Source organism: Thalassospira profundimaris, from assembly GCF_003326795.1.
Classification (GTDB): Bacteria; Pseudomonadota; Alphaproteobacteria; order Rhodospirillales; family Thalassospiraceae; genus Thalassospira; species Thalassospira profundimaris_C.
Genome location: NZ_JPWI01000014.1, coordinates 1 through 57671, shown reverse-complemented (window position 1 = coordinate 57671; position 57671 = coordinate 1). Strand labels below are relative to the sequence as shown.

The 57671-nt window shown below is 53.6% G+C and carries 44 protein-coding genes (1 of these 44 running past the window's edge); 31 read left to right on the top strand and 13 right to left on the bottom strand.

The window, feature by feature from the left end; translation table 11 throughout:
• The 8 genes from TH30_RS18300 to TH30_RS18265 form a co-directional block, all read left to right on the top strand.
• Nucleotides 1-618, top strand: the 3' end of a protein-coding gene (locus TH30_RS18300) for a methyl-accepting chemotaxis protein (protein ID WP_258548789.1). It extends 1344 nt beyond the left edge of the window; 618 of the gene's 1962 nt are visible here — the last part of the coding sequence; its start codon lies off the left edge, out of view; the stop codon is at nucleotides 616-618.
• A gap of 137 nt (nucleotides 619-755) precedes the next feature.
• The gene (locus tag TH30_RS18295; protein ID WP_114099549.1) at nucleotides 756-1265 is read left to right on the top strand and encodes a winged helix DNA-binding protein; all 510 of its coding nucleotides are present in this window, start codon (nucleotides 756-758) and stop codon (nucleotides 1263-1265) included.
• A 344-nt stretch (nucleotides 1266-1609) separates the two neighbouring features.
• The gene (locus tag TH30_RS18290; protein ID WP_114099548.1) at nucleotides 1610-2584 is read left to right on the top strand and encodes a TRAP transporter substrate-binding protein; all 975 of its coding nucleotides are present in this window, start codon (nucleotides 1610-1612) and stop codon (nucleotides 2582-2584) included.
• Nucleotides 2585-2777: 193 nt separating this feature from the next.
• Entirely contained in the window at nucleotides 2778-3230 is a 453-nt protein-coding gene (locus TH30_RS18285; protein ID WP_258548788.1) for a TRAP transporter small permease, read from the top strand.
• 9 nt (nucleotides 3231-3239) lie between these two features.
• Complete coding sequence (locus TH30_RS18280; protein WP_114099546.1) at nucleotides 3240-4541, top strand: TRAP transporter large permease; 1302 nt, start codon at nucleotides 3240-3242, stop codon at nucleotides 4539-4541.
• Between the two features lie 68 nt (nucleotides 4542-4609).
• The gene (locus TH30_RS18275) at nucleotides 4610-8251 is read left to right on the top strand and encodes a hydantoinase B/oxoprolinase family protein (RefSeq protein ID WP_114099545.1); all 3642 of its coding nucleotides are present in this window, start codon (nucleotides 4610-4612) and stop codon (nucleotides 8249-8251) included.
• Nucleotides 8252-8584: 333 nt separating this feature from the next.
• Nucleotides 8585-10258 (top strand): FMN-binding glutamate synthase family protein, encoded by a 1674-nt coding sequence (locus TH30_RS18270; protein ID WP_114099544.1) that lies wholly within the window; start codon nucleotides 8585-8587, stop codon nucleotides 10256-10258.
• A gap of 14 nt (nucleotides 10259-10272) precedes the next feature.
• A complete protein-coding gene (locus TH30_RS18265) occupies nucleotides 10273-10626 on the top strand; it encodes a VOC family protein (protein ID WP_114099543.1) in 354 nt (117 codons plus the stop codon).
• Nucleotides 10627-10691: 65 nt separating this feature from the next.
• Here TH30_RS18265 and TH30_RS22585 read toward each other — a convergent pair whose 3' ends face one another.
• From TH30_RS22585 to TH30_RS18245, 4 genes are all read right to left on the bottom strand, one after another.
• Nucleotides 10692-11060 (bottom strand): DUF4870 family protein, encoded by a 369-nt coding sequence (locus TH30_RS22585; RefSeq protein WP_114099629.1) that lies wholly within the window; start codon nucleotides 11058-11060, stop codon nucleotides 10692-10694.
• A gap of 163 nt (nucleotides 11061-11223) precedes the next feature.
• Nucleotides 11224-11700 (bottom strand): GNAT family N-acetyltransferase, encoded by a 477-nt coding sequence (locus TH30_RS18255; RefSeq protein ID WP_114099542.1) that lies wholly within the window; start codon nucleotides 11698-11700, stop codon nucleotides 11224-11226.
• A gap of 144 nt (nucleotides 11701-11844) precedes the next feature.
• On the bottom strand, nucleotides 11845-12840 hold the full coding sequence (locus TH30_RS18250) for a sensor domain-containing diguanylate cyclase (RefSeq protein WP_258548787.1): 996 nt from the start codon (nucleotides 12838-12840) through the stop codon (nucleotides 11845-11847).
• A 78-nt stretch (nucleotides 12841-12918) separates the two neighbouring features.
• A complete protein-coding gene (locus tag TH30_RS18245) occupies nucleotides 12919-14313 on the bottom strand; it encodes a branched-chain amino acid ABC transporter permease (RefSeq protein WP_181850399.1) in 1395 nt (464 codons plus the stop codon).
• A gap of 228 nt (nucleotides 14314-14541) precedes the next feature.
• On the opposite strand from TH30_RS18245, the gene TH30_RS18240 reads away from it, so the two are divergent.
• Complete coding sequence (locus TH30_RS18240) at nucleotides 14542-15249, top strand: TIGR00266 family protein (RefSeq protein WP_114099540.1); 708 nt, start codon at nucleotides 14542-14544, stop codon at nucleotides 15247-15249.
• Nucleotides 15250-15303: 54 nt separating this feature from the next.
• Here TH30_RS18240 and TH30_RS18235 read toward each other — a convergent pair whose 3' ends face one another.
• Complete coding sequence (locus tag TH30_RS18235; protein WP_114099539.1) at nucleotides 15304-18147, bottom strand: glycine betaine ABC transporter substrate-binding protein; 2844 nt, start codon at nucleotides 18145-18147, stop codon at nucleotides 15304-15306.
• Nucleotides 18148-18401: 254 nt separating this feature from the next.
• Between TH30_RS18235 and TH30_RS18230 the strand changes: the two genes are divergently transcribed.
• Nucleotides 18402-19805 (top strand): FAD-linked oxidase C-terminal domain-containing protein, encoded by a 1404-nt coding sequence (locus TH30_RS18230; protein ID WP_114099538.1) that lies wholly within the window; start codon nucleotides 18402-18404, stop codon nucleotides 19803-19805.
• Between the two features lie 56 nt (nucleotides 19806-19861).
• Here the strand turns inward: TH30_RS18230 and TH30_RS18225 are convergent, their stop codons facing one another.
• Entirely contained in the window at nucleotides 19862-20950 is a 1089-nt protein-coding gene (locus tag TH30_RS18225; protein ID WP_114099537.1) for a lipid A deacylase LpxR family protein, read from the bottom strand.
• 265 nt (nucleotides 20951-21215) lie between these two features.
• On the bottom strand, nucleotides 21216-22052 hold the full coding sequence (locus TH30_RS18220) for a DUF2189 domain-containing protein (RefSeq protein ID WP_114099536.1): 837 nt from the start codon (nucleotides 22050-22052) through the stop codon (nucleotides 21216-21218).
• Nucleotides 22053-22521: 469 nt separating this feature from the next.
• Between TH30_RS18220 and TH30_RS18215 the strand changes: the two genes are divergently transcribed.
• From TH30_RS18215 to queG, 10 genes are all read left to right on the top strand, one after another.
• The gene (locus tag TH30_RS18215; protein ID WP_114099535.1) at nucleotides 22522-26121 is read left to right on the top strand and encodes an AsmA family protein; all 3600 of its coding nucleotides are present in this window, start codon (nucleotides 22522-22524) and stop codon (nucleotides 26119-26121) included.
• 171 nt (nucleotides 26122-26292) lie between these two features.
• Nucleotides 26293-27819 carry an inorganic phosphate transporter gene (locus tag TH30_RS18210; RefSeq protein ID WP_114099534.1) on the top strand — a complete coding sequence of 509 codons (1527 nt, stop codon included), beginning with the start codon at nucleotides 26293-26295 and terminating at the stop codon, nucleotides 27817-27819.
• Nucleotides 27820-28051: 232 nt separating this feature from the next.
• A complete protein-coding gene (locus TH30_RS18205) occupies nucleotides 28052-28597 on the top strand; it encodes a VUT family protein (RefSeq protein ID WP_114099627.1) in 546 nt (181 codons plus the stop codon).
• Nucleotides 28598-28688: 91 nt separating this feature from the next.
• Nucleotides 28689-29741: a tRNA preQ1(34) S-adenosylmethionine ribosyltransferase-isomerase QueA gene (gene queA, locus TH30_RS18200; RefSeq protein ID WP_114099533.1), complete on the top strand. Its 1053-nt coding sequence runs from the start codon at nucleotides 28689-28691 to the stop codon at nucleotides 29739-29741.
• Nucleotides 29742-29747: 6 nt separating this feature from the next.
• Nucleotides 29748-30890, top strand: coding sequence for a tRNA guanosine(34) transglycosylase Tgt (gene tgt, locus TH30_RS18195; protein WP_114099532.1), 1143 nt, complete (start codon nucleotides 29748-29750; stop codon nucleotides 30888-30890).
• Nucleotides 30891-30894: 4 nt separating this feature from the next.
• On the top strand, nucleotides 30895-31362 hold the full coding sequence (queF, locus tag TH30_RS18190) for a preQ(1) synthase (RefSeq protein WP_114099531.1): 468 nt from the start codon (nucleotides 30895-30897) through the stop codon (nucleotides 31360-31362).
• Between the two features lie 195 nt (nucleotides 31363-31557).
• Nucleotides 31558-32082, top strand: coding sequence for an RNA polymerase sigma factor (locus tag TH30_RS18185; protein WP_114099626.1), 525 nt, complete (start codon nucleotides 31558-31560; stop codon nucleotides 32080-32082).
• Between the two features lie 100 nt (nucleotides 32083-32182).
• The gene (locus tag TH30_RS18180) at nucleotides 32183-33253 is read left to right on the top strand and encodes a FecR family protein (protein WP_114099530.1); all 1071 of its coding nucleotides are present in this window, start codon (nucleotides 32183-32185) and stop codon (nucleotides 33251-33253) included.
• 249 nt (nucleotides 33254-33502) lie between these two features.
• On the top strand, nucleotides 33503-35935 hold the full coding sequence (locus TH30_RS18175) for a TonB-dependent siderophore receptor (protein WP_258548786.1): 2433 nt from the start codon (nucleotides 33503-33505) through the stop codon (nucleotides 35933-35935).
• A gap of 122 nt (nucleotides 35936-36057) precedes the next feature.
• The gene (gene queG, locus TH30_RS18170; protein ID WP_114099529.1) at nucleotides 36058-37212 is read left to right on the top strand and encodes a tRNA epoxyqueuosine(34) reductase QueG; all 1155 of its coding nucleotides are present in this window, start codon (nucleotides 36058-36060) and stop codon (nucleotides 37210-37212) included.
• Here queG and TH30_RS18165 read toward each other — a convergent pair whose 3' ends face one another.
• Complete coding sequence (locus TH30_RS18165) at nucleotides 37213-37998, bottom strand: phosphodiesterase (RefSeq protein ID WP_114099528.1); 786 nt, start codon at nucleotides 37996-37998, stop codon at nucleotides 37213-37215.
• 75 nt (nucleotides 37999-38073) lie between these two features.
• Here TH30_RS18165 and TH30_RS18160 point away from each other — a divergent pair, with 75 nt between their 5' ends.
• Together TH30_RS18160 and TH30_RS18155 are read left to right on the top strand one after the other, a co-directional pair.
• Nucleotides 38074-38346 carry a ribbon-helix-helix domain-containing protein gene (locus tag TH30_RS18160; protein ID WP_114099527.1) on the top strand — a complete coding sequence of 91 codons (273 nt, stop codon included), beginning with the start codon at nucleotides 38074-38076 and terminating at the stop codon, nucleotides 38344-38346.
• Between the two features lie 26 nt (nucleotides 38347-38372).
• Entirely contained in the window at nucleotides 38373-40277 is a 1905-nt protein-coding gene (locus tag TH30_RS18155) for an asparagine synthetase B family protein (protein ID WP_181850397.1), read from the top strand.
• Here the strand turns inward: TH30_RS18155 and TH30_RS18150 are convergent.
• Complete coding sequence (locus TH30_RS18150; protein WP_114099525.1) at nucleotides 40245-41339, bottom strand: response regulator; 1095 nt, start codon at nucleotides 41337-41339, stop codon at nucleotides 40245-40247. The genes TH30_RS18155 and TH30_RS18150 overlap by 33 nt on opposite strands.
• 277 nt (nucleotides 41340-41616) lie before the next feature.
• Here TH30_RS18150 and TH30_RS18145 point away from each other — a divergent pair, with 277 nt between their 5' ends.
• From TH30_RS18145 to TH30_RS18105, 8 genes are all read left to right on the top strand, one after another.
• Nucleotides 41617-42492, top strand: a complete 876-nt coding sequence (locus TH30_RS18145) for a MurR/RpiR family transcriptional regulator (RefSeq protein WP_114099524.1) — start codon at nucleotides 41617-41619, stop codon at nucleotides 42490-42492.
• A gap of 28 nt (nucleotides 42493-42520) precedes the next feature.
• The gene (locus TH30_RS18140; RefSeq protein WP_114099523.1) at nucleotides 42521-43897 is read left to right on the top strand and encodes an aspartate aminotransferase family protein; all 1377 of its coding nucleotides are present in this window, start codon (nucleotides 42521-42523) and stop codon (nucleotides 43895-43897) included.
• Nucleotides 43894-44727 (top strand): beta-keto acid cleavage family enzyme, encoded by an 834-nt coding sequence (locus tag TH30_RS18135; RefSeq protein ID WP_258548785.1) that lies wholly within the window; start codon nucleotides 43894-43896, stop codon nucleotides 44725-44727. Before TH30_RS18140 ends, TH30_RS18135 begins: the two co-directional genes overlap by 4 nt.
• A gap of 205 nt (nucleotides 44728-44932) precedes the next feature.
• A complete protein-coding gene (locus TH30_RS18130) occupies nucleotides 44933-45910 on the top strand; it encodes a TAXI family TRAP transporter solute-binding subunit (RefSeq protein WP_114099522.1) in 978 nt (325 codons plus the stop codon).
• A gap of 197 nt (nucleotides 45911-46107) precedes the next feature.
• Nucleotides 46108-48711 (top strand): TRAP transporter permease, encoded by a 2604-nt coding sequence (locus tag TH30_RS18125; RefSeq protein WP_114099623.1) that lies wholly within the window; start codon nucleotides 46108-46110, stop codon nucleotides 48709-48711.
• A gap of 14 nt (nucleotides 48712-48725) precedes the next feature.
• A complete protein-coding gene (locus TH30_RS18120) occupies nucleotides 48726-49154 on the top strand; it encodes a universal stress protein (RefSeq protein WP_114099521.1) in 429 nt (142 codons plus the stop codon).
• Nucleotides 49155-49885: 731 nt separating this feature from the next.
• A complete protein-coding gene (locus TH30_RS18110; protein WP_114099519.1) occupies nucleotides 49886-50758 on the top strand; it encodes a formylglycine-generating enzyme family protein in 873 nt (290 codons plus the stop codon).
• 188 nt (nucleotides 50759-50946) lie between these two features.
• Nucleotides 50947-51687 carry a DUF6969 family protein gene (locus TH30_RS18105; RefSeq protein WP_114099518.1) on the top strand — a complete coding sequence of 247 codons (741 nt, stop codon included), beginning with the start codon at nucleotides 50947-50949 and terminating at the stop codon, nucleotides 51685-51687.
• A gap of 96 nt (nucleotides 51688-51783) precedes the next feature.
• On the opposite strand, the gene TH30_RS22580 is transcribed toward TH30_RS18105, so the two are convergent.
• Nucleotides 51784-52620 (bottom strand): c-type cytochrome, encoded by an 837-nt coding sequence (locus tag TH30_RS22580; RefSeq protein WP_258548784.1) that lies wholly within the window; start codon nucleotides 52618-52620, stop codon nucleotides 51784-51786.
• Between TH30_RS22580 and spbR the strand changes: the two genes are divergently transcribed.
• Nucleotides 52614-53750, top strand: a complete 1137-nt coding sequence (gene spbR, locus TH30_RS18095) for a SpbR family protein (RefSeq protein ID WP_114099516.1) — start codon at nucleotides 52614-52616, stop codon at nucleotides 53748-53750. The two genes, TH30_RS22580 and spbR, sit on opposite strands and share 7 nt — an antisense overlap.
• 145 nt (nucleotides 53751-53895) lie before the next feature.
• Here spbR and TH30_RS18090 read toward each other — a convergent pair whose 3' ends face one another.
• From TH30_RS18090 to TH30_RS18080, 3 genes are all read right to left on the bottom strand, one after another.
• Entirely contained in the window at nucleotides 53896-55287 is a 1392-nt protein-coding gene (locus TH30_RS18090) for a TRAP transporter large permease (protein ID WP_114099515.1), read from the bottom strand.
• 21 nt (nucleotides 55288-55308) lie between these two features.
• Complete coding sequence (locus TH30_RS18085; protein WP_114099514.1) at nucleotides 55309-55893, bottom strand: TRAP transporter small permease subunit; 585 nt, start codon at nucleotides 55891-55893, stop codon at nucleotides 55309-55311.
• 110 nt (nucleotides 55894-56003) lie between these two features.
• Entirely contained in the window at nucleotides 56004-57065 is a 1062-nt protein-coding gene (locus TH30_RS18080) for a TRAP transporter substrate-binding protein (protein ID WP_114099513.1), read from the bottom strand.
• Nucleotides 57066-57671 lie beyond the last annotated feature (606 nt).

Below are 57671 nucleotides of genomic sequence, written 5' to 3'. Positions count from 1 at the left end.
GAAATATCAGGACAGGTCAGTGAAACCTCGACCATGGCGCAATCCGCCACCGAACGGGCACGCTCAACCAATGACAATATTCAGGGGCTGAATGACTCTGCCATCAAGATTGGCGAGGTTATTGGTCTGATCAGTGATATTGCTGCCCAGACGAACCTGCTGGCTCTGAATGCCACCATTGAGGCCGCGCGCGCAGGGGACGCAGGCAAGGGCTTTGCCGTGGTGGCAAGCGAGGTCAAGAACCTTGCGAACCAGACGGCAAAGGCAACCGAAGACATCACGGCACAGATCAGTGAAATTCAGCAGGCAACCGGCATTGCTGTCAGTGCGATTGATGAAATCGTGACCATGATCGCTGATATCAGCGAACGCGCAGCAGCTGTCGCCGCTGCTGTTGAACAACAAACTGTCGCGACCAGCGAAATCTCGCAAAATGTTGAACAGGCGGCCGCCGGGACAGAAGAAATCTCGTCTGCGATGCAGGGAGTGTCCGCAGCGGTCGGTGAAACCAATAATGCCGCAACCGAGGTCCATGGTTCGGCAGATAATCTTGGTCGGCAAAGCGGTGATCTTCGACAGCAAATTGACGGCTTTCTGGAGCGGATGCGCTCACTTTAACGACGAAATGCCGATAACAAACGGCAGTCGGGTCTTTACCCGACTGCTTTTATCGCGATAAAATCCCGACAAACTTGTGGCGTTTTATAGAAGATGAACCGCAAAATCAGAACAGCTATCAAAGCAGGGAATGTCGCATGGCAGATAAACCACGTATTGTTTCATCGTCGCATCTCGTTTCGGAACGGGCTGCAGAATTATCGGAACTTGAATTTGCCCTGATCCTGTCAGGGAACGCATTCAACCGATGGATGGTACGGTGCATGCGTGCTGCCGGGATGCCGGACGTTTCGGTTCTTGATATTCTGGTGCTCCATAACGTCAATTCGCGCGAACGTGAAAAAAGCCTTTCTGAAGTTTGCTTTGTTCTCAATGTTGAAGACAGCCACCTGGTGAACTACTCACTCAAGAAACTGCGCAAGCTTGGTCTGGTCGAAGGCATCAAGCGTGGTAAGGAAGTCCACTATGGAACGACCGCTGACGGGCGTGCCATGTGCGAGAAATACCGCGAGGTCCGCGAAGCCTGCCTTGTTGAAACCTTCCAGCGCCTTGGTGTGAATAGTCAGGAAGTCGGCGATGTTGCCAAGACCCTGCGCGCCATTTCCGGGGTCTATGACCAGGCATCGCGTGCCGCGAGTGCGATGTAACAAGCAAGTTGGCGTTCTCCGAGCAGACCGGGTTTTTGTCGGTGCAAAGGCGGAAAGCTTCATGAATCGAACGGGCAGTGGTTCCTTTGAACTGCTGCCCGTTCTGTTTTCGTGGGGTATTCCGAATGGCACGCGATGCTGTGCCGCTTTCAAATGCTCATTTATTTCAAGTGATTAAGGTGGTTTTGATAAGGCAGCGAACTGCGTGAGTTGCATATTTCGCATGGTAGTTATGAAATTACATTGACAATTTGTCAGTAAAATGTGATCAAGATGTCGGGTGAATATTTTGGAGTCTTTGTTACTCTGACTCCTCCGCCTCAACACACAGGGAGACTTGATCAATGCTGAAAAAAGCGCTTTCGACGGTTGCAGTCGCAGCCATCACCATGTCCGCCGGTCTGGCGGCTGCTGCTGAAAAATGGGATATGGCGACGCCGTATCCGGATGCGACCTTCCACACCCAGAACATTATCGAATTTGCCAAGGACGTGAATGATGCGTCCGGTGGTGAACTGACCATCACCGTTCATTCCGGTGGTTCTCTGTTCAAGCATGCTGATATCAAACGTTCGGTTCAGCGCGGTCTGGTTCCGATTGGCGAAACACTGATTTCGCTGCTGGCCAACGAAAACCCGATTTATACCGTTGATGCTATCCCGTTCCTTGCGACCTCCTATGAGGACTCCAAGAAACTTTGGGAAGTCTCACGCGCAGGCATCGAAGCAGCCCTTGCGAAAGACGGTCTGAAAGTTCTTTATGCTGTTCCGTGGCCGTCACAGGGGCTTTACACCGCAAATCCGGTAAGCACGGTTGAAGACCTTAAGGGCATCAAATTCCGTGCCTACAACTCGACCACTTCGCAGCTTGCCGATCTGACCGGCATGGTTGCGACCCAGGTTGAAGTTCCGGAAATCCCGACCGCCTTTGCAACCGGTATTGTCGAAGCCATGATGACTTCGCCGTCGACCGGTGCGAACTCCAAGGCCTGGGACTTTGTTTCGAACTTCTATGACGTTCAGGCATGGCTTCCGAAAAACATGGTTATCGTGAACGCAAAGTCGTTTGATCGTCTTTCGGCAGAAGCCCAGAAAGCTGTCATGGATGCCGCGGTCAAAGCCGAAGCACGTGGTCTGGAAATGAGCATGGCTGAATCCGAAGCAAAGAAGAAAATCCTTGCTGATAACGGTATGAACGTTGCTGCGCCAAGCGCAGAGCTCAAAGCTGGTCTGGCCAAAGTTGGTGAAACCATGGTTGCCGATTGGCTCGAAAAAACCGGCGATGAAGGCAAAGCCATCATCGACGCTTTCAAGAACTAAGGTTCTTTCGTTCCTCGGGATCGGGCAGGTGTCGTCCCCTGTCCGGTCCCGGACAAGCCCCACATTTTAATGTTACTGTCCGTATGGATCGCTCAACCACCATCGCGACTTCGCGGGCGGAAAGGGGACTGCTGTGCGCAGATTACTAGACTATTTATTTAAGTTCAGTGCCGGGTTGGCTGCATTTTTCCTGGTGGCAATCGCACTTCTTATTCTGGCGCAATCACTTGGCCGTCTGATCGGAATTGCGGTTCATGACGCCAACGAACTCGCAGGTTTTTGCCTTGCGGCGGGAACGTTCCTGGCGCTTGGTCCCGCACTTCGGGCCGGCACCCATATTCGGGTGATGATTGTTTTGTCCCATCTGCGCGGTGGTCTGCGCCGGGTGATCGAAAGCATCACGCTTCTGGCTGCAACCTTCCTTGGCGGTTACTTCGCATGGTGGATGACGGTTCTTGCCGAAGAGAGCTTTTCCTACGGTGATACGTCGCCAGGCGTTCTCGCCTTCCCGCTCTGGATCCCGCAAGCGGCAATGGCCTTTGGCCTGATCGTCTTTACCGTCGGTATGATCGAAGCACTGGTCGATACCGTTGTTGGTCGCAAACCTGCCTTCGCCCTCGGCGAAGCCAACGAACTGAACGAATAGGGGACGGTCATGGAAGTACTTGAAATTGGCCTTGTCCTGATGGGGCTTCTGTTCCTGTTCCTTGGTGCAGGTTTGTGGGTTGCTCTGTCATTGTTTGCGATTGGCGTATTCGCCCTTGATTTCTTTACCAGTGCACAGACTGGTCCGATCATCGCAACGACCGCATGGGCAAGCCTTGCGACCTGGTCGCTGGCGCCACTGCCGCTGTTTATCTGGATGGGTGAAATCCTTTTCCGGTCGCGCCTGTCCGAAGACATGTTCACCGGTCTTGCGCCCTGGCTGAACAAGCTGCCGGGTCGTCTGTTGCATGTGAATATTCTGGGCTGTGGCATCTTTGCTGCTGTATCGGGTTCGTCTGCGGCAACGGCGGCGACCATCGGACGCATGTCGATCCCCGAACTGCGCAAGCAGGGCTATGCCGACAAACTGATCCTTGGCACGCTGGCCGGGTCGGGTACTCTGGGTCTTCTGATCCCGCCGTCGATCATTCTGATTGTTTATGGCGTATCGGCCGAACTGTCGATTGCCCGTCTGTTCATTGCCGGCGTTTTGCCCGGTGTCATGCTGATCATCCTGTTCATGAGCTTCGTTGGCATCTGGGCCACCGTAAACAAGGACAAGATGCCGCCAGCCGCACCCAGCATTCCGTTTGGCGAAAAAGTCCGCGCTTCGGGCCGTCTGATCCCGGTGATCTTGCTGATCTCGGCCGTTATCGGATCGATCTATGGGGGGATCGCCACCCCGACCGAGGCTGCGGCCTTTGGCGTGGTTGGTGCGCTGATCCTGTCACGATTAAGTGGCTCTTTGACCCGCGAAAGCCTGATCGAAGGCATCATGGGGGCGACCCGCACATCGTGCATGATCTGCTTTATCCTCGCAGGGGCAGCGGTACTGACTGTTGCCATGGGCTTTACCGGTATCCCGCGCGAACTGGCCGCATGGATCGCGCAGATGGATCTGTCGCCCTATGCGCTTCTGGCAGCATTGACCGTGTTCTTCATTGTTCTGGGTTGTTTCCTTGACGGGATTTCGGTGGTGGTTCTGACCACCTCGGTCATCCTGCCGATGGTTCAGGCTGCCGGGATCGACTTGTTGTGGTTTGGTATCTATGTGGTGCTGGTGGTCGAAATGTCGCAGATCACCCCGCCCGTCGGTTTCAACCTTTTCGTTTTGCAAGGCCTGACAGGCAAGAACCTGTTTGCCATTGCACTGGCTGCCTTGCCGTTCTTCTTCCTGCTGTTGCTTGCTGTCTTGCTGATTACGGTCTTCCCGGAAATCGCAACATGGCTGCCCCGGCAAATGAATGGCTAACCGGCTTTTGAAATAGCTGATCGTTCGTACAGATTTTTATGACTACAGATGCCCAAGGAGTAAGCATCATGGCTTCTCACGACCAAAATTCCCCCGCCTCGCAGACATCGGGTCAGCCGAAATGGCAGTTCTGGATTGATCGCGGCGGTACCTTTACCGATATCGTGGCCCGCAAGCCCGATGGTTCGCTTGTCACCCACAAGCTGCTGTCGGAAAACCCGGAACGCTATCGCGATGCAGCCATTCAGGGCATTCGTGAACTTCTTGAAGTTCCGGCAGGCGAGAAAATCCCGGCCGAGAAAATCGAAGCTGTCAAAATGGGCACCACCGTTGCGACCAACGCGCTTCTTGAACGTAAGGGCGATCGCACGGTTCTGGTTACCACCAAGGGTTTCCGCGATGCGCTGCGTCTGGCTTATCAGAACCGCCCGCGTCTGTTTGATCGCAATATCAAGTTGCCAGAAACTCTGTATGAAACCGTGATTGAGGCCGATGGTCGTTTCGACGCCCAGGGGGCTGAGCTGACCCCGCTTGATCGGGACAATTTGCGTAAAGATCTTCAGGCGGCGTTCGATAGCGGCATTCGTGCCTGTGCCATCGTCTTCATGCATGGCTATCGCTATACCGCCCATGAAAATGCGGCGGCCGAAATTGCCCGTGAAGTCGGCTTTACCCAGGTTTCCGTCAGTCACGAAGTCAGCCCGCTGATGAAGCTGGTTTCGCGCGGTGATACCACGGTTGTTGATGCGTACCTGTCGCCGATCCTGCGTCGCTATGTTGATCAGGTTGCCGCCGAACTTGGTGGTGTGAAGCTGATGTTCATGCAGTCCAATGGTGGCCTGACCGATGCGGCCAAGTTCCAGGGCAAGGATGCGATCCTGTCCGGTCCGGCTGGCGGTGTTGTCGGCATGGTCCGTACCGCAGAAATGGATGGCTTCAAACAGGTCATCGGTTTTGACATGGGCGGCACGTCGACCGACGTTTCGCATTATGACGGCGAATATGAACGTGATTTCGAAACCCAGGTTGCCGGCGTTCGTATGCGCGCACCGATGATGAAAATCCATACGGTTGCGGCCGGTGGCGGTTCGATCCTGCATTTCGATGGCGCGCGTTTCCGTGTGGGTCCGGACAGTGCCGGTGCAAATCCGGGTCCTGCGGCCTATCGTCGTGGCGGTCCGCTTGCGGTTACCGATATCAACGTCATGCTGGGCAAGGTTCAGCCGGACTTCTTCCCGAATGTCTTTGGCCCCGAAGGCAATGAGCCGCTTGATGCCGATGCGGTTCGTGTTGGTTTCGAAGCCATGGCTGCCAAGATCAAGGAAAGCACCGGTCAGGCCCGCACGCCCGAAGAAGTCGCCGAGGGTTTCCTGCGTATTGCAGTTGAAAACATGGCAAACGCGATCAAGCAGATCTCGGTTCAGCGCGGCTATGACGTGACCGACTATATCCTGCAATGCTTCGGCGGTGCCGGTGGTCAGCATGCCTGTCAGGTGGCGGATACCCTTGGCATGACCAAGGTGTTTGTCCATCCGTTCGCCGGTGTTCTGTCGGCTTATGGCATGGGCCTTGCCGATATTCGTGCGATGCGCGAACAGGCGGTCGAGGCGAAACTGGCGTCTGACGCGCTTGCCGGTCTGGATGAGCAGCTTGACAATCTTGCCGTTGATGCCCGTGCCGAATTGCACGAACAGGGCATCCCGGATACCAAGATCACCATGCTCAAAAAGCTGCATCTGCGTTATGACGGCACCGATACGCCGCTGATCGTTGATTTCGGTGATGTTGATGCCATCAAGGCGCAGTTCGAAGAACAGCACAAGCAGCGCTATGGCTTTGTCATGGATGAAAAGCCGCTGGTCGTCGAAGCGGTTGCGGTCGAAGCCATTGGTGAAACCCAAAGCCTTCCCGATACCGAAGCCGAAGTCACAGGTGACAATGTTGCGATCAGCGCATTGGCAACGCGTCCGGTCGTCTTTGATGGCAAGATCGAGGACACCCCGTTTTACAAGCGCGAAGACCTGAAACCGGGTGCGGTTGTGCGTGGCCCGGCGGTCATCGTCGAACCGGTCGGCACCACCGTGATTGATCCGGGCTGGGAAGCCAAGGTCAATGGTCGTGACCATCTGGTCCTGAACCGTGTTGTCGCCATGAAACGTTCCGAAGCCATCGGCACGCAGGCTGATCCGGTGATGCTTGAAGTCTTCAACAACCTGTTCATGAACATTGCCGAGCAGATGGGTGTAACCCTTGCCAACACCTCGTATTCGGTAAACATCAAGGAACGTCTGGACTTCTCATGCGCGCTGTTTGATCAGGAAGGTCAGCTGATCGCCAACGCACCGCATATGCCGGTCCATCTGGGATCGATGGGTGAGTCGGTTCAGGCCGTCATGCGCAACAATGTCGGTGTTATGAAGCCGGGCGATGTCTATATGCTCAATGACCCGTATAATGGTGGTACGCATCTTCCCGACATCACCCTGATCACCCCGGTCTTTGGTGATGATGGCAAGGACATCCTGTTCTATGTCGCATCGCGTGGTCACCATGCCGATGTCGGCGGGATTACCCCGGGTTCGATGGCCCCGAATTCCCGTATTCTCGAAGAAGAAGGCGTTCTGATCGATAACTTCAAACTGGTTGATCAGGGCAAATTTGACGAAGATGGCCTGACGGCCCTTCTTGAAGGGGCGAAATACCCGGCCCGCAACCCGTATCAGAACATCGCCGATCTGCGCGCACAGATTGCGGCTAACGAAAAAGGCGTGCAGGAACTGCGCAAGATGGTCGATCACTTTGGCCTTGATGTTGTTCATGCCTATATGGGCCATGTTCAGGACAATGCCGAAGAAAGCGTTCGTCGTGTGATTGACGTGCTCAAAGATGGCGAGTTTTCTTACGAGATGGACAATGGTGCGGTCGTAAAGGCCAAGGTCACCATCCACAAGGAAACCCGTTCGGCGACAGTTGATTTCACCGGCACGTCCGATCAGCTTGATAACAACTTCAACGCACCATCGGCTGTGACCCGTGCAGCGGTTCTTTATGTCTTCAGAACGCTTGTGGACGATGACATTCCGCTTAATGCCGGGTGCCTGAAGCCGGTTAATCTGATCGTGCCCGAAGGTTCCATGCTCAACCCGCGTTATCCGGCCGCCGTTGTTGCCGGTAACGTTGAAACATCACAGCATGTCACCGACACCCTTTATGCCGCCCTTGGCGTCATGTCGGGTGCGCAAGGGACCATGAACAACTTCACCTGGGGCAATGATACGCATCAGTATTATGAAACCATCTGCGGTGGTTCGGGTGCCGGTCCTGACTTTGACGGGACCAGCGGTGTTCATACCCATATGACCAACTCGCGCCTGACCGACCCGGAAGTCCTTGAATGGCGCTTCCCGGTAATGCTCGAAAGCTTTGAAATCCGCAAGGGTTCGGGTGGTAACGGCAAGTTCAAGGGCGGCGATGGCACGACCCGTCGTGTCCGCTTCCTCGAAGATATGACCGCATCGATCCTGTCCAACCACCGTCGCGTGCCTAATCAGGCGGTTGCGGGTGGTGAACCGGGCAAGCTTGGCCGCAACGCCATCGAACGTGTCGATGGTACGGTGATCGAGCTTAAAGGAACCGATGGTGCCCAAATGCATCCGGGTGATGTCTTCATCATCGAAACCCCGGGCGGTGGCGGTTACGGTAAGGCCTAAGGGCCATTGCCAACCCCATCATCCGACCAGACCAGAAACACCGTTTCCCCCAAGTCTTCGGTGTTTCTGGTCCAATACCTCCCTGCTAGAAACTTTGCCGCCCGGAGTTTACCTTCTGGGCGGCATTTTTCTTGATGTTGCAAGGATCGTCCCTACATGGATGGATTATGGGGACTTCTTTGATAATCAACGACATTGTCATTGAGGAGCGCGCTCAAATCAGGGATGATCACAAGCAATGCTTCAATCAAGGATCGGGTTGCCAAAGCCTTCCCGCAAAGGCGGTGATCCGGGATCAATCAGGCCGACCTGAACAGACAGGATGAGAGCACCGTGAAATTCTTCATTTTGAACCAGCGCTATTTTGTCATTATCGGCGTTGCGCTTTTGACAGTGATTTCCGTGATTTTTGCCGGGGCGGTTGATGGCTGGTTCTGGGTGCCAGCGGTCATATTTGGTTTGCTGTTTCTGGTCGGTATTCATGACCTGCACCAGACCAGGCATTCCATCCTGCGCAACTATCCCATAAGCGCACATATCCGCTTTATCCTTGAAAGCTTCCGCCCGGAAATCCGCCAGTATCTTCTGGAAAGCGATCAGGACGAAATCCCGTTCAGCCGTCAGGCCCGTGGCCTTGTCTATCAGCGTGCCAAGGGCGTCGAAGACAAACGTCCGTTTGGTACCATCGAGGATGTCTATAAATCCGGCTATTCCTGGATTACACATTCTGTCGCCCCGACCCACATCACCGATACCGATTTCCGGGTGCGTGTTGGCGGCCCGCATTGCAAACAGCCCTATGATTGCAGCCTTTATAACATCTCGGCCATGAGTTTTGGTGCGCTGTCGGGCAACGCGATCCTTGCGCTCAACAAGGGGGCGAAAAAGGGTGGCTTTGCCCATGATACCGGCGAAGGCAGCATTTCACGCTATCACCGCGAAGGCGGTGGTGATCTGATCTATCAGGTGGCATCGGGCTATTTCGGGGCGCGCAATGATGACGGCACATTTTCCGAGGAAAAATTTGCCAAGACTGCCTCTGACCCGCAGGTCAAAATGATCGAGCTTAAACTCAGCCAAGGGGCAAAGCCCGGTCATGGCGGCATGTTGCCCGCGGCCAAGATCACAGCCGAAATTGCCGAGGCCCGTGGCATTCCGATGGGCCGGGACTGTGTTTCGCCCTCGGCACACAGCACATTCTCAACCCCGATTGGCTTGATGGAATTCATCGGCAAGCTGCGCGATCTTTCCGGCGGCAAGCCGGTTGGGTTCAAACTCTGTATCGGGCATCGCCGTGAATTCATGTCCATCGTCAAGGCGATGCTCAAAACCGGTATCACGCCTGATTTCATTGTGGTTGACGGCAAGGAAGGCGGCACCGGTGCAGCTCCGGTTGAATTCGCCAACCGTGTCGGCATGCCGATGCAGGAAGGGCTTACCTTTGTTCATAATGCCCTTCGTGGGGCGGGGCTTCGCGATCAGATCAAAATCGGTGCCGCGGGTAAAATCGTTTCGGCCTTTGATATTGCGCGTACCCTTGCCCTTGGGGCGGACTGGTGTAATGCCGCGCGCGGCTTCATGTTTGCACTGGGCTGTATTCAGGCGCAAAGCTGTCACACCAACTGCTGTCCGGTGGGCATCGCGACACAGGATAAAATCCGCCAACGCGCCCTGGTGCCCGAGGATAAAAGCGAACGCGTCGCACGGTTCCACAAAAACACCATGCATGCGCTGGCCGAAATCACCGGTGCGGCTGGCCTGACCGATCCGCGCAACTTCATGCCCTATCACTTCATGGTCCGCCAAAAGGACAATGAGTTTCTTGATGGCAACGAAGCCTATCCATACCTGCCCGAAGGTTTCCTTGTTGCCGAGACCGAGACTCCGGAACTGGCGGAATGGCATTCGCGTTGGGGCAGGGCATCTGCGGAAACCTTTGCGCCCAAGGAAATCCCGTTTGGGCCCTATAAGCGACATGCCGAAGAAGTCAGCAAAGCTGCCCAATAGGATTGGAAATTCCCATGGCTGTTAAACGCATTGTTGCAAATTTCGCGGTTGACGACATCGCCAAGGCGGTAAGTTTTTACGAGGATATCCTTGGCCTTGATACCGTGATGGATCATGGCTGGATCAGAACCTTTGCGGTTGCCGGTCAGACCATGACGACGCAAGTCAACTTCGCCACCGAAGGCGGCTCAGGCACTCCGGTCCCCGAAATGTCAATCGAGGTCGATAACCTTGATGAAATGCTGGGTAAAATGACCGATGCCGGGATCAGGATCGAATATGGCCCGGCGGACGAGCCGTGGGGTGTGCGGCGGTTCTATGTCCGGGACCCATTCGGGAAGCTGGTCAATATTCTGGAACATAAATGACAAAAGCCCGGCAGATATCGCCGGGCTTTTGGTCTCAGACCTCAATAATGCAAGGCGGTACGCAATCAGATCATCCAGCCGGTCGGGTTCGGATGGGGAACACCGGTGCGCAGACCGTTCAGACCCTTCACCATGCGAATGATGAACCAGACCAAGGCTGCCAGCAGAATGAACCAGCCGATGATGATCATCGAGGTGATTGAGCCAACCACGATGTAAAGTATGTAAATCCAGAAGGTCCGGATCAGGAAACGGTAATGGGTTTTCGCCCATTCCGGTGCATCGCCTTTTTTCACATAGGCAAAGATCAAGCCAACCAGCCCCACCAGCGGGAGCACAATCCCGACAAGATAAAGGATATAGATCAGACGAATGTTTCCGGTGAAACCTTCGTCTCCGGTGGTTTCAATGCTTACAGAGTTTGTGTCGGTCATTGTATGGTCCCGCATATATTTTTGTTTGGTGCTTGCGCAAGATAATCCCGTAATGCGTGCAAATATATTTGGCAGGGAACTGTCCACTTTTGCAAGATAAGACTTTGCAAAAGCGGATTTTTATACGGTTTCGACAAAGCGGGTTAGCGCAGTTTCTGCTGCGTCAGGCAGCGCGCTGCATTTCCACAGTCGGGATATCGCGATCGGGCACCGGGCCAGTCACAAGGAAGCCGAATTTGCGGTAAAAGGCCTTGGCGCGTTCATTATGGGCAACGACTGTCAGGCGTACATTGGTGCGTGCACCTTTTTCGGCCAGCGCATCAAGGGCTGCGATCATCAATGCCTTGCCTGCACCACTGCCATGGGATGCCGGATCGACCATGATCCAGTCGATTTCAGGAACATCATGGATGGCAATTACATAGCCCAGAAGGGTGTCGTCCTTGGTGGCGACATAGACCGTGTGATTGGCACTGCCAAGGGCAAGCTCAAAGACACCGGTCGATTTTTCGACATAGTGCGCGACCAGACTGGCCGCAGAATCGCCCATGCCGTCGATGAAATATGTTGAGTCAGTTGCGCGTTTGGTAAGGTCGCGGATGAACGGAAGGTCGTCGGCAGTGCCTTTGCGGATCTGCATTTTTTATGCTCGTATGCGTTATTCTATTTTGCGGGTTCCAGGACCCCGGCACGCAGTCTGGGCCAAAATTCATACCATGTCGTTAATGGATGAAAGATGGTGTGACAATTTTTCAAATTACCATACGAAATATGCGAAGGGCTGCTATCGCTGACGGTTACGCTTGTCGCGATACATTTCCAGATCAGCAACCGCCATCATGTCCTCAAGACTTTGGTTAAGCGGTTCAAAGAAGACAGATGCGCCCGAACTGATTTGCGGGGTTTCGCGGATCGGGGATTTTGATGTTGGTACAGTCAGTTTGACCTGGCTAAGGGCGTTGCGCACGCGCGCAATGATTGTTGTGAGATCCCCGCGATTGCGCACATAGCCCAGAACTGCAAATTCATCCCCGCCAATCCGGCCGCAAATATCCACCTCGCGGATGCTTTCGGTGATGGCATCACCAACAGCACGCAAGGCGGCGTCCCCGGCAGCATGCCCGTAATCGTCATTCCAGTGTTTCATATTGTCGAGATCAATGAAGATGATCCCGATATTGTGGTGATATCGTTTGGCGATCCTGATTTTCTGGTGGGCAAGCAATTCGAACCCGGCGCGGTTATTCAGGCCGGTCAAGGGATCGCTCATCGACAGGTTGCGCATGATTTCGAACTGTTCATACAGGCGCAGGTCCGCTTCGATCAGATCGCGAAAGACCTCCATCAATTCCTGCTGGGTCTGATCATAGCCGGTCGGATTGGTGTCAAAAACGCAAAGGGTGCCAAAGACCGATCCATTCGGCCATAAAAGCGGCATCCCCAAATAGGATATATATCCATCATCGACACGGTCGGGGTTATCGGCCCATTCAGGTTTGTTCGTTGAATCCGGTTCGTAAAAGGCGGCCTTGGTCATGACGACCCGTCGGCAATAAAGGTTCGAGTTTGCTGGCTGGGGAATAAGCGAAACCTTGGGATTGGGATTTTCGGGATTCTGGCTGGTAAGCGCGGATAGATAGCCAAGATTTTCATTATACTCGATCACATAACCGGCCGTTGCACCCAGCAATCGGGTCATCAGATCGACAACGCGCTGCCACTTGTCGAGGGATGCCTGCATCGCCTCGTCCTGTGTGAGCCAGTCGACTGTTTTGAGCATGACCATTCTGACCGCCTTTGTCTTATACAGCCCTGTTATCCAAGCCCGCTTTGTGGCTTTCGTTCGGGTTTGTTATTTTCATATTTGTCTAATGCGCGGCGAGAACAAGCTGTCTTTTCCATCATTTACCCCCAAAAGCCCGCCGGGCCGGAGAACAAGAATGGCAGCAAGCAATCCGAAAACGGCAACGTCGCGATAGGCCCCGCCAAAATATCCAGACCAGAATGCCTCGGTCAGGCCAATGACAAAACCACCAAGCCAAGCCCCGCGCATCTGCCCGATCCCGCCCAGAATGGCCGCAACCAGTGCCTTGAATCCGAAAAGTGTACCGGAATGAAAGTTAATCACGCCATAACGCAACGCCATTATCGCACCAGTAATACCACACAAGAATCCTGCCAGTACAAATGATTGACTTTCAATGCGTTGCAGGGACACGCCGCACAGGCTCGCGGCAATCCGGTCCTGACTGATTGCCCGCCATTGCCGACCAAACCGGGTTCTGGCCATCAACCAGATCAGACCAATGCCGATCAAGACTGCCATGCCAATCGACAGAACATCAAATCCGAGAACGCGCACGACAAAGTGGTCACTGCGCAGGACCGGAAATGAATATTGCCAAAGTGGCGGCAGATTGAAATTCCGCGCCGAAATGATGATCCGGACAAATTCCTGAATGAATAAAACGCATCCGAGTGATGCGACAATGATCGCCCGGCCTCCTGCGGCCTTGCGTCCCAGCGGGCCGAACACATTTCGCCATGTCAGATGACTAAGCCCGGTTCCGACAAACATTGCAATCAGGGTCGCAGCGGTCACGATCAGGACAATGTTCCAGCCGATCCTTGATGACAGTAACAATCCCGTAATGACGGTCGAAAGGGCCGCAGTCATGACGATCTCGCCAAAGGCCAGATTGATGCGCCCGATCAGCCCGTAAATCAGGGTAAATGACAGGGCAAGCAATCCGTAAATTGCCCCGCGCGACAGTCCGTTGATCGCCAACTGAATACCATAGGCCAGTCGTGATCCGATGTCGGGAACACTGGCCATCAATCCGTGCCGGTCGGCATTCTCATATCGTTCCAGCGCGTAACTTCCAACCCGATCAAGCCAGAAGCGGTTGAGGATCGACAGATGGGTTGGCGAGATCGTGCCATATCGACTGGTCTCAATCCCGATCAGGATGCCGGGACTGTTAGGCATTTCGGCTGCCGCAAACTGACAGGTCAAACGATGTATCGGTAAGGATGCCGGAGGAACCGATGAGCGGGTCTTGGGAATGAAGGATGGGGAAGGATCAGGAAGGATCTGATAGCGCAGGGTAATGTGCGTCGGGTCTTCAATCTCGTCAAACCGGGTCAAAAGGCGGATTTTCGACGCGTCATCTTCGATCCCTGGCAGGGCAATTCGACAGATATTGAAATTCCAGGGATTTTCGGGCTGACAGGCCATGAGGCCGATGGCCATTAACGGCATCAGCAAGACCAAACGCCAATGATGTAAAATCCTCAGCAGGTGACGCACGCAATCCCCCGGCGGAGTTGGTGATGTCATATCCTGCTTGATTTTAAGCTTTTTACAAGAAGGTGATCACATTCCTTGCCGGATTATTGCCCCTTTTTCTTGCGATCAGGGGCAACTGGTTTCAGACTTGCCGCAATTAACCAGATCAAACTCGAAACAGGAGACGCCCGCATGGCAGACGTGATCGACTATACGATCCATGGCGAAGAAATGCAGTTGGTTGAGATCGAACTTGATCCGGGCGAGGGTGTCCGGGCCGAAGCAGGGGCCATGATGTATATGGGCGATGGCATTGCCATGCAGACCGGAACGGGCGGTGGCCTGTTTTCCGGTTTCAAGCGCATGCTGACCGGCGAAGGGTTCTTTATCACAAGCTTTGTTCATGAAGGATCCGGCAAGGGACATGTCGCCTTTGCCGCCCCCTATCCGGGCAAGGTCGTGCCACTTGATCTTGTCGAACATGGTGGGGAAATCATCTGTCAGAAAGATGCGTTTCTGTGTGCCGCAGCCGGAATTGATATTGATATCGCCTTTTCCAAGAAACTTGGCGCGGGTCTGTTTGGTGGCGAGGGTTTTATTCTGCAGCGTTTGCGCGGGGATGGCATGGCCTTCATGCATGCGGGGGGCACGATCATTCGCAAGGATTTGCAACCCGGTCAGACATTGCGTGTTGATACCGGCGCACTGGTCGCCATGACACCGTCCATCGATTATTCGATCAAGTTTGTGGGCGGCTTTACCAACGCACTGTTTGGTGGTGAGGGGCTTTTTGTCACAACCCTTGAAGGGCCGGGGACAGTATGGCTGCAAAGCCTGCCATTCTCGCGGCTTGCAGATCGTATCGCTGCGGCTTTGCCACAGGATCGTAACAAGGGATAAAGCGACGCGATTATTGCAGGCAGGGGCGCGAAGGCGTCCCCGCCTGCAATTGCATTATCCGGCCTGCTGGTTGTCCGGGGTTCTGAGGTTGAAACCTGTCAACCATTCAAGAATGAGGTCGCCATTCGCATCAACCCACTGACGGGCAAGGGCGCTGGCGGTTGCGCCATCGCGAAGACGGGACAACAATTCAACAAGTTCATCATTCGGGATAACAAAATTCTCAAGCAGGTTGGAAAGCTCGGGAAGATCGTTTGCCAGCGCCTGACGATAGGCAAGACGAATGTCTGTGTCAGGCCAGCTTGTGCCTGCCCGGTTCAATGACGTCTGATCACCATTCATGATCTGTTGCCATATTTCGGGATCATGACTGTCGGACCTGATGAAGGTAACGTCGGCACGGGTGAAAATCGTGTCGGGGTAATAGCAGAAGAACAGGGATGGTCGTTTGGTCAGAGCATTGCGTTGCACCAGTGTGCTCAGGATCTGGTAATCAAATTCCCTGAAATCATAGAGTTCGTTCAGGCCATATGCGCCAAGCCGTTCACGTTCAATTTCCGATGATGCCCATCCTTCATCTCCGACCCAGATATCGCCTTTGCCATCACCGGACATGTCAAACTGTCCAGATATAGCGGGATTTTTCAGGTCCTTGATGGTTAGAGGCCCTGCCGCAGCATTATCAAATCCCGCATAGCACAACCCCTGTTTCCCTGCGACCCGGTTGGTGCTGAGTTTGACGGTGCCAAATGCCCGGACATATCGACGGATCAGCCTCGGATTGTTCTGAACCCAGATTTCCGGATGGATGTCGATGCGACCATCAGAGTCACTCATTTCGCGGAAAGCCTGATCATTTGCGCTGCTGATCAGGTTTGCAGACCGGTGAATATATTCTTCGATGATATTGGCCAGGATATGGGCCTTGATCTCAGCCGAGGGCCAGTCAAGCAGGGCGATATCAATTTCGCTGCGTCCCTGTGTACCCAGAATGGCAAGCGGTGACGTTTCGGGCATCGGGTTCTTTTCAAAGGATTGATAGAGGAACCCGTAGCCAAATCCGCCAACCAGAAATGAAAACACCGCAAAGACCCAATAAATTGCCGGGCCGGTATCAATGTCGAAGGATTTTGATTTCAGTGTGTTGATAATCTGTTGCGAAATATCTGGCTTGGTATCGGGAGCTTTGTCGGCCCTGTCGGCGGGTTCACCTGCGAGTTTGTCGATATATTGCAGGATGCTCCTGCATTGCAGGGCATGATCCCGCCGGATTTGCGTGTATTTGTCACGGTCATGGATGATCAGCAAAAGATAGATCATTGATGTCGCGACGATCATTGCAAACAGCGATGCCGATAATGTTTCGGGCCGGAAGATCAGCGAAAACAGAACGTTGGTCGCGCCCAGCAAAATCAGGATCACATATTCGCCCGGTGTGATCCGGTCACTTTCAAGGGTGAGCATCTTGTCGCCGATCCGAAACAGCTCAAGTACCTGTTCACGGTTTTCATCGGATTTGGAATAGGCCGGAAGAATGGAAGACTTTAGTGTTTCTGTATGTTCCTGCGTTTTCCCCAATACCCGAACATCGTCAAAGGCGCGCAAGAATGTATGAAGATGGATCAGGCTGTATTCGCGCAGCAGGCTGAAATGGCTCAGTCGAGCCACTTTGTGTTCGCTTTGTTCGCAAATCGCCATCAGCTTCTGGCGGAAATCCCCCAAAAGGTCCTCGCGTTCGCGGTTAAGGGATGTCGATCGTTCAAGCGCAAAGGTTGCAAGCAGAACAAAGAAGACAGTCGATACAGCAAGCAGGTCGTAGTAATTGTCGATGGTTGCCACAGGAACGACCAGAAGCCAGATCCCGATCAGGCAGATAGCAATAAACAGGAACAGCAGCGACGACTTCAGCGGATATTTAAGAGCCAGGAAAATATTCGATGAAACAATCAGCACAGAGGCGACTGCCTCGTACTGGGTCAGCAGGCGGCTATCAACAAGCGCCAGAATAATGACCGACCCGATCGGCATCAGGTACCAAAGAATGCCGACCGATGCATTTTCCGCCTGAAACACCGACAGGTCATAAAGCAGGCTGCCAATGGCAAGAATGAAGATGCCAACACAGGCAATCTGGAACATATTGAACAGATCGACATCGACAAGCTGCGGTTCACTGACAAACAGGGCAACAAGGAACAGTGGTGCAGCAAGGCTTCTGGCAAAGGTCTCAGTCAACAGACCCTTTTTGAAGTTACTTAGGGCAAGATTTTCTTCGTCAGAAACCTGTTTCCAGCCATCCATACATTTCATGCGAAACAGGCAGTTGGTCGCCATTGCGATGCCGCCAAGGAAGGCAAGGCCAATGGTCTTGAACATTTCGCCTTCAAGCAGGATCCAGTCGGCAAAGTCCATATTCGGTGCGGTCAGAAGGACAAACCCAGCGAACGCCGCGCCCGAGAAAATATAGTCATTTACCGTGATCTTGCCGGTCTTGTTTCGGTAGGCCGTATCGATATACAGAAACAGGATTGGCCAGGTTTCAAAAACCAGAATGGCAACCACGTCAAAATCAGACGACGACTTCAAAGCCCCGTACAACAGAAGATGATTAAGACAAATCATCAGTCCGGAAGTCAGCGTGGGCAGGGCAAGCAGACGGAAACGGGCACGGGAAAGTAAAACCCTGCCCAGATGTGCTATTTGACGGCGAAAGACAATGAACGCAAATATCAGGGTCGAAACAGCAGCAAAGCTGTGCGCCATTGCGGCGACCTGAAACATTCCGATCTGGTCAACAAGATGGTTGACGACCGGGGGGTACAGCATCCACAGGCCGACCGACAGGACCATGAGAACAAGTGGCTGTTTGTATGTCCACGTGGCAAATTGCCGAACCATGGCGTTCTCCTGAGGGTATCGGATGCTAGATCGCTGAATTCATTTCGATCTTCCAAAATATTGGATTGTCCTCAGGGCTCAACCCCTGAGGGGAAAAAATGTCAAAATTGCAGGAATGCGCAAAAGGTAATACCAATTTTGGGGATCCCGGCGTAAGGTAGACACCCCTTGTCGCGGGGGACTGGCTTGGGCCCCGCATAAGACAAACCGGTTTTCCGACTGCCACCAGGAACTAAAGGCCAAAGAATAACATCATGTCAGATCGCAAATATGAACGCATCGAAACCCCCGAAAGCCTGATCAGCACGTTGCGCGAAATGCTGGGGGATCGTCTTTCAACGGCGGCTGCCGTACTCGAACAGCATGGCAAGGATGAAAGCTGGCATGAGGCGTCTCCACCTGATGCGGTTGTTTTTGCAACCTCGACCGAAGAAGTTGCTGAAGTCGTCAAGCTGTGTGCAGCACATGAAGTTCCGATTGTGCCGTTTGGTACCGGTTCATCACTTGAAGGCCATGTTGCAGCCCTGCGCGGTGGTATCTGCATTGATCTGTCACGTATGGATGCGATCATCGAGGTCAACGAAGCCGATCTTGATTGTCGGGTTCAGGCCGGTGTGACCCGTGAACAGCTTAACGAGCATTTGCGTGACACGGGTTTGTTCTTCCCGATTGATCCGGGTGCCAATGCTTCGATCGGGGGCATGACGGCGACCCGCGCGTCGGGGACGAATGCGGTTCGTTACGGCACCATGCGTGAAAACGTACTAAGCCTGACCGTGGTGACACCGGATGGCAAAATCATCAAGACAGCCAACCGTGCACGCAAATCATCGGCGGGTTATGATCTGACCCGGCTGTTTGTCGGATCAGAAGGCACCCTTGGCGTTATTACCGAGATCGGCTTGAAGCTTTACGGTATCCCCGAAGCCATGTCAGCGGCTGTTTGCGCCTTCCCGACTGTGGATGCGGCTGTTGATACGGTAATCCTGACCATTCAGGCCGGTATTCCGGTTGCACGTATCGAGTTTCTTGATGAATTGCAGGTACGTGCGGTCAATAACTATTCGAAGCTGGACCATAAGGAAGCACCGACACTGTTCTTTGAATTCCATGGCACCGAGGCCGGGGTCAAGGAACAAGCCGAGTTTGTGCAGTCGGTTGCAGAAGAATATGGTGCCGAGGAATTCCAGTGGGCCACCCGTCAGGAAGATCGTAACAAGCTTTGGGCTGCGCGTCACAAGGCCTATTATGCATCGCTGCAGCTGGAGCCGGGCAAGGCTGGCATGCCGACCGATGTCTGTGTGCCGATTTCAAGACTGGCCGAGGCCATTTCAGAAACCCGTGCCGATTGTGATGCGAGCCCGCTGACCTGCACCATCATTGGTCATGTCGGGGATGGCAATTTCCACACCCTGATCCTGCTTGATCCCGAAGATCCGGCACAAATGGAAGAAGCCAACCGTCTGCATAGGCGCATGGTCGAACGTGCCCTGAAACTTGGTGGTACCTGCACGGGTGAACATGGTATCGGCTATGGCAAGCTTGATTTCATGGTGACCGAACATGGCGAGGATACGATTGCGCTGATGCGTGCCATCAAGGCGGCAATCGATCCGAAAGGTCTGATGAATCCCGGTAAGTTGATTCCGGGCCTTTAAATCATCATACAATTTGAAATGCGTTACAAAACGGGGCCCGATGGCCCCGTTTTTTGTTAAAAGCGAAATGACAGGGACAGCGACCCGAACTGGTCCGCACCACTTTGGGCGGTGAATTCCGGGGTACGATAGACATGGGTGTAGGTCAGGCGCGCCTGACCTACAATGACCGCAAAACCGATCTGAAGATCGCCGACCAGCGGTTCCTTGTCGACCGATGCGCTATCGGCAAAAGTATTGCCGTCAAGGGTGATATCGCGCAGCACATAGCGCCCGGCAAACCCGGCAAAAAGATAGCCGCTTATCGGGAACCCTTCGGTGTCCGGAACAAAGAAATCAGACCCCGGAAGACTTGGTCGAATGCGCGGCGGCCCATAATCGGCAGGCAGGTCAAAGCCCATTCGGAACATGGTCCCAAGTTCCGCATTGGTAAAGGCGTTGCCAAGGGTTACGGCGCCATGCGGGGTCGCATCAAATTCGATCCCGGCGATGTCGGCTTCGAACCAGCTGCGATATTTCCGTTCATAGGTCAGGCCGATAATCGGCTCGTTTTTGATCTGGTTGTCCCAGCCTTTGGGGCGGGGACTGTCAATGACCTTGTGGACAAAGTCCTGGGTTTTATCGGCAAGGGATGCCGGTCCGACGACACCCAGTGTCAGTTCCAGTGTGTCGATCCGCGAATAGTTGCTTTCGCCATCATCGCTACGAAGTCCGGTATCGGACAAAAGTCCGGCGGTGCCATACAGCATTCCGGCCCAGGGGCGGTCGTTGGGCTGGTTTTCCGCAATCGTAATGTCATCAGGGGTATACATGGTTTGTCCCAGCGAATAGCTGGTGCGGATGCGTCCGTCGGATGCAAAAAACGGAATCTGTTTGGCGACATTCAGAAATGCAGCCGGGGCGCTGTCTTCTGGTGACACAAAGGCAAGGCGCACGCCGTTTGTATAATGCTGATCACTATTGCTTGGCGTAAACAGATCGTTCTCGACGGATAGGGATACCCCCCATTTCTGGTCAGGTGTGCGGGTTGATTGTGGACCATCGGCGGTATTGGTTTGTGCATATGCAACACCCATTCCGGCCATAAAGGCAATCAGAGAGGTTGAAAGGGCGACAACATGACGCACTGCCGGAGCCTGATACATGGTTAACTTATCTCATGAACGCAGATGGTTGCAGGAATAGGGTTTGCAGGCTCACTGTTGACGACAGAATTTGGACAATTTGTGGCGGGATTTCCAGAACTCTATTTGGTTCCATGACATCACACAACAGCGGGTGATGACTAAACACTCCGTCGCACGGATTGTTCCAGGAATACCACGAATGACAGAATGTGATCGAACGGCGGACATGAAAACGCCGCCCGGTCGGGGCGGCGTTTGTGTTCCTTATCGCTGTGGTTGGCGGTCAGGGTACCTGACGACGCAAACGGGGGACGTCAGACTGGCTGGTATCGACGATTCCGCGATAGGCATGCCAGCTTGAATAGCCCAGAAGTGGCATGATAACGGCCAGTCCGAACATCAGGACAACCATGCCGCATGCCGCCAGAATGGCAATCACAGCAGCCCAGCCGACCAGAACTTTCCAGTTCTTGCGAAACGCATTTACACTGATAATCACGGCACTGATCACATCAACGTCGCGATCCACCAGAAGCGGGATCGAGACAACCGATATGGCAAAGACAATAAATGCAAGTGCCCCGCCAAGGATGCTGCCAGTGATCAGGAAGGTCATGGCATCACGTGAAAAGAATGTTTCCCAGATCAGGACATCAAGTGACGGCATCGTGCCGTTGTAAAACAATGCAAAAAGCAGCATCGCAATACGCGTCCAGGCCAGAAAGAACAGCATCAGGACAACGCCGATGGCCCCGATCTGACCGGGATTGCGTCGGAAACCGTTCAGACTGTGCCAGATGGTGACATTTTCACCCATCTCAAGCCGCCGGCTGGTTTCATACAGGCCAACCGCAACCAGCGGGGCCAGCAGCATGAACCCGGCGGCCAGTGGCAATGTCAGATAGGGTTGGCCGGTTTGAAAGATACTCAGCACAACAAGCCATCCGGCAATAACGCAAAAAGCACCATAGGTCAGGCCAATGGCCGGTGTTTGTTTGAAGTCGCGCCATCCGGCCTGCAACCAGGAGCCGGACTGGTCTGTTGTGATGGTGCGGATGGTGATGCCATGCAGGCTTGGTTCGACCGTGTTTTCCGGGGTTTCGATTATTGTCTCGGCCATTTTATCCTCCCTGTCGCTTTGAAGCGCGCCAAACTTTCGGCAGAAATGAAAGTCAGGATTGAATTTGTTGTTTTGTAAAATGTATCATTTTAATCAGGGATTTCTAGCGTCCTGTTGGCTTTGTCCGCCGTATCCGGAAGTAACCCATACGGATCAATCTGAATTGGGCTGTTCTTTCCGTTAATTACGGAGTTGTTTTTACTTATTAAAATCTCGAAATTTTAAATTGTCGCTTGATGCTGAACCTTTGGCCTCTCACATGAAACAGACGGGATACCGAAGGCGCACCTCGATGGCAGGCAAGTCATTATATTCAGGTGCAAATGACGAACTGTGAAGAATGCAACATTCTGTTGCCATTTTCTGTTGCGAGAGCTGTCACGAGCCCTATGCTTTTGGACTTAAAATCAAATCATTGAAGGTCACTGCGACGTGCAGAATGACCTTGTGAGCGAGCGGAGCCTGACTGTTGAAAAAGATCCTTGCCGTAATCGGTGCATTAGTTGTGGTGCTTGTCGCAGCACTGCTGATCATTCCTTCCCTGATTGACTGGAATGGCTACAAGGCACAGATCAGCCAAGCCGTGCGCGATGCCACGGGGCGGGAGCTTGTTCTTGAGGGCGATCTGTCCATGTCGCTGATCCCGTCGCCGTCGCTTTCGGCAAGCCAGGTCAGCCTTGGCAATTTGCCTGGTGCCCAGGACGCCGACATGGTGTCAATCGAAGAGGTGCGTGTGTCGGTCGCCCTGATGCCGCTTCTGACGGGCAATGTTCAGATCAAGGAAGTCAGCCTGATCGACCCTGTAATCGCGATCGAGACATTCGAAGATGGCAGCAACAATCTGGTCTTCGATCCGGCACAAGCCGCTCGTTCCGGGCCGGATGCAGGTACGATTACGATGCCCGAAAGTGGCTCTCAGACGCCAGTACAACCACAGACAGGTGCCGATAACCCGGCAAGCGGATCTGACGATGCCGCAGGCAGCGATATCGCCAGCACGATCAAGATCGACCGACTTGAGATCGAAAACGCGACCATCATCTATCGTGCTCCGGGTTCGGAAGAACGCATCGAAGGCCTGACCATTGGTGTATCGGCAGACAGCCTGAATGGTCCGCTTGAGGGTGAAGGGTATGTTTTTTATCGCGGTATCCCGCTGACATTCGGCTTTAATGTTGGTCAGATCAGTCAGGTTGCACCTTTCCCGGTCAGCCTGAAACTGGGCATCGACAAGGTAGATGGCGGTATTACGGTTGGTGGTCGGGTTGATCTGTCCTCGGATAATCCGGGATTTGATGGCCAGATTGATGGTAATTTCGACGATCTCCGTCAGGCAGCACTACGCGTTGCAGGTGATGGTGCGGATATCCCCGATATCGCCGCCAAGCCCTTTAACCTTGGCGGGCATATTGCCGCCAATGCCAAATCCGTCACGCTGAATGATTTGTCGATCCGCTTTGGTGAAACCCGTGGATCGGGTGCGATTGCGATTGATCAGGAACCGAGCATGCGCGCGGATGTCGCATTGCGGTTCAATCAGCTTGATCTTGATAGCATTCTTGTTCTGGCTGATATGGGTGACGGCAAGGCGGCACCTTCATCCGGTTCCGCTGCCGCATCCGGTTCCCCGGATAAGGCCGATACAGGCACGAATGGATCAAAGAGTGCCAATGGTGCAGCTCAGTCCATTCCATCGCAAAGCTCGGTAAATAACGGCAAGGCAGCCAATGCGCCTGCCATTCCGTCTGACCTGACGGCATCTATCGACTTTGAAGTCGAAACCCTGATCTATAACCAGACGCCTGTGCATAATGCGCGTATCAATGCCGCGATTGCGGATAGCAAGGTGACGCTTAACGAGGTGTCCGCCGGTCTTCCGGGGGGCACGGATCTGGCCGTCTTTGGGAGCATTTCCGGTCAGAAGCCGGAATTGTCGGCGGCATTAAGCTATGAAGTTGCATCTGAAAATATCCGGGCTGTGATTCGCTGGCTTGGTGTTGATGTCGATGGCATACGCGCAGATCGACTGCGCCGGTTCTCCCTGACAGGCGGGATCAAGGGAACGCCTGATCAGCTTAATATTTCTGATCTTGATCTGCGGATTGATGATACCGCCATTCGTGGTGCGGTGGTCGCCAATCTGAGCGGGGAAGGGCTTCCGGCACTCGGCATCGGGTTGAAGCTTGATCGCATCAATCTTGATCAATATATGCCAAGCGCACCGGCAAATGATAACGCTGCAACAACATCGTCAGATACTGCTTCAGGTGGTGCCACAGCAGGCGGTGCGTCAACTGATAGCGCTGCGCAGTCTTCTGCGGTCAAGGAAGACATGGTTAAGGTCATCAGGGATGCCCTGGCGCCGCTTGACGGTTTGGCGGCAAACTACCGTCTTGCTGCTGACGAAGTTATCTCATCAGGTGTTGCCGTGCGCGGCATCATGATTGATGGCAGCATCAAGGGCCGAGACATTACCCTGACCAATCTTGCTGTCTCTGATGCAGCCGGGCTTGCCGCGTCTGCCAAGGGCACCTTCAACGGGTCGGCAGATGTTCCAGCCTTTGAGGGGTTGTCTGTTCGGGTAACAGCCAAGACGCTTGAGCCCTTTGCAAAGCTGACCGGGATTACGCTTCCGGCACCGGCAAGCAGCTATAAAAGCATTCAGGCAAATCTTGGTCTGAATGGTCCGGTTACCGGGCCGTCCCTTAAACTTGATGTCTCCAATCCGTTGATGCAGGTCGCCCTTGATGGTGTTGTTTCGCAGATGCTGGGTGAAAATCCCGGATTGGACGGCAAACTTGCCATTCAGGCGTCAAGCCTGAACCGCGCACTTGATCTTGTCGCGCCGACATATACACCGTCGGGCAATCTGGGGCGGTTTGCCGTTTCAAGTGCGGTCAAGGGCAATGCACAGAATATCGTCCTTGATGGTCTGAAGCTTGTGGTTGGAGCGTTTGAAACAGCGGGGAAGGTCACATTTGACGCATCACAGGTACAGCCGAAACTTTCGGTCGCACTTTCGGGCGGAAGCCTTGTGGTTGACCCGTTCCTGCCTGCCGAAAAACGCGCAAGCCTGATGCCCGGCGCGGGTAGCGGGCCGCGCAAGGCTGCCTTTAATCTGCCCTCGGGCATGAAGGTGACCAATGTCGATGCGCGTGACGGGACACCATGGGATGATACGATTATTGACGTATCGGCCCTGCGGTCGATTGATGCGGATATCGCTATCGCCCTTGATCAGCTTGATTTTGACGCCTACAGCCTTGTGAAGCCGGATCTTAAGGCAAACCTTGTGCAGGGGCTTTTGACCATCTCGAACCTTAAGGGGCTTCTGGGTGATGGCGATCTTGGCATCAATGGGACGTTCGATGCCCGTAATAGTGATGTTCCGCAACTTGCCCTTAAGGGCGGCCTTGACAAGGCGCGGATTGAAAAGCTGACACCGATCAAGGTTGCCAATGACACTGTCATTGGCGGTGCGAACCTTAAATTCGATGTCAAGGCATCGGGCAATACTTCACGTCGTCTGGTTTCTGCGCTGAATGGCACGGCCAATCTGGTCCTGACCGAAGTCCGGTTTAGCAATGCAAGCAAGCGGTCAAGTGATCCGAAGCTGAATATTGAAGCTCTGTTGCGTCAGGGGCCACAAGCCATGGTGGTTGAAGGGGTCGGCAATAATGATCTTCTGCAGTCGCTTGAAGGCGATATTGCCATCACCAACGGTATTGCCAAGACCACCCGCGTCGAAGCCCTTTCGCGGGTCGGGACGGCGGATGCCGATGCAACACTTGATCTGCCGAAATGGGTGATGGACACCACTGCTGATTTCGATTTCTCCAAAAAGATCGAAGAACTGCCGCCCTTTAGCGTCTATGCCAAAGGCAAGATCGATGATCCTGTGATCACCGGTCGCATGGACAAGATCGCGGTGAAGGTTCTTGATAACATTCTCGACAAGGCGCTTGGTGGAAGCGGATCAAGCAGCGGTGGTTCGGGTTCAGGCAGCGGATCGGCCGAAGATGCGGCAAAAGGGCTCTTGAAAGGTCTTTTGAACCAGTTTGGTCGGTAATCCCCTGATGGGCTAAAGTCAGCGAGAACGGCCCCGACATGCGGGGCCGTTTTTCGTTTAACCTCAGATGCTTGACAGGTCATCGTAATATAACGGCAAAAAAACCTTAACAAACGGGTCCGGCTTCGACATGATCCGCGCGTCGATTCCCTTTGATGGTAACGGTTGATTATGTCGGTAAAAAAAACTGCTCTGGATAAGGACCTCAAGTGGCAAAAGCGCATGGATGCGGGGATGGGGGCCACTGCCTCGATCAGCGCCAAGCTTGGTCTTGCCATTGTCTTCCTGATTGCCTGTAGTGCGTTTGTCGCCTTTCACATGGGTGGCTTGCCGCAAAGTGGCTTCCTGATCGCGGCTGCTGTGATCGGCGGTTACATGGCGCTGAATATCGGTGCCAACGACGTTGCCAACAATGTTGGTCCGGCGGTCGGTTCCAAGGCGCTAACCATGGTTGGCGCCCTTTTGATTGCGGCTGTGTTCGAAGCCGCCGGTGCGATCATCGCCGGTGGCGATGTCGTTGGAACGATCAAGAACGGGATCATTGATCCAAACCAGATGCCTGATGCGCAGACCTTTGTCTGGGCAATGATGGCCGCCCTTCTGGCCGCAGCACTTTGGCTGAACCTTGCGACCTGGCTTGGTGCGCCGGTATCGACCACCCATTCCATCGTCGGCGGTGTTATGGGGGCCGGGATGGCAGCCGTCGGCATTGATGCTGTGAACTGGCCGACCATGGGGACGATTGCTGCCAGCTGGGTGATTTCCCCGGTACTTGGCGGTTTGATCGCCGCTGGTTTCCTGGCCTTTATCAAATTCCGTATCATCTATACAGAAGACCGTGTTGCTGCTGCCCGCAAATGGGTGCCGATCCTGGTTGGTGTTATGGTCTCGGCCTTCTCGATGTATCTGATGATGAAGGGGGTCAAGAAACTCTGGAAAGCAGATACATCGGTTGTGATTGCAATCGGTATTGCGGCCTTCTTCATTACGGTCCTTCCGGTGCGCAAGGCGGTTCATCGTGCATCGGCAACCATGACAGGGCGTCGCAAGGAAATCGCATCGCTGTTCCGAATTCCGCTGGTGGTTTCGGCAGCCCTTCTTTCCTTTGCCCATGGTTCGAACGATGTTGCGAACGCAATCGGTCCACTGGCGGCCATTGTGTCGGGTGTCGATAGCGGTCAGATCGTGACTTCGGCCCCCATTCCGATCTGGGTTATGGTTATCGGCGCAATTGGTATTTCGGCTGGTCTGATCCTGTTTGGTCCTAAACTGATCAAGACGGTTGGATCAAAGATTACCAAGCTTGATCCGATCCGTGCCTATACGGTGGCTCTGTCGGCAGCACTGACGGTGATTGTGGCCTCGGCACTCGGCCTTCCGGTCAGTTCGACCCATATTGCGGTTGGCGCGGTGTTTGGTGTCGGCTTCCTGCGTGAAAGCCTGTCGCATCGTCGTCGTCAGGTCGCATCGCCAATGCTGGTTGACAAGCCCGACGACCTGCAGGCGGACGAACATCTTGAAGCCTTGCGCCAGATTGATCCGAACGAAGCTGAAAAAGCAGAACAGAAAATGCGCAAGCGTCTTCTGGTGCGTCGCCGCTATGCGGTGACGATTGCGACAGCCTGGGTGGTGACGGTTCCGGCTGGTGCCTTCCTTGGCGCGCTGCTGTTCTTCACCATTCGTGGTATCATGCTGTAATCGCAAAAGAATAAAGTTTCGCGGCACGGCGTCCCACTTTCCCCGGGGCGCTTGCAGCGATCTGCAGCGGCGGTCAGGGTTTCCCTGATCGCCGTTTTTCCTTGACCCTCTTGGGGCTTGGGCGTAAACACCCGGCAACCAAAGTTGAAAAGAACCCGGTCCTGATCGTCGCCCAGTAAGGTGGGCCGCGAGATTTGTTATGCGTGGGTTCACCTTGTTGAAGGACAAGACGATGAAAGCGATCATTTTCGGTGTTCTCGCCATGGCGGCGACTGTTGTCGCGTCGAACATTCTTGTTGAATACCCGCTGCCGGGTGTTCTGGCGGATTGGCTGACCTATGGTGCCTTCACCTATCCGGTAGCCTTCCTTGTGACCGATCTGACCAACCGCGCACGCGGTGCGGGGGCTGCGCGCATTGTCGTGCTGGCGGGCTTTGCACTGGCAGTTGTGTTGTCGCTTATCTTTGCAGACACGCGCATTGCCATTGCGTCGGGTTCGGCCTTTCTGATTGCCCAGATGCTTGATGTGACGATCTTTGACAAGCTGCGTCAGGCAACCTGGTGGAAAGCACCGCTGGTGTCATCGGGGATCGGTTCGGCGGTGGATACCGCCTTGTTCTTCTCGATCGCGTTTGCCGGTACCGGTCTTCCGTGGGACACCTGGGCGCTGGGTGATTTTACCGCCAAGGTCATCATGGCGCTGACCTGTCTTGCGCCGTTCCGTCTGTTGATGGCTGTGGTGACACCGCGCCTGAATGCGGAACCGGCACAGGGCTGATATGTCGCGCAACACCTTGTGATTTTAAACGAAGGGGCGCATAAAACGCCCCTTCAACTGTTTGTCCCATAATCCGGAATTACCCCGATCCATGAAAGTCGATCTGTTCGATTTCGAATTGCCACGCGAACGCATTGCAGAACATCCGGCAAACCCGCGTGACGCTGCGCGTATGCTTGATCTGTCTGCCGATGGCATGCATGACCGTATCGTGCGCGAGCTGCCCGATATTCTGCGTCCGGGCGATTTGCTGATTTCCAATGACACGCGCGTTATCCCGGCACGTTTGTTTGGCAAACGCGGTGATGCCAAGGTCGAAGTGACCCTGCACAAGCAGGAAGGTCTGGGAACCTGGGTTGCATTCGCAAAGCCTGCCAAAAAGCTTCGGATCGGTGAAACCTTCAAGGTCAATGACGAATTCGAGGCCGAGGTTCTTGATAAGAAGGATGGCGGCGAGGTTACGCTGAAATTCAACCGGTCGGGAGCCGATCTGATCGCGGCCCTTGAGAAATACGGTGTGATGCCGCTGCCACCCTATATCCGTCGCGAGACCGGTGGCGATGATCAGGACAAATCCGATTATCAGACCATCTTTGCCCAAAAGGACGGCGCGGTGGCGGCCCCGACGGCGGGGCTGCATTTTACCCCGGAACTTCTGGCAAATCTGGATGCGCGCGGGGTTAACCGTCGCACCATTACGCTGCATGTCGGGGCGGGGACGTTCCTTCCGGTCAAGGTTGACGATACAGAAGACCACAAGATGCATGCCGAATGGGGATCCATCAGCAAGGAAATTGCTGATCTGATCAACGAGACGCGTGCCAATGGTGGACGTGTTGTTGCGGTCGGGACAACGTCACTTCGTTTGCTTGAAAGTGCGGCACGTGAAGACGGCGTGGTTGAACCGTTCGAAGCGGAAACCGACATCTTTATCACGCCGGGTTACAAGTTCCGGGCGGTGGATATGCTTTTGACCAACTTCCATTTGCCGCGTTCGACCCTGTTTATGCTGGTTTCGGCCTTTGCCGGGTTTGACCGGATGAAGGCGGCCTATAACCACGCGATCGAGAACGAATACCGTTTTTATTCTTATGGCGATTGCAGCCTGCTTGAATGCGCCAGTAAAATTGATGCACGGACATAATCTGTCATGACCGAATTTCGCTACGAATTGCTTGCCCAGGATGGCAAGGCCCGTCTGGGGCGCATCCACACCGCGCACGGCGTCATTGATACGCCGACTTTCATGCCGGTTGGAACTGCTGCCACTGTAAAGGGCATGCTGCCGGAAAATGTCGCTGATACGGGCGCGCAAATTCTTCTGGGCAATACTTATCACCTGATGCTGCGTCCCGGTGCGGAACGCATTGCGCGTCTTGGTGGCCTGCATAAATTCATGAACTGGGACAAGCCGATCCTGACCGATAGCGGCGGGTATCAGGTCATGTCGCTGGCCAAGCTTCGCAAGATCACCGAAGAAGGCGTGACCTTCAAAAGCCATATCGACGGTCGCAAGTTCAACCTGACGCCGGAACGGTCGATGGAAATCCAGCATCTTCTGGGTTCGACCATCACCATGGCCTTTGACGAATGCACCCCGTTCCCGGCAACTGAACAGCAGGCCGCTGACAGCATGCGCATGTCGATGCGCTGGGCCAAACGGTCAAAGGACGCCTTTGTCGAGCGCGAAGGCTATGCGCTTTATGGCATTCAGCAGGGCAGCGTTTTTGAAAACCTGCGCCGTGAAAGTTCTGAAAAGCTGGCCGAACTTGATCTTCCGGGCCATTCGGTTGGCGGGCTTGCAGTTGGTGAAGGCCAGCAGATCATGTTTGATACGCTTGATTTCTGTGTCGATATGTTACCGGCCAACAAGCCGCGCTACCTGATGGGGGTTGGCAAGCCGTCTGATCTGGTTGGTGCGGTGATGCGCGGGATTGATCAGTTTGACTGTGTTCTTCCGACCCGTTCGGGCCGTAATGCACAGGCCTTTACCCATCGCGGTACCCTGAACCTTAAGAACGGTCGTCATCGTGATGATGATCGCCCGCTTGATGATCAGTGCAACTGCCCGGCTTGTACGAAATATTCGCGTGCCTATCTGCATCACCTGATCAAGGCGGGTGAAATTCTGGGTGCGGTTCTGCTGACCTGGCACAACCTTGCCTATTATCAGGATTTGATGCGCGGCATGCGCGAAGCCATTGCCGAAGGCCGGATGGACGCGTTCGCACGTGATTTCCATGCCGGACAGGAAGGCGGGGATATCGATCCCGTGCCAATTATCGAGGATTAATTCCATGGCCGATCAGACCATTTACGACAATCTGACCATGCTGGGTGGCGACACCAAACAGCCCGCCAGCCCGGACGAAGCCGTTCTTGAACGGGTTCAGAACCCGCAAGCTGGAACAGATTATTGTGTGCGCTTTGTCGCACCGGAATTCACGTCGCTTTGCCCGATCACCGGTCAGCCGGACTTTGCCCATCTCGTGATTGACTATGTGCCGGGTGACTGGCTCGTAGAAAGCAAATCGCTGAAGCTCTTTCTGACTTCGTTCCGTAACCATGGGTCGTTTCACGAAGATTGCACCATCAAGGTTGGCAAGTGCATTGTTGAAACACTTGATCCGAAATGGCTGCGCATTGGCGGTTACTGGTATCCGCGCGGCGGCATTCCGATTGATGTGTTTTATCAGACCGGCCCGGCCCCCGAAGGCGTCTGGATTCCTGAGCAGGGTGTGGCGCCCTATCGCGGCCGTGGTTAGGCCCGTCAGGACAACGGTTAACATATGAATTTGAAAGGCTGCCTTGTTCGGGCAGCCTTTTTCTTTGGGCATGGTTATTTCATACCATCAGTTAATGATAATTATTCTCATTGTCATTTTCAATTGATCCTGCTAAGTCAGGGAGATGGCAGGGGACCTGCCTGCTTTGTGACACTGGTTTGGTTGGGAATGACGATGGCGCGTCAAAGCGCATCTGTCCTCATTGCAAGTTTTCAGGAAAACTATGAACAGCTTTTGCGGTTTCTGACCCGGAAGCTGAATGGTGATTCCCAGCGTGCTGCCGATGTCGTGCAGGACACCTATTTGCGTCTTGCCAAAACGCCCGACACCGATGACGAGATTGATAACCCGCGGGCTTATATTTACCGGGTGGCGGGCAATCTTGCGATTGACCAGATCAGAAGTGACAGACGTCTTTCTGCGCGTCATGACGGGGACGAGGGGGCGCTGAAAATCAGTGATCCCAAACCTGGGCCGGAAAAGATTTACCTGTCGCGCGAACAGATCATGCTGCTGGACCGGGCCTTGAAAGAATTACCCGATAACGCGCGTGCGGCACTCCTGATGTTTCGGGTCGAAGGGATGTCTCACACCGAGATTGCCGACAAACTTGGTGTTTCAAACAGTATGGTCGCGAAATATATTGGCCGCGCCTTGCGTCATTGTCGTGACGCACTTTTGGCCGGGGATGAAAAATAATGTCAGTTTTGATGGCATCATTCGCCTGGCTGGTTCGTCTTATAAACAGAGATTGCCGTTTGTCGGGAACGGGAACGGATTTTGATCGGGGAATGGGCATTTGACGTCGGGTGCAACCGCAGATCAGCAACCTGTGCTGAAAGGCTATGACGATGACATGATCGCGTTGAGCGATCAGGCCATCGAGTGGCTGGTGCGTCTGCAATCCGGCGATGCTTCGGATGCGGAACGCCAGGCATTTGAACATTGGCGTGCCCAAAGCAACGATCATGCCCGTGCCGTCCGGGAAGCTGAATTGCTTTTCGGAGCGGTTGACGAGACCGAGGTGGCCCGAAACTGGTCCGGGCTCGACCACGATCTGGCGATGGCTTCACCGACATTGGCATTCAAATCCGTCAGTCGACCGGCAACGCGACGCAAACGGCCAATGACAGGGCGTATGTCGTTTGGACCAAAACGCTGGGGCGTTATGGTCGGTTCGCTTTGTGCAATGCTTGCCCTGATCATCATTGGTAGTCTTCAAGGGCAGGATTTATGGGCACGCTGGAATGCGGATTACAGCACCACTATCGGGGTTTCCAGAACCATAACATTGCCGGATGGCACGGTTGCCCATCTGAACACATCATCGGCCTTTTCCATCGATTTCTCCGGCGATATCCGACAGGTGAATCTTGCCGCAGGCGAGGTCATTTTCGATGTCGCCAAGGACGCCAGCCATCCCTTTATTGTCACAGCACGGGATGGGGCTTCGATGGCGGTTGGAACTGTTTATGGGGTCCGGATCGAAGATGATTGCGTTGGTGTCACCGTTCAGGAAGGCGTGGTTGAGGTCAGCAACCGGTCGGGCAGCTCTGTTCGGTTGAATGCCGGTGAGCAAGCCTATTATCAGGATGGTGCAGTTCCGAAACTGGTCGAGGATGCTGATCTTGCTGGCTATGGCAGCTGGCAACGCGGAAAGCTGATCTTCAATAACCGTCCGCTTGGTGATGTGATTGACGAGGTCCAGCGATACAAATCCGAACGCATCGTTATTGCACGTGATGCTTTGCGTAATCTCAGGGTTACCGGCGTTTTTGAAACCGCCGAGCTTGATGAGCTGCTTAATTCTCTGGAGCAGACAACGGGTGCCAAGCTTGTTCGCTTGCCGCTTTTGACCGTCATCTATTAGCCCCGGTCGTGCGATTTCGGACCGTGTTTCGGGCTATTCTCAAAGAATTTCAAAAAAATGAAAAAGGGGGTGCAAATCACGTCAGGTGAAATCGTCACAAGGTAAAGCGAATGATTTCGGTTCTTAATATCATTCGCAACAGGGGAATTGAACCAAAAAGGCCTTATGATGAATTCAACGAATGTGATGAAGCTTGTGGCATGCGGCCAACGGACTGTGATTTCAGGGGGTGTTGGACGAAATGACTGGATGCGACGTCTTGCGGCGACCACAGTTATTTCAGGGATTGCTCTAGCTTGTCCGCTATCGGGCAATGCTGCCGAAATCGGTACAGCCGAAATAATCGGTGCGGAAATCGCCCAGTCAAATGTGGTTCTTCTCAACATTCCGGCCCAAGACCTTGACCGGGCACTAACGACATTTGCCGATCAGGCGAATCTGAAGCTTATGTTTCCCTCGGACGGGCTGGGGGATGTGAAGGTATCCGGGCTTAAGGGCGAGATGACGGTCGATGCCGCCCTTGGAACGCTCTTAAGCGGAAGCGGATATACCTGGCGCTACACGGATGGTGGAACGATCACCATTGAACAGCTTGCCACAAGCGGTGAAAACGTCACCGATGCTGTCCGTGTTGAAGCAAACAGTGTTGACGAAAAGGCCGACGGCCCGGTACCGGGTTACATTGCCACGAAGTCGTTGGCTGCAACCAAAACGGCGACCCCCATCCTTGAAACGTCGCAAAGCATTACTGTGGTGACACGTGATCAGATGGAAGATCAGGGGTCACAAACCATCATGCAGGCGATGCGTTATACCCCCGGGGCCTTTACCGGGCAGGTCGGCGCGTCGAACCGCTACGATTACGTGATCTTGCGCGGCTTGGTCGACCGGTCGATTGACAACATTTACCTTGATGGTCTTAAGACCATGAGTGATGACTCGACCTATAGTTCGATGCAGGTCGACCCCTATTTCGTTGAGCGTGCCGATGTTGTCAAAGGCCCGGCATCGGTTCTTTATGGGCGGAGCTCCCCGGGTGGGCTTGTCGCACTTTCAAGCAAGAAGCCCCAATTCGAACAACAGGGTGAAGTCGAACTTTCCTATGGCAACCGCAATCAGCGTGGTGTCGGGTTTGACCTGACAGGACCGCTTGATGAAGCAGGTAAACTGGCCTATCGCCTGGTTGGTAAGGCCGATGCTGCTGATACCCAGTTTGAAGGTGCAGAAGAAGAACGCTATGCAATTTCCCCGTCTTTGACGACGAACTTCACCGATGATACGCGCGTCACCCTGATGGCTTATTTGCAAAAAGATCCGGAAGGAGGAACCCATAACGGCGTGCCATCAGAAGGCACCCTGTTTCCGCGAAATGGCAAATATATCTCGACCGGGTTCTTTGATGGCGATCCATCGCTGGAGGCCTTCGAAAGAACGCAGAATATGGTCGGCTATCAATTCGAACACGATTTCGACGAGACCTTTACAGCGCGACAGAACTTTCGTTTTCTCGATGCTGACGTCCATATTGACCAGATCTACCAGACCGGCTGGGTTGGTTCGACAGACGAACTGAAGCGTTCCTATGGCGGTGGTGATGAAACCATGCGCGCATATGCCGTAGACAACCAGCTGCAAGCCGATTTCGCAACGTCGGATATAGATCATACTGTGTTGATGGGCTTTGATTATCAGCACCGTCGGACCGAAAATAGCTGGCAGTTTCCGTCTGCTTCGAACATCAATCCGTTCTCACCGACTTATGGAAGCCCCGGAGTTACGCTTGGTGCACCAACGACAAGCAATGTCAGAACGCTTGAACAGGCGGGTTTGTATCTTGAAGATCAGTTTTCCTACGAAAACTGGCGCCTTTCATTGGGATTGCGACAGGATTGGGTGGAAACTACAAAACTTGATCGCCTGACCAACAAGAAAACCGGCGAAGATCGCCAGAAACTTACCAAGCGGGCCGGTATATTGTATCTGTTCGACAATGGTGTCGCACCCTATGTCAGTTACTCGGAATCCTTTAATCCGAGCCTGTCTTCAGATGTTGCGGGCAACCCGATTGAGCCTTCCGGGGGGACTCAGTATGAGGCGGGTGTGAAATATCAGCCCGAAAACGGCAATCTTATGCTGAGTGCCGCGGCCTTCTATCTCGAACAGGATAATGTCGCGATCTATAACGCGTCGACCTTTGCCTATGATCCGCTTGGCAAGATCGAAAGTCAGGGGCTCGAACTTGAAGCGCGGGCAAATTTGAATGAAAACCTCAGTGTGATCGCATCCTATACTTATACTGACGCGGCCTATGATGCGCCGGGCGATACCAAGGACGGCAAACGTCCGATGCAGGTTCCCGAACATATGGCATCGATCTGGGGCGATTACGGGTTCCATTCGGGCGCTCTTGATGGGCTGAGCATCGGGGCAGGTGCACGCTTCGTCGGGGAAATGGCGGGCAATGAATCCAATACGATTACTGTGCCCGATTATACCATTTTTGATCTGGCACTGAATTACGACATGGCCAAGGTTGGCTTTGATAACACGGACCTGCGCATCAATGTAAACAACCTGCTTGATGAGGAATATGTGGCCTCGTGCCTGATCACACAGTGGTCGGATAACTGTTACTACGGTGAAGAGCGTTCGATCCTTGCAACGCTTCGCTATCGCTTCTGATCTTTCTTTGATCAGCATTCAAAGGCCGCAGCATGACGCTGCGGCCTTTTGCGTTTTGTCGGCAAACCTATATAAAGCACGATAAAGAGAGATCGCTTTGCACAGAACACCGACCCGCAAACATGACCACAACGACCGAACGCCAGATCACATTGGAAATGCTTAAGGCCAAAGCCCGCGAAATCGGCTTTGATGTCTGTGGTGTGGCGCGTCCGCAGATTGATCCGCGTAATCAGCAACGCCTTGATGAATTTGTTGCCGGTGGCGAATACGGTTCAATGGCATGGATGAATGATCCGGAACGTTTGCCACGGCGTCGTGATCCGGAAATGCTGTGGCCCGACGTCAAATCAGTGATCGTACTGGGCAGCAATTATGGCCCGGCCGAAAATCCGATGGAGTTGCTTGATCACCCGGACCGGGCGATGATTTCTGTCTATGCGCGCAACAAGGACTATCACGATCTGATCAAGAAACGCCTGAAACAACTAGCCCGGTGGCTGGTTGAGCAATCGGGCGGGCGCGAACAGGTAAAGGTTTTTGTTGATACCGCCCCGGTTCTTGAAAAGCCGCTGGGGCAGTCGTCGGGTATCGGCTGGCAGGGCAAGCACACCAATCTTGTGTCGCGGGAATTTGGCAGCTGGCTGTTTCTGGGCGAGGTCTTTACTACGATCTCGTTTGACGAAGCCGAGCCCGAAATTGATCATTGCGGGTCTTGTTCAAAATGTCTGTCGGCCTGTCCGACGGACGCCTTTCCGGCAGCCTATAAGCTTGATGCGCGCAAATGCATTTCCTATCTGACGATCGAGCTTGATGGACCCATCCCCCTTGAATTTCGCAAGGCCATGGGCAATCGCATTTATGGCTGCGATGATTGTCTGGCAGCCTGTCCCTGGAACAAGTTTGCGAGCAGAACAGAAGAGCTCGCATTCATTCCGCGCGCGGAACTGACTGCGCCGCGTCTGGCCGATTTCCTTGATTTTGATGATGAGGCATTTCGCTCATTCTTTAGCGGTTCACCGATCAAGCGGATCGGTCGGGCAAAGTTTTTGCGCAATGTTTTGATCGCGGCGGGCAATAGCGGGTCGGAAGGTCTGATCCCCAGAATTACCGTCTTGCTGGGTGATGAGAGTGCGCTGATCCGCGCCAGTGCCGTCTGGGCGCTGTCGCAATTGATGGATGGTGAAGCGTTTGATCAACTGCGGACACGTCAGGTAGCACAGGAAGAAGACCCGATTGTTCGCACCGAATGGGATCGGGGCAGCCTTGCAGCCTGATCAGGCATCCATATCGAACTTCACAAAATCAAAGTGATAGCGAAGCCCGCCCTTGGTATCGGAAAAGGCAATGCCGTATCCCGGACCAAGCGGATTGCGGTCTTCGAGCTCTTCTTCCTTTTCATGTCGGAAATCAAGTGGTTCGCCGCACTGGGTGCTGTTGGCCAGAACGAACGGTACACCAAGCCAAGTGCCGGTCGCAGGCCGGTGTAAATGCCCAAAGAACAGATGCTTGATTTGCGAGTTTGCTTGCACGATTTCACCCAGTTCGTGCTCAACATCAAGGCGGATCGTATCCATGAAGGGCAGGCCCATCTCAAACGGCGGATGATGCATGAAAAGGAAAGTTGGCGTATCGCGATGGGCGGCAAGTTCGTCACGCAGCCAGGCCAGACGTCTTTCGCACAGGGTGCCGTGATGATCACCCGGCACGATGCTGTCCATCATGACAAACCGCACCCCGTCAAAGGTCTGGCCAAAATTGACAAAGCCGTTGGCATCAACCGACGTGGTCGGAAAGGCGTCGCGGAAAGCTTCGCGAATGTCATGGTTCCCCGGAATGATCAGATAGGGGATGGCAAGTTCGGACAGGATATCGACGGCCTGTTCATACTGTTCGGCTGTTCCGCGATGCGTGATATCACCGGTAATCACACAGATTTCGGCATCGTGATGGTGGGTGTTGATTTCACCGATAACCTTGCGCAGGGTTGCCGCCGCATCCGGCTTACGTGACAGGTCATTGCGTGCAAGAATATGAAGATCGGAAAGATGTATGAATTTCATGACGATGCCCTATCATGGCGGAAAGCATTTGAAATCATGTTCGTTTTTCCCAGACATGAAAAGATATAAACGCCGATGGATGACACCGTTCGTAAAAGATCAGTGACAATTGCAGGCCACAGAACCAGTTTTTCGCTTGAAGATGCTTTCTGGCAGGAGCTGGTCGGAATTGCCGAACGTCGGGACCTCACACTGGCGGAACTGGTGGTCGAAATTGATTCCGAACGTGAAGGAAACCTTTCGAGTGCCCTTCGGCTTTACATCCTGCGTGATCTTCAGAACCGCATAAACGGGCAGGGTCATGAAAACCTGCCCGATGATGGTTCTGAACCGGATGAGATGGCTTAGCAGCCATGTGCGCAATTGCCGGAATCATGACATCAGATGGTCAATCCGCACTTGCGCGTATCCTGGGCAAACTTGTCCATCGCGGCCCCGACAATACCGCGATCTGGTCTGATCCGGATGGTGCCATTTCGTTGGGATGTGCACGACTGATCACCACAGACCCGACACGCACAGCCCATCAGCCATTTGTGACCGCTGATGGGCGGTTTGTTCTGGTGTTCAATGGCTACATCGCCGGACACCGGCGTAAGATCGCCGACTTGGTCCGGGATGGTGCGGACATGCAGAGCCAGAATGATGCGGAACTGGTTTTGCATCTGTTAGCCCGTGCCGTCATGGCGGGCGATGAAATTGCCAATACACTCGGTGCATTATCGGGGCAATATGCACTTGCGTTCTGGGATGTTCGGGAACGCAGCTTATGGCTGGCGCGCGATCCGGTCGGGATCAAGCCGCTTTATGTCTGCCACCGCAGCCCGACCGGTGATCTGGCATTTGCTTCGGAACTGGCGGCACTTGGTGAAGGGCAAAGTCTTCGGTTCGATCAAACGATCAGGGCACGCTATCTGGCCCATCTATTTGTGCCTGCATCGGCAAGTGGCGTTATGGGTATCGAACTCTTAAAGCCCGGATCCGTCATCTGCTGGCAGAGTGGCGCGATCACCAGAAGCAAGATTGCCCATCCGGCACAGAATGTAAGTGCCAAGCCGACGTCTTTTGACAGGGTTTCTGATCTGCGTCAGAAGGTCAGGCAATCGGTCGCGGATGCGATGGATGTCGATTGTGCGCTTGGATGTCTGGTTTCCGGCGGGCTTGACAGTGCCGGGATATCGGCGATTGCCTGTGATATCGCGCGCGAACAGGGCCGGGACTTGCCACCCGCATTCGTCATGGGGTTTGACGATCCGGCCCGTGATGAAACCGATGCTGCCCGAAAGCTTTGTGATCATTTGGGGCAAACGCTTTGCATCGTTCGTGCCCCGAAAACCGGGGAAGAGATATATGACGAACTGATTGCGGGGCTGGGGGCGGTTGGTGCGCCATTTGCCAATCCGTCGATTGTCTTGATGCAGCGATTGTCATCGCGGGTTGGGCAGGATGTCCGTGTCTGTCTGACCGGTGATGGCGGGGATGAGCTGTTTGGCGGCTATCCCAGATATCGCGCCGCATTTTTGTATGACCGGTATTGGCAATATGTCCCGCGACCGTTGCGACAGGGGGCAGCCAGGATTGGCAAATGGACAGGCCATCGTGAATTGGTGCGGTTTCTTTCGGGGGGATGTGATGACCTGCGGTCGGCATTTGACGTCTGGAACAGTCGCTGTGCCGTGCCGGAGTTTGAGACAGAGCTTGCCGGAATAACAGATAGCTTGATGCAGAACGGCAATCTTGCCGATCAGATGATGCAGTTTGACCGGGATGTGACATTGCCGGGCAATCAGCTTGTAATGTCGGACCGGTGCGGCATGGCATTCGGGCTGGAATATCGCCCGCCATTGCTTGGTCATGACGTGATCCGGTCTGCTGCGGTGATTTCTGCAACACAGCATTTGCGGGATGGGACGAAATCGGTCTGGCGTGACGTCATAGAGCCCCATTTTCCTGCCGGGCATCTTGGCAATCGCAAGATCGGGTTTAATCCATCACTGGCGGACTGGCTTGCCAAACTGGGCACGTACCTTTGGGGGGATGACGACAGTATTTTAAATGCGGTGTTTGGTGAAACCGGTCTGCCAAAGGAACGGCAGAGGATGTGCTGGACGCGTGCGACATCCGGTCGGGACGCGGACATGGCGTTGACTGTTTGGGCATTAATGGTGTGGAAGATCTGGGAAATGATTGACGGGCCGCGTGGCGACATCCTTGAGCACACCAGACAGAAATCACCCGGGCAGAAATCAGATCGTGTTGTTGCTGCCGATATGGCGTGACCGTCGATACAGGTTCAAAGCAGTCAATGCCGTTGGTGCAAGCTGGACAACCTGACGTGACAGTGCCAGCACGCGGTCTTCGTCAAATTCGGCATCCTCGAAAATGGACTGGGTCGTTTCGCAAAGTTCGGACAGTTGGCGCAGACCAAACGTCCCCGACGTGCTTTTAAGGGCGTGAACTTCGTTTCGGACTGTTTTCAGATCGTCCTCGGACAATGCCTTGTCGATCTTGACCAGTCGGGATTCCGTTTCATTGATAAAGATATCAATGCCACAACGCGCACCCTCCTCACCGGCATCATTGTAAAGTTGTTCCAGCACCCGGATATCAAGTACCGGACTGGTCAGGGATTCCGGGCGGGAAGGACGACCAAGGCGGGCACTTTTGCTGCGCAAATGTGGCGGGGGGGAGGATGTCGGTTTTGCATTTTTTCCGGCACCCGACGTGCGCGCAATCAGGTCCTGCATGGTTTCAATGAGCTTTTCACGCTGGATTGGCTTGTTGATGAATTCATCAACACCGGACTGACGGGCAATAACATTCCAGTCACGCGATTGATGGGCCGACAGGGCGATGATCGGGGTCTGTGATACGGGGCCGGGCATGTGACGGATCCGGCGGGTTGTGTGCAAGCCGTCCATGTCGGGCATTTCGACATCCATCAGGATCAAATCGGCATTCACCCCCCGACGCAACATGTTCAGAACGCTCTGGCCGTTGCTGGCTTCGACGATGCTGTATCCCTCGGCCTGAAGGATACGGCGGGCGACCATACGGTTGCTTTCGCTGTCATCGGCAATGATCACAGTTCCGATTTTGGCATCATTGGCCGAGTTCGAAAGATTGATCTTATCAAGCGGGACGTGTTGTGGCTTAACAAAGCAGATTGAAATCATGCCGCCATCGGCAAGTTCGGTTTCGTTGAAGATCAGGTCTTCTTCGGCAACGCCCGTGATTAATTGTTCCCACGCCGGATTGGCATAGACAATCCGTTCGTCAGCGTCAAAAAGCGCAATGCCTGCTTGTGTTTGCGCAAGCGCGTTGATGATCTGATGTTCCATTGGCCACCTACCGATTCGGTGCCCAGTCCCTTACCAAACGGCACAAATATTCTTTTTATCTGAAACGCTCAGGTTCCTTGAGTGACTCTTATTATTGTTACAGTTTTTTCTAATAAGTCCATGGTTTTTCAAATTCGCAAGCGTGGCGGACTTTAAACGCATGAAACACTGTGATGAAACATGTGTTTCATGTCGTGTAATTTTGAAACATATGTTGCGATGTCGAGCATCTTGTGGCGTAATTTCAGGTGTCCTGTTGTGCGGAGGTGCCTGATTGATGGGTTTGTATTCTGATTTGCGCGAAAAACTGATCTCGGACTACGCCAAGCTTAGTCCGCAGATGCAGAAAGCTGCGCGCTATATCCTTGATCATCCCAATGAGGTTGCCTTGCGTTCGATGCGCGCACTTGCGGCGGCGGCGGGTGTGCCGCCAAGCACCATTACCCGGTTGATGGGGGCCATCGGGATCGAGACCTGGCAAGAATTTCGCGACCACTATCAGACGAGACTGCTTGATCAACCCGCCAGCTACGCCCAGCGCGCCCGCGAAACCCAAAGCACGGAAAATGATGCCAATCGCGACGAGCATCTGCTGGAAAGTATCGCGCGTACGGAAATTGACAATATCAGTGCGGCATTCAGTCCTGATCTCAGCGCGCGGATGATCGAAGCCTGTATGGCAATCGAAAATGCCCGTCATGTTTATATTGTCGGGCGCGGGGCTGCTTATCCTGCGGCCTATCAGTTTGCTTATGCCTATCGCCTGTTTCGTGACAACGGGGTGCTGGTTGATGGTCATTCCGGCGCGTTCGGGGATGAATTGCGCGGGATTGGCCGCCGTGACCTGATGATCGCGGTCGGGGCAAAACCCTATATCCGTGACACGGTGCGCGCAGTTGATTTTGCACGCTCCCAGCATTGCCCGGTGATCGCGGTGAGCGATTCCGATGTTTCCCCGATTGCGCTTGAAGCCATGACCAAACTGGTTGTTCGTGACACGTCGCAATCCTTTTTCCAGAGTTTTACCGCCGCTTTGTCGGTCATGCAGGCGCTTGTTGCGCTGCTTGTCGCGCGCGGTGGTCAAAAGGCCCTGCAACGGATTTCTGCTGCAGAAGAACAACTTGCTGCCTTTGATACCTATTTTGAAAACTAGGGTCAGGGCTCTTACGGAATTTCCGAACATGACAACTGCGTCAAACGCCAAAACAGTTCCCAATGCATCGACCCGCGTTTTGCATCGTACAAGCATCGCGACCCCGCCACGTGCCGTGCGCGGAGAGGGTATTTATATCTTTGATGAGACGGGCAAGAGTTATCTTGATGCCTGCGGTGGGGCCGCTGTTTCATGCCTTGGTCATTCCGACCCGGACGTTCGTGCAGCAATGCATGCCCAGATCGATCAGATTGCCTATGCCCATTCCGGGTTCTTTTCATCAGACGCCATGGAAGAACTGGCTGACGAACTGGTCGCCAATGCACCGGCCGGTATTGATAAGGTCTATTTCGTTTCCGGCGGGTCCGAGGCAACCGAAGCGGCCCTTAAGATGGCGCGGCAGTACTTCCTTGAGATCGGCCAGCCGGAGCGTAAATACGTTATTGCCCGGCGTCAGTCCTATCATGGCAATACACTGGGCGCGCTGTCGGTTGGCGGCAATATGTGGCGGCGTAAACAGTTTGAACCGCTTTTGATCACCGCAAGCCATATCGCACCGGTTTACCAGTATCGTGATCAGCGGGCTGATGAAACGCCAGAGGCCTACGGCCTTCGCGTTGCGAACGAACTTGAAACCGCCATTCTTGAACTTGGTGCGGATAATGTTGCGGCCTTTGTCGCCGAGCCGGTTGTTGGCGCGACTGCTGGTGCGCTTGCTCCGGTACCGGGATATTTCAAGCGTATCCGCGAGATTTGCGATCAGTATGGCGTGTTGCTGATCCTTGATGAAGTCATGTGCGGGATGGGCAGGACCGGGACTTTGCATGCCATCGAACAGGAAGGCATTTCCGGCGATCTGCAAACCATCGCCAAGGGGCTTGGTGCCGGTTATCAGCCAATCGGTGCGGTTCTGGTTTCCAAAAAGATCAATGATGCGATTGCCACCGGGTCGGGCTTCTTCCAGCATGGCCATACCTATCAGGGCCATGCAACAGCCTGTGCCGCAGCACTGGCAACCCAGCGTGTCATTCGGGAACGCAATCTTCTGGTAAATGTGGTCACGCAGGGGGAAAACCTTGTGAATGGGTTGCAGGACAAATTTGGTCAGCATCCCTTTGTTGGGGATATTCGCGGGCGCGGTCTTTTCCGTGGTGTCGAGCTTGTTGCGAACCGTGAAACCAAAGAGCCGTTTGATCCGTCGCTCAAGATCAATGCCAAGATCAAGAAAGCGGCATTTGCCCGTGGATTGATGGCTTATCCGATGGGGGGGACGATTGACGGGGTGCGTGGGGATCACGTGCTGTTTGCCCCTGCATTTATCGTGACAGAAGACGATGTTGCAAAGATCGTTGATCTGTTTGGTGCGGCGCTTGATGACGTCTTTGCAGCCGAGGGACTTTCATGATGGTCTATGGCGAAACACCGTTTCTGATTGCATCAGCACCCAATGGAGCCCGGAAAACCAAGGCGGATCTGATCAATATTCCGATCTCCGCCGCCGAGGTTGCCCGGGAAGCCTTGGCCTGCAAACAGGCCGGGGCTGGGATGATGCATCTTCATGTGCGCGATGATGACCAGAAACACAGTCTCGATGTTGGCCGCTATCGCGAAATGCTGACCGAGGTACGGGCGGCTGTCGGACCGGATATGCTGTTGCAGGTGACGACCGAGGCCGTCGGAATGTATAGCGCGCGCGATCAGATGGCGATGATCCGAGACCTTGTTCCCGATGCGGTATCAATTGCGGTTCGGGAAATTGCGCCGATTGATGCAGACCTGAACGCCTTGAAGGTGTTTTTCGAATTCATGCGCGAAGCAGGCATCCTGCCGCAATTCATCCTCTATGCGCCCGAGGACGTCGTGCGCTTTAACCAGTTGGTCGAAATCGGGGTTCTTCCGGGCGAAAAGTTCCCGGTTCTATTCGTTCTGGGGCGTTACACAGTCGGACAGATATCCGATCCGGCCGAGCTGTTGCCATTCCTTGGAACGAGTTCCTATATATCCGAATGGATGTTGTGTGCATTCGGGGCATTTGAGAATGCCTGTATTTTGACCGGTGCCGGTCTTGGCGGTCATGCGCGCATAGGGTTTGAGAATAATCATCTTAAGGTTGACGGATCGCCAGCGTCGGACAATGCTGAATTGATTGCTCAGGCGCGTGAGGGTTCTCGCTTGATGGGGCGTAAAATCGCGACAGGTGAACAGGCGAAATGCCTCATGCAACCGGTATGGTAGGAGCCACAGTTTAAACGCATATCATAATGAAATAATCAGCGAAATATCAGGAGCTTCGGGGTTATGGGCTTTTAATTCATCAAGCTGGAACCTATAATCCCGGCGTCAAAACATCTACTATGTTGGGTGTTTTCAAGAAATTCTTCTGTTCCAAGGACGAATGGAAGGATGCCTTATAACAGGGTGTACAAGGGAGCTAATCCTAATGAAAAAACTAATTGCAGTAGCGACTGCAGTCGCAGCTATTGCTGGCGCATCGCTTTTTGCTGGTCAGGCATCAGCACAGGAAAACCGTTTCATCACCATCGGTACCGGTGGCGTGACGGGCGTTTACTACCCGACCGGTGGCGCGATTTGCCGTCTGGTCAACAAGGATCGCAAAGAGCATGGCATTCGTTGCTCGGTTGAATCCACTGGTGGTTCTTCCTACAACATCAACACCATCCGTTCCGGCGAGCTGGACCTTGGTGTTGCCCAGTCTGACATTCAGTACTATGCGCTGCATGGTGAGAAAGCCTTTAAAGAGGTTGGTCCGTTCGAAGACCTTCGTGCGGTCTTCTCCATCCATCCCGAGCCGTTCACCGTTGTTGCCCGTGCAGATGCCGGCATCAAAACCTTTGACGATCTCAAAGGAAAGCGCGTGAATATCGGTAACCCGGGTTCGGGTCAGCGCGACACCATGGACATCGTTATGGCAGCCAAAGGCTGGACCCTTGACGATTTCGCACTGGCGTCCGAACTGAAGCCGGCTGAACAGTCCCAGGCGCTTTGCGACAACAAGATTGACGCAATGATCTACACCGTTGGTCATCCGTCCGGTTCGATCCAGGAAGCCACCACTGCATGTGATTCCGTTCTGGTTGAAGTTGCTGGCGAAGCCATCGACAAGCTGGTTGCTGACAACCCGTACTATCGTGTTGCCACCATTCCGGGCGGCATGTATCGCGGAAACCCGGATGACGTCAAAACCTTTGGTGTTGGCGCGACCTTCGTTTCCTCGACCGCAACTGACGCGGACGTCGTTTACCATGTTGTTAAAGCAGTCTTTGACAACTTCGAAGATTTCAAAAAGCTGCATCCGGCTTTCGCAAATCTCGTCAAAGAAGAAATGGTCAAAGACGGCCTGTCGGCTCCGCTGCATGACGGCGCTGCAAAATACTACAAAGAAGCAGGCCTGATGTAATTCAGGCAGGAACGGAGGGCAGCAAGTTGCCCTCCGTTTTTCTTTCTTTCGCCCGTTGGGTACGACCAAAAAACTTTAAAAACCGGTATCTTTGATTGATACCAATGTACTCCGTGGGCGACCGGGTGTGTGTCGACGGAGATTTTTTGTTTCTGGGAAGCCGGAACATGAATCTCCGATCAGACCGGGAGTTTGAAATGACCGACGTGAAAAACGCAAACCAGGCTGCGTCTGATCAGGACCTGCAAGACCTGATTGCGGAAAATGATACAGGGGCGCGCCAGCCGACCGGCATGACAGCAAAGGTGTTGCTGTATGTGGCCGTCGCATGGTCCCTGTTCCAGCTGTGGCTGGCATCGCCGCTGCCTTATATTGTCAGTTTTGGCGTGTTCAACTCGACCGAGGCACGGTCGATCCATTTGGCTTTTGCTGTATTTCTTGCGTTTCTGGCCTATCCGGCCTTCAAAAGCTCGCCGCGCAGCTATATCCCGATTGTAGATTGGATTCTTGCCGCTGCGGCTGCTTTTTGTGCTGCATATATTTACATCTTTTATCGCGATCTCGCAGGGCGTCCGGGGCTTCCGATTACCCAGGACCTTGTTGTCGCAGGTGCCGGGCTGGTGCTGTTGCTTGAAGCAACCCGCCGCGCACTTGGTCCGCCCTTGATGTGTGTGGCTGTACTGTTCCTGGTTTACGTGTTCTTCGGGAATGCACCCTGGGTGCCGGAAGTTCTTCAGTGGGCCGGTGCAAGCTTCTCCAAGGCAATGTCCCATCAGTGGATTACGACCGAAGGCGTGTTTGGTATTGCGCTTGGCGTATCGACAAGCTTCGTCTTCCTGTTCGTGCTGTTTGGTTCGTTGCTTGATAAGGCAGGGGCTGGCAACTATTTCATCAAGGTCGCGTTTGCTGCCCTTGGTCACATGCGCGGTGGTCCGGCAAAGGCTGCTGTTTTGTCATCGGCGATGACCGGTCTGATTTCCGGTTCGTCGATTGCGAACGTTGTGACCACCGGGACATTTACCATTCCGTTGATGAAACGCGTTGGTTTCTCGGGTGAAAAAGCCGGTGCGGTGGAAGTTGCTTCTTCGGTCAACGGTCAGATCATGCCACCGGTGATGGGGGCTGCGGCCTTCCTGATGGTCGAGTATGTCGGCATTCCGTATCCGGAAGTTATCAAGCATGCCTTCCTGCCAGCAACGATTTCCTATATTGCGCTGATCTATATTGTTCACCTTGAAGCTCTTAAGGCGAACATGAAAGGTCTGCCGAAACGGGTGACCTCGACCCTCGGCCAGACATTGATCCGGTCGCTGCTGTTCGTGCTGTCGCTGATCGTTCTTTCGGGGCTGGTCTATTACGCCATTCTCTTCCAGAAGCAGCTGTTTGGCGCCGCAGTCGGCTGGATCGTTGCGACCGAATGTGCTGCGATCTATCTGGCGGGTCTCTACTACGCTGCCAAATATCCCGATCTTGAAATGGATGATCCGAACCAGCCGGTTCTCGAACTGCCGGCACTTGGTGAAACGGCAAAGGCCGGATTGCATTATCTGCTGCCGGTTGTCGTGCTGGTCTGGTTCCTGATGATCGAACTCAAATCACCCGGGCTTTCTGCATTCTGGGCCACCGTACTGATGATCTTCATCATGCTGACCCAGCATGCGGCAAAATCGTACTTCCGCAAGACGCCTGACTTTGCTGCCGGTTTGAAACTGGGCTTTGCCGATGTCATTGACGGTTTTGCGACCGGTGCGCGTAACATGATCGGTATCGGTGTCGCGACGGCTGCGGCTGGTATTATCGTGGGTACAGTATCGCTGACCGGTATCGGGCAGGTGATGGTTGAGTTCGTCGAGCTGATTTCCGGCGGCAACCTGATGCTGATCCTGATCTTTACGGCAGTGATCAGTCTGATCCTTGGCATGGGGCTTCCGACCACGGCGAACTATATCGTGGTTTCGAGCCTGATGGCGCCGGTGATCGTCGAACTGGGGGCGGAAAACGGTCTGATCGTGCCGTTGATCGCAGTTCACCTGTTTGTGTTCTATTTCGGCATCATGGCCGATGTGACACCACCGGTTGGCCTGGCATCCTTTGCCGCAGCTGCGGTATCGGGTTCAGATCCGATGAAGACGGGTGTGGTTGCGTTCTTCTATTCGATGCGGACCGCAGTTCTGCCGTTCCTGTTCCTGTTCAATACACAGCTTTTGATGATCGGTCTGGATCATCCATTTGATGTTGTGATGGTGATTATAGTATCGACAGTCGCCATGCTGGTCTTTGCCGCAGCAACGCAGGGGTATTTCTTTGCCCGTTCGAAGATTTGGGAAAGTGCGGCCTTGTTGCTGATTGCTTTCACTCTGTTCCGTCCGGGCTTCTGGCTTGATCTGATCGAGCCGCCTTACGATAACCTTCCGGCAACGACAATTATTGAAGATGCCGAAGGGATGCCGGAAAATTCAAGTATCCTGCTGGATGTTGAAGGCATCAATATCGAGGGTGAGGAAATATCCAAATCCGTGATGTTGCCGCTTGGTCCGGCAGGGTCGGGCGAGGATCGTCTTTACAATGCCGGGATTGGTATCCGTAACGAAGACGGTCGCATCTTTATTGATGATCTGGTCTTTGCAGGTCCTGCCGAGAAAGCCGGACTTGATTTTGACTTTGAAATCACAGCGGTGAAGGTCGAGGCTGATCGTTTGCCTAAGGAAGTGTTCTTCATTCCGGCATTCCTGCTGCTGGGTGGGATCATTGTTCTGCAACGCCGTCGCAAGCGCGCTGAAGACGCGCTTGGTACGGTCTGACGGGGAGAATGAGCATGTATAAGGATATTCTGGTTACAGTAGACCTTGATCATGAGTCTTCCTGGAAGAAGGCCGTGCCGGTTGCGATCAAGCAGGCGCAAAGCTTTGGCGCGCGCCTGCACGTCCTGACAGTTGTTCCGACTGTTGGTATGTCAATGGTCGGGCAATTCTTCCCGAAGGGTTACGAAAGCAAGGTGCTTGAAGCCTATAACCAGCGTTTGCACGAATTCGTGTCGGCCAACATCCCGGCCGACATCAAGGTGCAGCACATCGTTGGTCAGGGAACTGTCTATGAAGTGATCCTGAAGATGGCCAAGAAAACCAATTGCGATCTGATCGTGATCGGGGCCCATCGTCCGGAACTCAAGGACTATTTGCTTGGGCCGAATGCTGCCCGTGTTGTCCGCCATGCCGATTGTTCGGTGATGGTGGTCCGCGACTGATCCCGGTTTTACAAACTGCAAACGAACAAGGCAAAGGGGCGATGCATGGCATCGCCCCTTTGTTGTAAGGGTCGCCGGGACGCGAAAGCTATTACTTGGCAGCGCACGGGTTGGCAGCACATGGATTTGCTGCACAGGGATTTTTAGCCGCACAAGGGTTTGCCGCGCACGGGCTGCAAGGGTTTACGATCTTTTTCGCAGCACAGGGATTTGCCGCACAAGGGTTCTTTGCTGCACACGGGTTAGCCGCACAGGGGTTCGCGGTGCATGTTGCAACTTCGGCTGTCGGGGTTGGCAGCGGGCTGGCCATTGCCATCGGGCTCGCCATTGCAAGGCTGGTTCCGACTGCAAGAGCCGGAAGCAATGCGGTTTTCGCGAAACGTTGGGTTTTCTTTGTCATCCTAGCCTCTCTGAAGGTCCTGTAAAATCATGTCCGGCCACACTCTTTCGGGTGGTCGGTGCAGGCACTATGAGGCAAAACGCGCAGGTGGCGGCGTCACATGGTTTCACTGTTATGTGAGAGTTCTGTGTTGATTGCCGGGGACCGGATTGTTCCTGATCACTGATCCTTCGCGACGGATGGAAGCTGTATGACAGGATTTAAATCGTCAAACTGATTGAAAGTACGATCACTTTTACTCATGTTGATGTTAAGAAAGACGATCAGTCGAAATCGTAACGACGGTTAAATAAACCGTGAGAACCATATTCGATCAGGACGGAAATCGTATATGAGAGTTGGGGACAGTATCGCTTCCATTCGAAATATTTGTGCCGGGGCTGTGCTTGCCACGATGTCGGCGGGTGCACAGGCATATGCTGGCGACGATGTAATTCCATCTGTTGTGGATATTCCATCGGGATGGTTCTGGCAGGGGTCGGATGCGGTTGAACGGCAATATGCCTATCAGATAGACGAGCAGGTCTATGGCCATGATCTAAGCCGTCGCAATCGCTGGTATGATATCGAAGGCGATAAATGGCGGGTCCATCTTCTGGGCTATCACATTGGTAAAACGCCGGTGACCAATGACCAATATGCCGCTTTTATCTCTGATACCGGTCATCCTGCTCCGGAAATGAGCCGGGATGACTGGAATCGTCAGGGACTGATCTATAACTATGATACGATCCAGCCGTTCCTCTGGTCGAATGGCAAGCCACCCAAAGGGCGGGGCAACCATCCGGTGGTTCTTGTATCCTGGCAGGATGCCGAGGACTATGTGCAGTGGCTCAGTCAGAAAACCGGTAAAACATGGTCCCTCCCAAGCGAACTGCATTGGGAAAAAGCCGTGCGTGGTCCGGAAGGAACATTTTATCCCTGGGGCAATATCTTTGATCCCGAATTGCTCAATAGCGGCGATCGCGGCCCGTTCGATACAATGCCGGTTGGACAGTTCGAGCCAGGCCCCTATGGTCTGTATGACGGTGCCGGACAGGTGTTTGAATGGACGTCGACATCAGCCCAGGCGGGATATCGCATGGTCAAGGGCGGTTCATGGGATGATCGTGGGTGCGGGGTTTGCAGGCCAGCTGCACGTCACGGACGTCCGGAACATCTCAAGCATATCCTGATCGGATTTCGTGTGATGTATCGGGATTGAGGATCCGGTTTTCCTGTCGGTTGTTCTGAGTCTGAAATTGTCAAAACACTGCGCTTTGACGGAACGTTGTTGCAAACAAACGTGAAATCACTAACTCTTGATCGGTGTTTATTCGCAGAAGCGGATGACTGCCGATTATTCTGCCTTTGCGGAAATTCTGAGCGGATCGCAAAGATGCTGGTGACTGTATGACCGAAATTGCAATTGACTGGACGGCCATTCCGACCTCCCAACTTGAAAAAATGTTGGCGGCTGGTCGGGACGTGATGGAATGCCATCGTGTTCTGACTGCGACGGGCGATAATATCGTTGGCGAACTGATCAAGGGGGCTGGGCAATTCTATGAATGGACCCATTACCCGGAAGGCGATGTCTATGACCGGCAATCTCATGCCCAGTTCTATTATCACGCCCATCCCAAGGAAGAGCGCCGCGACTGGGATGAACATGGGCATTTCCATACCTTCATGCGTCCACGTGGCATGCCGGAAAATTGCAAACCCAAACAGATAGACGGGTTCGACTATCCCGAGGGGCCAAACGATGCGCTTTCGCATCTGGTTGCTTTTTCAATGGATGAATTCGGTTTTTGTCAGCGCCTTTTCACCACGAACCGCTGGGTTACCGGTGAAGTCTGGTATGACGCAGAAGATGTAATTGGAATGCTTGACGGGTTCCTGATTGATCATGCCCAACCATCGTGGCCGGTTAATCGCTGGGTGTCAGGTATGATGGTTCTGTTTCGCCCGCAGATAGAAGAATTGATCCGCAAACGCGACATTGCTGTTGCCGATTGGCAGGTAAAGCAGCCTGATCAGGATGTTTATGAAGATCGTGATCTTGAAGTGACGTCGACCGAAGATGTCACTGCTGTTGAGCAGATCCGGGCGATCGGTGATGAACTTGGCCGGCGTCGCAGGGCGGCATGAAGCGTCATCAGATGGCGTGATGCCTTTGGGTTTTGAAACAAGAATGGCCGGTGCATGTTGCAGCCGGCCATTTTGCATGTGAAAGCCTGTCGAAGATTACAGGGTCTTCAGATATTCGATAACATCAGCGATTTCATCGTCTTTCTTAAGCTTGAAGGTCATCTTGGAACGCTGTTTAGAGCCCGCAACCTCACTCAGCTTTGCAGAAGGATCTTTCAGGTAATCGGTCAGGAATGCTTCGTCTGCGACAAAGCCCTTCTCGCAGGCAGCAAGATAGCCGCTACCGTATTTATAGCCTTCTACTGTCCCGCATTCACGGCCAACCGAGCCTGCCAGACTTGGGCCAACCTTGTTCACACCAGCATCGGGGCTGTGGCAGGCAGCGCAACGTTTGAACAGCTTTTCTCCATTGGCAGCATCGCCGGCAATTGCCGGCGTCGCGGCAAGGATGACCAGAGAACTGGCGACAAAAGAAAGTTTGCGCAAATAGGTCATTATGGGTCTCTCTCCTGGTTCGTTATTCATCAGGGTTCTTCGCTTCAGACTACCATCCCATCGGGTAAACGGCAGGTCAACAAAACCGGCTTCGCATCGAAAAAATAGCATTCGTGTCCGATATTGGAAAATCACGATGACATTTACCATATCAGACATATGGGGTTCTTGAGCTTCATCAATTCGACGTGGCAAAGCCTTTGATGCTCTGAATATGTGGGGTGTGCAAACGGGGTTGTCCGATAAAATCTGGCAGCAGGGCTGATAAACCGCATCCTTGCCGGTTTTGCAGACAACGGGAACCGCAGGATGTTTGAAAATCAGGAACTTGTCGCCGTTTTGGGGAAAATATGTTTGTCGATTTATTGCCAGAAGTATAATGTGCATATGTAAATTGGCAGCCAGTTGAGAAGCGTGCCAGGAGATATCTATTGCCACGTATCACAAAAGACGATCTGAATAAGCTGGTTCAGGACCCTTCAGGGCAAAACCGTGCTGAGACAGCCGATAAGATTAGCCGTGAGTTTTCCACAGATACGCTCTCTGACAGTGAACGTGTTCTGGCTGAAGATATTTTTCGTCTGATGATCCGCGATGCCGAGGTCCGCGTGCGCAAGGCGCTTGCAAAGAACCTCGCGCAGACACCACTTGTTCCTCATGACGTGGCAGCGACTTTGGCGCGCGACGTTGATGAAGTCGCTCTTCCGGTTCTTGAATTCTCCGAAGTTCTCAACGACGACGATCTGGTCGATATCATCGGCGACAATGCCGATAGTGTTGAAAAGCAGCGCGCCATTGCGTCGCGTGCCTATGTTTCGGAAATTGTTTCGGCAACGCTTGTTGATATCGGCCATGAAGATGTGATGGTCGACCTTATGTCGAACCAGGGGGCCGAGATCAGCGAAGTGTCGCTACAGAAGGTCGTTACCGACTTCGGCGATAACGAACGCATCCAGAAGCCAATGATCGAACGCAATCATTTGCCGATCACGATTGCAGAACGACTGGTGACGCTGGTGTCTGACCGCATGCGGTCACAGTTGATTTCACGCGGGCATATCCCCGAGGGCATCGTAAATGCCGTCATGACCCAGTCGCAGGAAAGTGCCACCATCGGCCTTCTGGGCGAGGGGGTAGAAGACCGCGATGTCGAATTGCTTGTCGAACATCTTTATGCCAATAACCGCCTGACCAGTGGCCTTATCCTGCGGGCCCTGTGCATGGGGGATGTTTCATTCTTTGAAGCGGCCCTTGCCAAGCGGGCAGGTGTATCGCTGATCAATACCCGCATTCTCATTCATGACAGCGGGCCTTTTGGTCTTGAGGCGATCTACAACAAGGCCAAGCTTCCCGAACATTTCTTCCCGGGTGTGCGTGCTGCTATTGAAGTTGCCCGTGAGACAACCTTTGACGGGGGCGAGCAGGACAAGGAACGTTATTCACGCCGGATGATCGAACGGGTACTGACCCAGTATGGAGATCTTGGTGTGGAATTTGATTCCGACGATGTCGATTATCTGATGGGCCGCATGCTGCAATTGCCGAGCGAACGGGCTTTGCACAATTAATCTCGATCATCACTCTATCACGTTATGAACCGCCCGATCTTTGATCCGGGCGGTTTTGTTTTGGCAAGCTGATTGACAGTCTGATCATCAGGCAAACAAAAAAGGCGCTGCCCGAAAGCAGCGCCTGATAAGAAATCTGTCCGGTTTATTCAAGGAATGTATTTGGCATCCACAATGCCAGTTCCGGGAAATACATCACCATAATAAGACCAAGGACCTGCAAGAGCACAAAGGGAATGATGCCCTTGTAAATCTGCTGGATCGAGATCGATTTTGGCGCCACGCCTTTGAGATAGAACAGGGCAAACCCGAAGGGGGGCGTCAGGAAGCTTGTTTGCAGGTTCACCGCAACAAGCACCGCAAACCAGGTCAGAATCTGTGCTTCGCTTGCCTGAATGCCGCCGATATCAAGGTGATGGCCAAAATCAAGCTGGGCAATGACCGGTGCAAAGATCGGCAGAACGATCAGGGTGATCTCAACCCAGTCAAAGAAGAAGCCGAGAATGAAGACGATCATCATCAGCAAAAGCAGAATGCCCCAAGAACCAAGACCGGCACTTTCGACAAGGTCAATGACAAGATCATCACCACCAAGCGAACGGAACACATAGGAGAATACCGTCGCACCGGCAAACAGGAAGAACAGCATCGCACCGGTCAGCGCAGAGCGTTCGCAAACGTCTTTCAGAACCGGCCATTTCAGACGGCCTTTAACCAGCGCCAGGAAGGTCGCACCAACCGCACCGACGCCTGCGGCTTCGGTGGGGGTTGCAAAACCGGCAAAGATGGAACCCAGCACCAGAACAATCAGGAAGACCGGCGGCAGGAAGCTGCGCAGCATCATGCGCACCAGATCCATGCCGTGAACGGCTTCGCCTTCTGGAAGGGGCGGTGCCAATGACGGATTAATCTGGCAACGGACAAAGATATAGACCGTATACAAGCTTGCCAGAAGAAGTCCCGGAATGATGGCTGCAAGGAACAGGTTGCCAACCGAAACCGACAACAGATCGGACATCAGAACCAGCATGATCGATGGCGGGATCAGAATGCCCAGCGTACCGGATGCAGCAATTGTTCCTGTGGCAAGGGATGGATCATAGTTACGACGCATCATGACCGGCAGGGCCAGAAGGGTCATCATCACAACCGATGCGCCAATAATGCCGGTGGTTGCGGCCATGATCGTCCCCATCAGGGTGACAGACAGTGCCAAACCACCTGGAACCTTGCGCAGGAGCATGTTCAGGCATTCCAGAAGGTCTTCTGCAACGCCACTTTTTTCAAGCATCGTACCCATGTAAATGAACATCGGCACGGCAACCATCACCATGTTCTCGGAGATGCCGCCCCAGATACGTGAAACGATATTGAAAAATTCAATAAAAGAGAAAACGTCATAGGCCATTCCGAGGAAGCCAAAGGCGATCCCGATACCCGAAATGACAAATGCTACCGGAAGCCCCGTGAAGACAAGAATGCCGAGAGAGGCAAACATGAACAGCGGAAACCAGTCTTCGATATAGAAGTTACCCATTTGGAATTATCCCCGTTCCGCTTAGTCTTCTATCTTGGCGATGTCGCCAAGATCTGCATGGTGAGTTCCGACATAGTAACCGGCCCGCTTGTGCAGGTTGGTCGGACCAAAGACAAAGACGAAGCATTTCAGGAAGATCGAAAGCCCCGCCATGGCGAGAAGGCCAAAGCCGATAGGAATGGTGGATTTGATGATCCAGCGATGAGTCAAGCCGGTCGTTGCGGCCGAAACTTCGTGGTTTTCAAAAGACCGGGCAACAAAATCGAAACCGAAATACATAACCAGTGCGCAGAACGGCAATACGCAGACAATACCGCCAATCATTTCGACGATGGCGCGTGTGCGCGGACGCAGATTATCGCGGATGAGTTCAATGCGAACGTGGGAATCACGAACATAGGCATATCCAAAGCACAGCATGAACAGGCCGGTGTGGAGGTGCCATTCAAGCTCTTGAAGCTTGATCGATCCCTGTCCGCCAAATTTGCGCTGGATCACGTCATAAATGATGACGAACATAAGTGGTATTGCAAGCAGTGCTGCAAGTTTCCCCACACGGGTAACAACATTATCAATGCCGTCACTGAATTTTAATAGCGCTTCCATAGAAAGTCTCCCGGGTCTTTTATTCGCGGTCAAGGCCGGGAGCACTTGGCACCCGGCCTTGCCGAGACTTGTTCTTATTGACTGCCTAGCAGTCAGTCAGACCTGTCGGATTAATCGAGATAGCCGATGTCTTTCCAGATTTTGTAGTTCGCACGGAACTCCTGGAGGCTGTCATATGCCATTTTGAAGTTGGCATCTTCAGCCGAAAGCTCACCAGCAACTTCTTCCCATGCACCGCGCATTGCGTCGAGCATTTCAGGCGACCATTTTTTGATGTTGACGCCTTTTTCCTGCAGCTCTTTCAGAGCCGAGAACTGGATTGCTTCACCTTCAGCGAAACCATAAGCAAGGTTGTCGTTACATACGGCTTCAATCTGGGCCTGCTGGGTTTTGTCCAGTGCGTCCCATTTTTCCTTGTTCATCATCAGATCGAACAGGGTGGACTGCTGGTGCCAGCCCGGGAAGTAGTAGAACTTGGCGACCTGATGGAAGCCGAGTTTCAGGTCAATTGCCGGCATGGAGAATTCGGTTGCATCAATGGTGCCGAGTTCAAGTGCCGGATAGATGTCGCCAGCCGAAAGAAGCTGGGTCGAAACACCAAGCTTTTCCATGACTTTTGCGCCAAGACCGAAGAAGCGCATTTTCAGACCTTTGAGGTCTTCAACCGAGTTGATCTCCTTGGAGAACCAGCCCGAAGCTTCCGGTGCGATCAGGCCGCAGAACAGCGACTTGATGCCATGTTCGGCATAAAGCTTGTCAAAGATTTCCTGACCGCCGCCAAACTTGACCCATGCCAGATATTCACCAGCCTGCGGACCGAACGGAACGGCACCAAACAGCTGAAGTGCCGGAACTTTACCCGCCCAGTAACCCGGGGTGGAGAAAGCTGCATCGATCGACCCGGTTGAAACAGCGTCGAAAACTTCAAGTGCAGGAACAAGTGCGCCCGGCTCATAGAACTTGATGTTGATGTTGCCACCGGAAACTTCGTCAATTTTATCATCAACACGTTTACCAAGCGTACCAAGCTGGGTCAGGCTGCCCGGATAGGTGGAGCCCATTTTCCAGCGAACACGTTCCTGAGCATTTGCATCAGACGGCGCAGCAGAGAATGCAGCTGCAGCAAGAACAGCGGCACAGGTTGCCGACTTGAGCAATTTAGAAAAAGTCATTCGTCTTCCTCCCTAAGAAGTCCGAAATTGGTAATACCACGTGAGGCCGACTACCGCCTTTTGCTTTTATTATTGGGGCGGTTTTCTCCCCGATCTTTATGTTGCAGGGCGAAGCATAAGCGTATTTCGCAAGTATGAGCAAGTTTGTTTCGCCGTTTGCGCAAGAAAATATCTTTGCAGTTGCGTGAAAAATAACTTGCATCACTATTCAAAAGTAGGAAATGCGCACTGAATTGCGTATTTCCTGCGGGGTTGAGCGGTATAGCCGTTACTACCCTAGAAAGCTGGAAGAATTTGTCGTTTGACCGAATTTAATAGGGGGGAGACGGCTTTTTGCCGTATGGAATCGGGGAAGAAAATACTCGGAGGGTGGGGGTGCTTAGCGGAATGGATAGGGTCGGTTCATAGCCATCACCATCACAGGCCCGATTTTCCCGACCGGAATTTGCGGGTGCAAAATTGTTTTCAAGCACGGCGAATGATGCCCGTGTCAAGCACCCGTCACGATGAACGGTGGGCTTAAGCCTGGCTGAAATGAAAACGGGCGGTCTTTCATTGAAAGACCGCCCGACTGATGGTCGGAGCGAGAGGATTCGAACCTCCGAC

What these genes read in the sequence shown, in the direction of transcription:
- TH30_RS18110 (WP_114099519.1), top strand. Translation starts at nt 49,886, where the DNA reads ATGAGAGTTGGGGACAGTATCGCTTCCATTCGAAATATTTGTGCCGGG.
- TH30_RS18105 (WP_114099518.1), top strand. Translation starts at nt 50,947, where the DNA reads ATGACCGAAATTGCAATTGACTGGACGGCCATTCCGACCTCCCAACTT.
- TH30_RS18255 (WP_114099542.1), bottom strand. Translation starts at nt 11,700, where the DNA reads ATGCAGATCCGCAAAGGCACTGCCGACGACCTTCCGTTCATCCGCGAC.
- TH30_RS18155 (WP_181850397.1), top strand. Translation starts at nt 38,373, where the DNA reads ATGACATCAGATGGTCAATCCGCACTTGCGCGTATCCTGGGCAAACTT.
- TH30_RS18290 (WP_114099548.1), top strand. Translation starts at nt 1,610, where the DNA reads ATGCTGAAAAAAGCGCTTTCGACGGTTGCAGTCGCAGCCATCACCATG.
- TH30_RS18090 (WP_114099515.1), bottom strand. Translation starts at nt 55,287, where the DNA reads ATGGGTAACTTCTATATCGAAGACTGGTTTCCGCTGTTCATGTTTGCC.
- TH30_RS18210 (WP_114099534.1), top strand. Translation starts at nt 26,293, where the DNA reads ATGTCGGTAAAAAAAACTGCTCTGGATAAGGACCTCAAGTGGCAAAAG.
- TH30_RS18145 (WP_114099524.1), top strand. Translation starts at nt 41,617, where the DNA reads ATGGGTTTGTATTCTGATTTGCGCGAAAAACTGATCTCGGACTACGCC.
- TH30_RS18235 (WP_114099539.1), bottom strand. Translation starts at nt 18,147, where the DNA reads ATGGTTCGGCAATTTGCCACGTGGACATACAAACAGCCACTTGTTCTC.
- TH30_RS18150 (WP_114099525.1), bottom strand. Translation starts at nt 41,339, where the DNA reads ATGGAACATCAGATCATCAACGCGCTTGCGCAAACACAAGCAGGCATT.
- TH30_RS18120 (WP_114099521.1), top strand. Translation starts at nt 48,726, where the DNA reads ATGTATAAGGATATTCTGGTTACAGTAGACCTTGATCATGAGTCTTCC.
- TH30_RS18085 (WP_114099514.1), bottom strand. Translation starts at nt 55,893, where the DNA reads ATGGAAGCGCTATTAAAATTCAGTGACGGCATTGATAATGTTGTTACC.
- TH30_RS18175 (WP_258548786.1), top strand. Translation starts at nt 33,503, where the DNA reads ATGCGACGTCTTGCGGCGACCACAGTTATTTCAGGGATTGCTCTAGCT.
- TH30_RS18140 (WP_114099523.1), top strand. Translation starts at nt 42,521, where the DNA reads ATGACAACTGCGTCAAACGCCAAAACAGTTCCCAATGCATCGACCCGC.
- TH30_RS18230 (WP_114099538.1), top strand. Translation starts at nt 18,402, where the DNA reads ATGTCAGATCGCAAATATGAACGCATCGAAACCCCCGAAAGCCTGATC.
- tgt (WP_114099532.1), top strand. Translation starts at nt 29,748, where the DNA reads ATGACCGAATTTCGCTACGAATTGCTTGCCCAGGATGGCAAGGCCCGT.
- TH30_RS18185 (WP_114099626.1), top strand. Translation starts at nt 31,558, where the DNA reads ATGGCGCGTCAAAGCGCATCTGTCCTCATTGCAAGTTTTCAGGAAAAC.
- TH30_RS18220 (WP_114099536.1), bottom strand. Translation starts at nt 22,052, where the DNA reads ATGGCCGAGACAATAATCGAAACCCCGGAAAACACGGTCGAACCAAGC.
- TH30_RS18205 (WP_114099627.1), top strand. Translation starts at nt 28,052, where the DNA reads ATGAAAGCGATCATTTTCGGTGTTCTCGCCATGGCGGCGACTGTTGTC.
- TH30_RS18245 (WP_181850399.1), bottom strand. Translation starts at nt 14,313, where the DNA reads ATGGCCATCGGCCTCATGGCCTGTCAGCCCGAAAATCCCTGGAATTTC.
- queF (WP_114099531.1), top strand. Translation starts at nt 30,895, where the DNA reads ATGGCCGATCAGACCATTTACGACAATCTGACCATGCTGGGTGGCGAC.
- TH30_RS18225 (WP_114099537.1), bottom strand. Translation starts at nt 20,950, where the DNA reads ATGTATCAGGCTCCGGCAGTGCGTCATGTTGTCGCCCTTTCAACCTCT.
- TH30_RS18265 (WP_114099543.1), top strand. Translation starts at nt 10,273, where the DNA reads ATGGCTGTTAAACGCATTGTTGCAAATTTCGCGGTTGACGACATCGCC.
- TH30_RS18135 (WP_258548785.1), top strand. Translation starts at nt 43,894, where the DNA reads ATGATGGTCTATGGCGAAACACCGTTTCTGATTGCATCAGCACCCAAT.
- TH30_RS18160 (WP_114099527.1), top strand. Translation starts at nt 38,074, where the DNA reads ATGGATGACACCGTTCGTAAAAGATCAGTGACAATTGCAGGCCACAGA.
- TH30_RS18240 (WP_114099540.1), top strand. Translation starts at nt 14,542, where the DNA reads ATGGCAGACGTGATCGACTATACGATCCATGGCGAAGAAATGCAGTTG.
- TH30_RS18130 (WP_114099522.1), top strand. Translation starts at nt 44,933, where the DNA reads ATGAAAAAACTAATTGCAGTAGCGACTGCAGTCGCAGCTATTGCTGGC.
- TH30_RS18250 (WP_258548787.1), bottom strand. Translation starts at nt 12,840, where the DNA reads ATGCTCAAAACAGTCGACTGGCTCACACAGGACGAGGCGATGCAGGCA.
- TH30_RS18080 (WP_114099513.1), bottom strand. Translation starts at nt 57,065, where the DNA reads ATGACTTTTTCTAAATTGCTCAAGTCGGCAACCTGTGCCGCTGTTCTT.
- queG (WP_114099529.1), top strand. Translation starts at nt 36,058, where the DNA reads ATGACCACAACGACCGAACGCCAGATCACATTGGAAATGCTTAAGGCC.
- TH30_RS18295 (WP_114099549.1), top strand. Translation starts at nt 756, where the DNA reads ATGGCAGATAAACCACGTATTGTTTCATCGTCGCATCTCGTTTCGGAA.
- TH30_RS18275 (WP_114099545.1), top strand. Translation starts at nt 4,610, where the DNA reads ATGGCTTCTCACGACCAAAATTCCCCCGCCTCGCAGACATCGGGTCAG.
- queA (WP_114099533.1), top strand. Translation starts at nt 28,689, where the DNA reads ATGAAAGTCGATCTGTTCGATTTCGAATTGCCACGCGAACGCATTGCA.
- TH30_RS18280 (WP_114099546.1), top strand. Translation starts at nt 3,240, where the DNA reads ATGGAAGTACTTGAAATTGGCCTTGTCCTGATGGGGCTTCTGTTCCTG.
- TH30_RS18165 (WP_114099528.1), bottom strand. Translation starts at nt 37,998, where the DNA reads ATGAAATTCATACATCTTTCCGATCTTCATATTCTTGCACGCAATGAC.
- TH30_RS22585 (WP_114099629.1), bottom strand. Translation starts at nt 11,060, where the DNA reads ATGACCGACACAAACTCTGTAAGCATTGAAACCACCGGAGACGAAGGT.
- TH30_RS18125 (WP_114099623.1), top strand. Translation starts at nt 46,108, where the DNA reads ATGACCGACGTGAAAAACGCAAACCAGGCTGCGTCTGATCAGGACCTG.